This window comes from Verrucosispora sioxanthis (assembly GCF_010560025.1).
Lineage (GTDB): Bacteria > Actinomycetota > Actinomycetes > Mycobacteriales > Micromonosporaceae > Micromonospora > Micromonospora palythoicola.
In genome coordinates, this window is the sequence record NZ_SAIY01000009.1 from 1 (window position 1) to 57,671 (window position 57,671).

A 57,671-nucleotide genomic window follows, 5' to 3' on the forward strand; every position below is an offset into this window, starting at 1 on the left:
CGTCGGCGTTCGGGTGGTACGCCTCGATGACCCCGGTGACGTCCCGGATCCACGGCTGGGCGCCGCAGACGCCGTGGCCGGCGAAGGTGGGTCGGGTGTCGGCGAAGGTGGCGCCGGCCGCGGCGGCCCGGTCGGCGGTCACGGTGGCGAGGACGTCGGCGGCCTCGTTGAGGATGGTGCGCTTGTAGGTGCTCATGGCCAGCAGTCCGCAGTAGCGGGTCTCGAACAGCCGGGGATAGCCGAGCACGATCAGTCGGGCGTTGGGGGCCCGTTCCCGGATGGCGGCGTAGGTGCTGTCCAGCCGGGCCGGCAGGGTGCCGGTGGCGAACGCCTTCGCGGCGTTCACCGCGTTGGTGCAGGTGGAGGTGCTGCCGAATCGGCAGTCGGTCATCACGTCGGCGAAGCCGGCGTCGTTGCCGCCGATGGTGATGGTGACCATGGTGGTGGTGGCGGACAGCGCGCCCAGTTGGTCGTCGAGCACGTCGGCGGTCTTCGCTCCGCCGCAGGCGGGGAAGCGGAAGCTGGCCACGTTGTTGGCGGCGGCCCACAGCGGGGCGTACGACTTCTGGCTGCGCAGGCAGGTGGACAGGTCGTACGGTCCGGCGCCGACGCCGGAGGAGTACGAGTCGCCGAGGGCGACGTAGTGGATCGGGGCGGCGGCCTGGGCGACGCCGGGGACGGCCAGCGCGCCGACGGCGGCGGTGAGGAGGGCGACCAGCGCGGTCAGGGCACGGGCCAACGGACGGTGGGGCATGACGGACCTCCACGGGGGTGGTGGTGGAGCCCGAGAACCGCGCGCGTGGCCAAGGGTTGTTACTGGTCGGTAATGCTATCGAAACATCTGGATAAAGTGAATAGCCGTTAAGGAGAGGCCGCGTCCGCGCGGTCGTTCCGCGTGGACGCGGCCTCGTCCAGGCCGTCGGGTGGCGGTCAGTGCGCCGCCAGGGGTCGGCTGGCCGGGTGGACCGGGGCCGGCAGGACGCCGACGCCGTCGAGGTAGGTGTGGATCGCCGCCGCGGCGGCCCGCCCCTCGGCGATCGCCCAGACGATGAGCGACGCTCCCCGGTGCATGTCACCGGCGACGAAGACGCCGTCGGCCTCGGTCTGCCAGTCCGAACGGGAGTCGACCGCGCCCCGCGCGTTACGGGCCACCCCGAGCTGCGCCAGCAACGGCTGTTCCTCGGTGCCCTCGAAGCCGATCGCCAGCAGCACCAGGTCGGCGGGGAGTTCCCGCTCGGTGCCCGGCACCACCGTGACGATCCGCCGGCCGTCGCGCTTCTCCACGCTCACCTCGGCGATCCGCACCGCCCGCACCGCTCCGGTGCCGTCGTCGACGAACTCCTGCACCGCCACCGCGTAGACCCGCTCGCCGCCCTCCTCGTGGGCCGGGTACTCGCGCAGGATCCACGGCCACGTCGGCCACGGGTCGCGACCCTCGTCCCGGGCGCGCGGCGGCTGCGGGTACAGGTCGAGCTGGTGCACGCCGGCCGCGCCCTGCCGGTGCGCCACGCCCAGGCAGTCCGCCGCGGTGTCGCCACCGCCGATGATGACCACGTGCTTGCCGGCCGCGTCGATCGGCGTACCGTCCGCCAGGGTGGCCAGCGCGGGCCGGCCCTCACCGGCCGCCGCGACCACCCGGTTGGCCGCCACCAGGTGCGCCATCGCCTGCGTACGCCGCGCAGCTGCCGGCCCGGTGTGTCGGTGTCCCGGCCCTGCAACGCGCCGCAGGCCAGCAGCACCGCGTCGTGCTGGGCACGCAGCTGCTCGGCGGTGACGTCGACGCCGACGTTCACCCCGGCCCGGAACTCGACCCCCTCGGCGCGTAGCTGCGCCAGTCGGGCGTCGATGTGCCGCTTCTCCAGCTTGAAGTCGGGGATGCCGTACCGCAGCAGGCCACCGATCGCGTCGTCGCGCTCGTACACGGTCACGGCGTGACCCGCGCGGGCCAGTTGCTGGGCGGCGGCGAGCCCGGCCGGCCCGGAGCCGACCACGGCGACCGACCGGCCGGAGGGTGCCGGCGCCGGCCGCGGGGGCAGTCCCCGGGCCGCGGCCGCGTCGGCGATCTCCACCTCGACCTGCTTGATGGTGACCGGCTCGCCACCGGCGATGCCGAGCACACACGCGGCCTCGCAGGGCGCCGGGCAGAGTCGACCGGTGAACTCGGGAAAGTTGTTCGTGGCGTGCAGCGACTCCACGGCGGCGTCCCAGTTACCGGTGCGGACCAGGTCGTTCCAGTCCGGGATGCGGTTGCCCAACGGGCAGCCGTCGTGACAGAACGGGATGCCGCAGTCCATGCAGCGGGTGGCCTGCTCGCGGATCAGTCCCTCACCGGCCGGCGGGTAGACCTCCCGCCAGTCGCTGATGCGCACCGGCACCGGCCGGCGGGCCGGCAACCGCCGGCCGTAGCGCAGGAAACCGTTCGGGTCAGGCACGAGCCACCTCCTGGGCGACCGCCCGCGGGGCGGGGCTACCGGCGCGGAGGAGGCGGCGGCCGGCGGCGCCGGTGCCGCCAGTGCGCTCATCACCGCGTCGTCGACGTCCTGGCCGGCGGCTTCGGCGGCCCGCATGATCTCCATCACCCGGCGGTAGTCCCGGGGAACCACGGCGGTGAACTCCTCCACCGCCTCCGGCCAACGCTTGAGCAGCTGTTCGGCGATCGCCGAGTCGGTCTCGGCGAAGTGCCGCTGCACCAGCTCGTGCAGGTGGGTCCGTTCCGCCTCGCTCGGCGCGGACAGGTCGACCAGCTCGGTGTTGACCCGGCGGCGGTCGAGGTTCCAGACGAACGCCGTACCGCCGGACATGCCGGCGGCGAAGTTACGGCCGGTCGGACCGAGCACCACCACGGTGCCACCGGTCATGTACTCGCAGCCGTGGTCGCCGACACCCTCGACGACGGTCACCGCGCCCGAGTTGCGGACCGCGAACCGCTCCCCCACCCGGCCCCGCAGGAACACCTCACCGGCGGTGGCGCCGTACAGGATGGTGTTGCCGGCGATGATCTGGTCCTCGGCCCGGTCGCCCGCCTCGGCGTCGGCGGCCACGAACGGTGCCGCCGCGTCCGGCCGGACGACCAGCCGGCCCCCGGAGAGTCCCTTGCCGACGTAGTCGTTGGCGTCGCCGTGCAGGCGCAGGGTCACCCCGCGCGGCAGGAACGCGCCGAAGGACTGCCCGGCGGTGCCGCGCAGGGTGAACTCGATGGTGTCGGCGGGCAGGCCGGCACCACCGTGGCGGCGGGTGACCTCACCGCCGAGCATCGCGCCGACGCTGCGGTGCTCGTTGCGGATCGCCACCTCGGCGCGCACCAACGGCACCGACTCGTCGGGACCGACGGCGCGCAGCGCCGGCTCGGCGAGGGCGATCAGCTCGTTGTCCAGCGCCAGCTCGAGGCCGTGGTCCTGGGCGCGTACGCCGCGTCGGGCCGCGCCCTCGGGCAGCTCCGGCAGGTGCAGCACCCGACCGAGGTCGAGCCCACCGGCCTTCCAGTGCTCCACCGCCGGCACCACGTCGAGCAGCTCGGTACGCCCGATCGCCTCGTCGATGCTGCGCAGCCCCAGCTCGGCCAGGTAGCCGCGGATCTCCTCGGCGAGGAACAGGAAGAAGTTCTCCACGAACTCGGGCTTGCCGGTGTAGCGCTCGCGCAACACCGGGTTCTGGGTGGCGATGCCGACCGGGCAGGTGTCCAGGTGGCAGACGCGCATCATGATGCAGCCGGAGACGATCAGCGGGGCGGTGGCGAAGCCGAATTCCTCGGCGCCGAGCAGCGCCGCGACGATCACGTCCCGGCCGGTCTTGAGCTGCCCGTCGACCTGCACGGTGACCCGGTCCCGCAGCTTGTTCAGCAGCAACGTCTGCTGCGCCTCGGCCAGGCCCAGCTCCCAGGGGGTGCCGGCGTGCTTGAGCGAGTTCAGCGGAGACGCGCCGGTGCCGCCGTCGTGGCCGGAGATCAGGATGACGTCGGCCTTGAGCTTGGCCACCCCGGCGGCGACGGTGCCGACACCGACCTCGCTGACCAGCTTGACGTGTACCCGGGCGGCCGGGTTGACGCACTTGAGGTCGTGCACCAGCTGGGCGAGGTCCTCGATGGAGTAGATGTCGTGGTGCGGCGGCGGCGAGATCAGGCCGACGCCGGGGGTGGCGTGCCGGGTACGGGCGATCCACGGCCAGACCTTGTTGCCGGGCAGCTGTCCACCCTCGCCGGGCTTGGCCCCCTGCGCCATCTTGATCTGGAGGTCGTCGGCGTTGACCAGATATTCGCTGGTGACACCGAACCGGCCGCTGGCGATCTGCTTCACGGCGGAGCGGCGGGCCGGGTCGTGCAGTCGCTCGACGTCCTCCCCGCCCTCGCCGGTGTTGGACTTGCCGCCGAGCCGGTTCATCGCGACGGCGAGGGTCTCGTGCGACTCGGCCGAGATCGACCCGTACGACATGGCGCCGGTGGCGAACCGCTTGACGATCTCGCTGGCCGGCTCCACCTCCTCGATCGGCACCGGCGGCAGCACCCCGTCGCGCAGCCGGAACAGCCCACGCAACGAACCCGCCCGCGCGGCCAGCTCGTCGACCTTGGCGGTGTACTGGCGGAAGACGTCGTACTGCCGGCTGCGGGTGGCGTGCTGGAGCAGGAAGACCGTCTCCGGGTTGAACAGGTGCAGTTCACCCTCGCGGCGCCACTGGTACTCGCCGCCCACCGGCAGCAGGTCGACCGACTCGGCGCCGGGCGCCGGCCAGGCCAGCGCGTGCCGGGCGGCCACCTCGGTGTGGATGCCGTCGAGGCCGACGCCGCTGATCGTGCTCGGCGTACCCCGGAAATACCGCTCGACCAGTCGGGTGTCCAACCCGACCGCCTCGAAGACCTGCGCCCCGCAGTACGACGACACGGTCGAGATGCCCATCTTGGACATGATCTTCAGGACGCCCTTGCCGAGCGCCTTGACGTAGTTGCGGATCGCGGCCCGCGGCTCGACCCCGGCCAGCGCGCCCGTGGAGATCATGTCCTCCACCGACTCGAAGGCCAGGTACGGGTTGACCGCCGCCGCCCCGTAGCCGATCAGCACCGCCGCGTGGTGCACCTCGCGGCAGTCGCCCGACTCGACGATCAGCGCGACCTGGGTCCGGGTCTGCTCCCGCACCAGGTGCTGGTGCACCGCCGCGGTGAGCAGCAGCGACGGGATCGGGGCCAGGTCGGCGTTGGAGTCCCGGTCGGAGAGCACCAGGATCCGTACGCCGTCCTCGATCGCCTCGGAGACGTGCCGGCAGATCTCGGTCAGCCGGGCTCGGATCCCGGCGCCACCGTCGCGGATGCGGTAGAGCCCGGAGACCCGTACCGCCTTGAAGCCGGGCAGGTCACCGTCCTCGTCGATGCAGAGGATCTTCGCCAGCTCGTCGTTGTCGATCACCGGGTAGGGCAGCACGATCTGCCGGCAGCTCGCCGGGCCGGGATCGAGCAGGTTGCCCTCCGGGCCGATGGTGGTGGCCAGGCTGGTCACCAGTTCCTCCCGGATGGCGTCCAGCGGAGGGTTGGTCACCTGGGCGAACAACTGGTGGAAGTAGTCGTAGAGCAGCCGTGGCCGGGTGGACAGCGGGGAGATCGGGGTGTCGGTGCCCATCGAGCCGATCGGTTCCGCGCCGGTCCGCGCCATCGGCGCGAGCAGGATCTTCAGCTCCTCCTCGGTGTAGCCGAAGGTCTGCTGGCGGCGGCGGACCGAGTCGTGGGTGTAGACGACGTGCTCCCGCGCCGGCAGGTCGTCCAGCTCGATCAGCCCGGCGTGCAGCCAGTCGGCGTACGGCTCGGCGGCGGCCAGCTCGGTCTTGATCTCGTCGTCGTGCACGATCCGGCCGGCGACGGTGTCGACCAGGAACATCCTGCCCGGCTGGAGCCGACCCTTGGCCACCACGGTGGCCGGGTCGAGGTCGAGGACGCCCGCCTCGCTGCCCAGCACCACCAGGCCGTCGGACGTCTGCCACCAGCGGCCCGGACGCAGACCGTTGCGGTCGAGCACCGCGCCGACGATCTCGCCGTCGGTGAAGGCGACCGAGGCCGGCCCGTCCCACGGCTCCATCAGGCTGGCGTGGAACCGGTAGAAGGCGCGCTTGTCGGCGCGCATGTCCGGATCGTTCTCCCACGCCTCCGGGATCATCATCAGCACCGCGTGCGGCAGGCTGCGCCCGGCCAGGTGCAGCAGTTCGAGGACCTCGTCGAAGTTTGCCGAGTCGGAGGCGGCCGGGGTGCAGACCGGGAAGACCCGCCGGATGTTGCCCGGCAGGTCGGGCGTACGCAGCAACGCCTCGCGGGCCTGCATCCAGTTCCGGTTGCCCCGGATGGTGTTGATCTCACCGTTGTGCGCGATGAAACGGTACGGGTGCGCCAGCGGCCAGGACGGGAAGGTGTTCGTGGAGAACCGGGAGTGCACCAGGGCGATGGCGCTGGCCACCCGCTCGTCGGTGAGGTCCGGATAGAACGCGGGCAGCTGGTCCGGGGTGAGCATCCCCTTGTAGACCATCGTCCGGCCGGACAGCGACGGGAAGTACGCCGGCACCCCCCGCTCGGCCGACTCGCGTTCGGCCTGCTTGCGGACGCAGAAGGCGACCCGCTCCAGCTCGAGGCCGCGCAACGCCGCACCAGCCGGACCGGCGGGGGTGTCGGTGAGCCGCTTCGCGGCGAGGAAGACCTGTCGGACGCGGGGCATCGCCGCCAGCGCCGTCTCACCGAGGTCGCTCGGGTCGACCGGCACGTCCCGCCAGCCGAGCACCTCCGCGCCCTCGACCAGGGCGTACTTCTCGACCACCTGCCGGGCACGGGCCTCGGCGGCGTCGTCGTCGGTCAGGAAGACCAGACCGGTGGCGTACTCGCCGGCCGGGGGCAGCGGAAACTCGACCACCGCACGCAGGAACGCGTCCGGCACCTGGATCATGATGCCGGCACCGTCACCGGTGTTCGGTTCGGCGCCCCGGGCGCCACGGTGGTCCAGCCGGCACAGCGCGCCGAGGCCGTTGGCGACCACCGTGTGCGAGCGTCGGCCGTGCAGATCCGCCACGAACGCCACGCCGCACGCGTCATGCTCGTACGCGGGGTCGTGCAGGCCGGCAGGGGACGCTACCTGGCCCTCTCGCGGCGCCGGCTGGGGGCGGTGTGGGTACGCAAGGGCCACCGGGCCTCCTGTCGTCGCTCAGGCTGGATCATGGTCGGGACGACGTCGGCCCTGTATCGGACTATTGAGTCTACGTTAGGGCCCGGCACGCAAGGCCAGTGCAGATTGATCACACCGTCCAGACTCTGGGACATGTAGTCTCGCGCCGTGGATTCCGAGCGTACCGACCTCCTCGACCGGTTGGAACGGTTCTACGACGCGGTGCCCCGGGACGCGGCCCGTGTGGAAGATCACGGCAGTCTGGTGCTGTTCGTCCGGGAAGGCCCGGGATGGCCGTTCTACGCCCGGCCGCGGCCGGACGGCACCGGGTCGCCGACCCTCGCCGACGTGGCCGCGGTGCGGGCACGCCAGCGCGAACTCGGCCTGCCCGAGGCCCTGGAGTGGGTGCACGACCTCAACCCGGAGTTGCTCGCGGTGGCCCGCTCGGCCGGCCTGGGCGTCCTCGAAGCGCCGCTGATGGTGCTCGACCCGGCAACCCTGCCGGATCCGGCGGGGCTGGGCGAGCCGGTGCGGTTGCTCGACCCGGCGGATGCGGACTTCGAGTCGGCGGTGGCCGCCCGACGCCGTGGCGGCCGTCGGTTCGCCGCTCCCGGCACCGCCAGGGCGAGGCCGGCCCGGCCGAGCGCGACGCCGCCATGATCGGGCTGGACGCGGCGGCGGTCGACGAGGAACGCTCCCGCGTCGCCGACGGCAGCCGGCTGTCCGCGTTGGCCGGCACCGCGACGGAGGGCCCGCTGGCCAGCGGGATGGCCATGCGGGTCGGCGACGTCGCCGAGATCGCCGGCGTGGCCACCCTGCCCAGCGCCCGCCGGCGAGGGCTCGGCGCGGCGGTCACCGCCACCCTGGCCCGCGCCCTGCTGGACTCCGGCACCGACCTGGTGTTCCTCTCCGCCGGCAGCGAGGAGATCGCCCGCGTCTACGTGCGGGTCGGCTTCCGCCGCATCGGCACCGCCTGCATCGCCTCCCCCACCCCCCTACACCCCTGACACCCCACCCCACCACCGTCCAACCGGTTGATCAAGAAGTTCTGGTCGGGATCCGCGCTCCCGGTGACGAAAACTTCTTGATCAACACGGGTAGGTGGGGGTGGGTGAGGTCAGGTGGGTGGGGGGCGCCATTGGGCGGCGATGGTGGCGGCGGTGCCGAGTAGGCGGGGAGTGATGGTGCCCAGGGCGGCGTCGCGGGCGCGTAGGGCCAGCCGGCCCCGGGTGCGCAGCACGGCGGACATCCGGCGGGTCTGCCGGACCACGGCCGCCGCGCGGGGCCGCCGGGCCCGGTCTACGCCATCACCGCGTCGGGCAGGGTCGACTCGCGTAGCAGCGCGGCGAGCGTCGCGGCGTCCTCAAAGGCCAGGCAGGCACCCTGCCCGAGGTGCGGCGGCATGGCGTGCGCGGCATCGCCGAGCAGCACCACCCCGCCCGGGCCGGCCGGGAAGCCGAACGCCCGGGGCAGCGGACGCAGCTCCCGGATCTCCCGCTGCACCAGGTCGGCCGGGTCGGTCGCGGCCAGCAGTTCGTCGACCGGCGCAGGCCAACCGGCGTACCAGCGGCGCAGCAGCGCCAACTGCGTCTCGGGCGGTTCGGGTCGGGCGGCACCCGCCGCGGTGGCCATCCAGTAGATGCCGCCACGGCTGGAGGCGCCGGAGGAGCCGCGCTCGCCCAGCGAGGCGGAGACGAAACGGTAACCGGCACCGAGGATCTCACCGCCCACCGCGTCGGCCAGGCTCGGCGCGCGGTACCAAGGGATCACCGCCCGCCAGGCGGCGCAGCCGGAGCTGACCACCCCCGAGCCGGGGGCGAGCTGGCGACGGATCACGCTGTCCGTGCCGTCGGCGGCGATGACCAGGTCCGCTTCGTACGTGTGCCGGCCGTCGCCGACGGCGGGCCGCTCACCGGCGGCGGCGCGCACCGTCCGCACCGCCACCCCGGTACGCAGCTCGACCCGCTCGCCGAGGCCCGCGATCAGCGCGTCTGCAGGTCCTCCCGGTGCACCACCACCGGCAGGCGTTCGGCCGGCGTCGGTCGTGGTTGCACCAGCCAGTGCCCGTCCGGGCGGCGTACCCCGCCGTCGGACAGGACGGTGGCGATGGCGTCCAGGCCGGCACCGAGCCCGAGGGTGCGCAGCGCCCGGACCCCGTTGGGCCAGAGCACCACGGCGGCCGGCTCCGGGCGGATCCGGTCAGCCCGCTCCAGGAGCGTGACCTGCCAGCCCGAGCGGGCGAGCGCACCGGAGACCGCCAGGCCCCCAGCCCGCCGCCGACCACCACCGCGGTCCGCATGGCGTCCCCCTGACCTCAGCTGTCGCGCTCGGCGGGCCGCGCGGCGGATTCGCCGCCGTGCCCTCGGCCGGTGCGCCCGACGCCGACGCGGCGTGCCGTCGTCGGCCGACCCGTCACGCCCACCGGCCGACCCGTCGCCCGCACCAGCCGGCTCGGCGGACCCGCCAGCCGACCCTTCGGGCTGCTCAGCCAACGGCCGGGGTGCCGTGGTCGCCTCGTCGTCCAACCGGCCCGGATCGGGCTGAGCGCCCGCGTCGGGTGGCGCCTCGCCGGTCCGGCGCCAGTGCGTGAACTGCTCCTCGTCGACCACGCGGTAACCCTCGGGTGCGGCCGGCTCGGTGGTGGCACCCTTGGCCGACAGGTCCACCTGCGAGACGTCGGAGGTGGCCGGCCCGGTGGTGGCGACACTCGGCAGACCCACCGGGATCAGGTACTCCCGTGGCCCGCGCACCCGCAGGAAGTAGACGAGGGCGCCGAGGAAGACCAGCGCCGCGGTCCAGACGTTGATCCGTACGCCGAGGATCGTGTTGGCCTCGTCGGTACGCATCATCTCGATCCAGAACCGGCCGGCGGTGTAGCCCATCACGTAGAGGGCGAAGGCGCGACCACGGCCGAGCCGCAGCTTACGGTCGACGAGATAGACCATCGCGGCGACGCCGACGTTCCACAGCAGCTCGTAGGCGAAGGTCGGGTGGTAGAGCCCCTCCTCCAGGATCGGCTGGCCGGCCTCGTCGCGCAGTGCCTGCCCGCCGTCCATCCGGTGGATCTCCAGCCCCCAGGGCAGGTCGGTCCGCCCGCCGTAGAGCTCGTTGTTGAACCAGTTGCCCAGCCGGCCGATCGCCTGGGCCAGCGGCAACCCCGGTGCCAGCGCGTCGGCGACCGCGGTCAGCGGGATGCCCAGTTGCCGGGCGGCGATCCAGGCGCCGACCGCGCCACCGGCGACCGCACCCCAGATGCCCAGGCCGCCCTCGTGGATGTAGAGCACCCTGATCGGGTCCCCGCCGGTGCCGAAGTACTGCGCGGGTGAGGTGATCACGTGGTAGATCCGGGCGCCGATGATGCCCGCCGGCACCGCCCAGACGGCGATGTCGAGCACCGCGCCCGGGGCCGCGCCGCGCTGGCGCAGCCGCCGCTCGGTGACCCAGCAGGCCACCACGATGCCGGCGATGATGCACAGCGCGTACGCCCGGATGGGAATCGGGCCGAGCTGCCACACGGCGTTGCTCGGACTCGGGATGGCGGCCAGGGACGTCGGCGAGGCGAGACTCACGGGTGCACACGCTACCGCTGCGCACCCCCGTACCGTCACCCCGGTCTCCCGCGCCCCCACCCACCCCCACCCTCGCGATCTTGCACTTCCTGTCGCCGCAAAGATGACATTCCGTACATAACAGCGACAGAGAGTGCGAGATCGACGACGAGGGGTGGCGGCGAGGGCTCAGCGGATGGGGTGGTGGACGCCTTCGGACAGTTCGGCGCTCAGGGTGCGCAGGGCGGTCAGCGCGGCCGCCTCGTCGGGGGCGTCTAGCAGGCAGCGGATGAGCGCGCTGCCGACGATCACCGCGTCGGCGTACCCGGCGACGGTGGCGGCCTGCGCTCCGGTGCCCACGCCCAGGCCGACGCCGACCGGCAGGTCGGTGACCTCCCGCACCCGGGACACCAGCACCGGCGCCGCCTGCGAGGTCTGCGACCGGGCACCGGTGACGCCCATGATCGCGGTGGCGTAGACGAAGCCCCGACAGTGCGCCGCGGTCATCGCCAGCCGCTCGTCGGTCGACGACGGCGCGACCAGGAACGTACGGTCCAGCCCGTGCGCGTCCGAGGCGGCCAGCCACTCGCCGGCCTCCTCCGGAATCAGGTCTGGCGTGATCAGCCCGGTGCCGCCGGCCGCGGCGAGGTCCCGGGCGAACGCGTCCACCCCGTACCGTTCGATCGGGTTCCAGTACGTCATGGTCACCACCGGGGCGCCGGTGGCGGCCACCGCCTCGACGATGCGCAGGGTGTCCCGGGTGCGTACCCCGCCGGCCAGGGCGATGTCGCTGGCACGCTGGATCACCGGGCCGTCCATCACCGGGTCGGAGTACGGGATCTCCACCTCGATCACGTCGACGCCCGCGGCGACCATCGCCTTCATCGCGGCGATGCTGCCCTCGACGGTGGGAAATCCGGCCGGCATGCAGCCGACCAGCAGGGCCCGGCCGTCCGCCCGGGCCTTGTCGAACGCCACCCCGATCCGGCTGGTCCGCTCGCTCATGGCCTCACTCCTTGTCGAGGATGCCGAAGTACTCACCGGCGGTGTGCACGTCCTTGTCGCCCCGGCCGGAGAGGTTGACCACGATGGTGGGCTGCCGACCCAGCTCAGCGGCGAGCTTCGGCGCGATGGCCAGGGTGCCGGCCAGGGCGTGCGCGCTCTCGATCGCGGGGATGATCCCCTCGGTCCGGCAGAGCAGCTCGAAGGCGGCCATCGCCTCGTCGTCGGTGACCGGCTGGTAGGTGGCCCGGCCGGTGTCGTGCAGCCAGGCGTGTTCCGGGCCCACGCCCGGGTAGTCCAGACCGGCGGAGATCGAGTGCGACTCCTGCGTCTGCCCGTCGGCGTCCTGGAGCACGAAGGTCCGGGTGCCGTGCAGCACGCCGGTCGAACCACCGGTGATGCTTGCCGCGTGCCGGCCGGTGTCCACCCCGGCGCCGCCGGCCTCGAAGCCGTACAGCCGCACCTGCGGGTCGTCGGTGAAGGCGTGGAAGATGCCGAGCGCGTTGGAGCCACCACCGACACAGGCGGTCACCGCGTCGGGTAGCGCACCGGTCAGGTCCAGGCACTGCGCCCGGGCCTCCTCGCCGATGCCCCGGACGAAGTCGCGGACCAGCGCCGGGAAGGGGTGCGGCCCGGCGGCGGTGCCGATCAGGTAGTGGGTCTCGTCGACGTTGGCGACCCAGTCCCGCATCGCCTCGTTCATCGCGTCCTTGAGGGTGCGCGAGCCGGTCGTCACCGGTACGACGGTGGCGCCGAGCATCCGCATCCGGGCCACGTTCAGCGCCTGCCGCTCGGTGTCGACCTGACCCATGTAGACCACGCATTCCAGGTCGAACAGGGCCGCGGCGGTGGCGGTGGCGACGCCGTGCTGGCCGGCACCGGTCTCGGCGATCACCCGCCGCTTGCCCATCCGCCGGGTCAACAGCGCCTGACCGAGCACGTTGCGCACCTTGTGCGCGCCGGTGTGGTTGAGGTCCTCCCGCTTGAGCAGCACCCGGGCGCCGGCCCGGGCGGAGAACCGGCGGGCCTCGTAGAGCAGCGAGGGCGTTCCGGCGTAGTCGCGCAACAATTCGGCGAACTCGGTCCGGAACGACTCGTCGGCCATCGCCGCCCGGTGCGCCGACGCCAGCTCGTCGAGTGCGGCGACAAGTGCCTCCGGCACGAACCGGCCGCCGAACGTGCCGAAATGGCCGGCGGCATCGGGGAACTGCGCCGGCACCTCGATGTCCGTGGCGTCAGCACTCATCGCGCGTCCTCTCGCTCGCAAAGGGTCGCCGGACGCGGCTCAGCGCGCCGGGCGGGGGGTCGCCGGGTGGTTGCCGGCGTTGACCAGTTCGGCCACCGCCTCCCGGGGACTCTTCTGGGTGACCAGCCCCTCACCGACGAGCACCGCGTCGGCGCCGGCCGAGGCGTACCGGATCAGGTCGTGCGGGCCGCGTACGCCCGACTCCGCGATCTTGACGACGTGGCTCGGCAGGCCGGGCGCGATCCGCTCGAACACCGACCGGTCGACCTGAAGGGTACGCAGGTCACGGGCGTTGACCCCGATGACCTGGGCGCCGGCCTCCATGGCCCGGTCGGCCTCCTCCTCGTCGTGCACCTCGACCAGTGCGGTCATGCCCAGCGACTCGATCCGCTCCAGCAGGCCGACCAGCACGTTCTGCTCGAGCGCGGCGACGATGAGCAGCACCAGGTCGGCGCCGTGTGCGCGGGCCTCGTGCACCTGGTAGCTGGAGACCACGAAGTCCTTGCGCAGCACCGGGATGTTCACCGCGGCCCGCACGGCGGCCAGGTCGTCGAGTGACCCACCGAACCAGCGCCCCTCGGTGAGCACACTGATCGCCCGGGCACCACCGGCCGCGTACTCGCCGGCCAGGTCCGCCGGGTCGGCGATCTCAGCCAGCTTGCCCTTGGACGGCGAGGCGCGCTTCACCTCGGCGATGACGGCGACGCCGGGCCTGCGCAGCGCCGCGTACGCGTCAAGCGGCGGTGGCGCGGCGGCGGCCAGTTCACGGATCCGCTCCAGCGGAACCTGTTCCTGCCGCCGGGCCACGTCCTCCCGGACGCCGGCCAGGATCTCGTCGAGCACGCTGACGGGCGCCGCCGGGCCGGCCTCGTTCCCCTCCGCGTGCGCATGTTCAGCAGTCACCAACGGACTCCCCTCTCCGGGTGTCATGGGCCGATGCTAGGGGGCCCCACCTGGACCCGACCGCCGGGGGTATGGCGCTCCTCACGAATCGGGCTGCGGCATAATGGCCGACTTGCGCGCACGGATCGTCACCATGAGTAACGACGTCATCGACGTTCGCCCATATGGGGGCCTTCCGGCGCTCGATCGGCGGCCAAGGATCCGGTCACGTCGATGCTGTGACCAAGCTCAAGGACCAAGGTCCCTGTGCCGGTCACGCCCCTTACCGCAGAGTTGACGGTGCGGTCATCACCACGAAACCCGGGCCGAGCAGCATCAGGCTCGGGCACACTCAATGACGCGCCTGCCCCACCGCCACGACGATCTCTCCCCGGGGTGATCATGAGTACCTCCGCGCCGCACCAGACCATCGGACTCACCACCATCTCGCGCACCGTCGCGTCGCTCGCCGTCGGTGTGGTCCACACGTTGGAGCGGGCAATGGTCGGGCCGGACCGGATGCGGACCGCGTCCGGCAACGCCTGGGAGGCCATCTGTGCCGACCGGGCCCGAGCCGACCAGCGGGCCGAACTGGACCGCCTCGTCGCGGAACTCACCGCGGCCCGCGCCCGCGCCCGCTCCCGCCAGCCGGTCGGCTGACCGCACCCGCACCTCTCGAGGCGCACAGTGCCACCCCGGCCGCCCAGCGACCCTCCGGCCGGTCAGCGGACCGTCGGATCCTCGCCGCGATCCAGGGCCTCCCACGCCTCGACGGTGCCCGCGCCACCGATCGGGCCGCTGGTGCCGGTCGGCCGAGGGGTCCGACGCTCGTAGCGGGCCCCCATCGCCGGCCAGCGGTGCCCACGCAGCATGGTCAACGAACCACCGACAGCGGCGAGGAGACCGCCGAGCAGGGTGAGCGCCGGCCACTGCCAGGTGACCGGATCACCCAGGTCACCGACGAGCCCGTAACCTCCACCGGCCGCGACGGCCAGACCGAGCAGGGTCAGCAGCCCGCCGAGCACCCGACGCGGCCGGCCCCGGGTGGCCAGCACCGCACCGCCACCGGCCAGCCCGACGAGGGCCAGCGCCGGCAGCCACGGCAGCAACTGCCCGCCGGTGCGCCCCTCCTCCACCAGCAGCATCGGCTCCGAGCGGCCGACCACGTCGACCACCCAGGTGCGGGTCGCCGCCCACAGCGCCAACCCCGCGCCGGCCAGGCAGAGCAGCACGGCGTACGCCAGTTCGCGCCGGCCGGGCCGCGCGCCGCCGGTCCCGGTCTCCTCCGTCGCGCTCACCGGGCTAGTCTTCCGCTCGCGACTGCGGGACTCCGCTGCGCTACGTTCCTCGCGCTCACCGAGCAGACCTTCCGTTCGCGACTGCGGGACTCCGCTGCGCTACGTTCCTCGCGCTCACCGGGCCGGCCGGAGGGTTTCCGCGGCGGCGATGGCCGCCAGCACCGCGGCGGCCTTGTTCCGGGTCTCCTGGTCCTCGGCGGCCGGGTCGGAGTCGGCCACCACACCGGCACCGGCCTGCACGTACGCCCGGCCCGCCCGGATCAGCGCGGTCCGGATCGCGATGGCCATGTCGAGATCGCCGGCGAACCCGAAGTAGCCGACCGTGCCGCCGTAGAGGCCCCGGCGGACCGGTTCCAACTCCTCGATGATCTCCATGGCGCGCACCTTTGGGGCGCCGGAGAGCGTGCCCGCCGGAAAGGTCGCGGCGAGCGCGTCGAAGGCGGTGCGGTCCGCCCGCAGCGTGCCGACCACCGTGGAGACGATGTGCATCACGTGGCTGTACCGCTCGATGGTGGCGAACTCCGGCACCTCGACGGTGCCGGGACGGCACACCCGGCCCAGATCGTTGCGTCCCAGGTCGACGAGCATCACGTGCTCGGCACGCTCCTTGGGATCGGCGAGCAGCTCGGCGGCGAGCCGGGCGTCGGCCTCCGGGGTCGCGCCGCGCGGACGGGTGCCGGCGATCGGATGCAGCAGCGCCCGCCGTTCGCCGTCCACCTCACCGGTCACCTTCAGGTGCGCCTCCGGTGACGACCCGACGATGTCGAAGTCGTCGAAGCGCAGCAGGTACATGTAAGGGCTGGGATTCGTGGTGCGCAGCACCCGGTAGACGTCCAGCGGGTCGGCGTCGGTCTCCCGCTCGAACCGCTGGGCGAGCACGATCTGGAAGCACTCACCGGCCCGGATCGCCTCCTTCGCCGCCTCCACCGCCTTCGGGTACCCGCCGTCCGGGGTACGGCTGCGCACCTCGCCGGCCGGCGGTCGGGCGACCGTGGCGACCATCGGCGGGATGGGCCGCGACAGCGCGGTGGTCATCGCGTCCAGCCGGCCCACCGCGTGGTGGTAGGCGGCGGTGACCCGCTCGTCGCGGCCCGGCTCGTCGAGCGGCGGCAGGATCGCGTTGGCGACCAGGATCGCCGAACCGTCGAAGTGGTCGAGCACCACCAGGTCGGTGGCGAGCATCATGCCCAGCTCGGGCAGGCGCAGGTCGTCCTCGGTGAGCGCGGGCAACCGCTCGAAGCGGCGGATCAGGTCGTAGCCGAGATAGCCGACCATCCCGCCGGTCAACGGCGGCGTCCCGTCACCCGGCGCGCCGGGCGGGCCGGCCAGCGCCGCCACCGTCGCACGCAGCACCTCGACCGGATCCCCGGTGGTCGGCAACCCGACCGGCGGCACGCCGAGCCAGGCTGCGGCACCGTCCCGCTCGACAAGAGTGGCGCTGCTGCGCACCCCGACGAAGGAGTACCGGGCCCAGGCCAGGCCGGACGAGCCGACGCCCTGCTCGGCGGACTCCAGCAGGAACGTACCCGGGCCACCGGCGAGCTTGCGGTAGACGCCGACCGGGGTCTCCGCGTCGGCGAGCAGTCGGCGGGTGACCGGCACCACCCGCCACCGGGCGGCCAGCTCGGTGAAGGTGGCCGCGTCCGGGCTCACCCGACCATCGCTCCGCTCGCTCATGCCGGCACTCCGCTTCGCTCCGTGCCGCCATGAGGCACCACCGCGCTGAGCCTGACGATTCGCTCGCTCCGCTCGCTCATGCCGGCACTCCGCTTCGCTCCGTGCCGCCATGAGGCACCACCGCGCTGAGCCTGACGATTCGCTCGCTCCGCTCGCTCATGGTGCCACCTCGCCGGTGACCGGGAGTTCGTCGGAGAAGCAGGTGCGCTGCCCGGTGTGGCAGGCGGCACCGACCTGGTCGACGCTCACCAGCACCGCGTCGCCGTCGCAGTCGAGTGCCACCGAGCGGACGTACTGGTGGTGGCCGGAGGTGGCGCCCTTGACCCAGTACTCACGCCGGCTGCGCGACCAGTAGGTGGCCCGCCCCGTGGTCAGCGTGCGGTGCAGCGCCTCGTCGTCCATCCAGGCCATCATCAGCACCTCACCGCTGTCGTGCTGGCGGACCACGGCGGCCACCAGACCGTCGGGAGTACGCCGCAGGCGGCCGGCGATCGCCGGGTCGAGCCGAGACGGTCGCCGCGAACCGCCCGGCGACTTCGGCAGGTCAGGGTGGGCGCCGGTCACCGGCGCGTCAGGAACGGGCACAGTGACCCATTGTCCCGCACGCGGCGCGGGTACCCCAGCCGGCTCCCGGCTGGCGGACGGCGTGCGACCGCCGGGCCGGCCCAACTGGGCCACGTAACGGTCCAGCCGCCCGTCCAGCAGGGCGTCGGCAAGGTCCGGACCGGCCGCACCGGCCACCTCGGCGGCGTACGGGCGGATCAGTGGCAAAGTGCCGGTCACCAGGCGGGCCGCCGCCGCCCACAACTGTCCGGTCGAGCCGGGAAGCAGGCCGAGGCAGCGCAGCATGTCCTCCCGGTAGCCGGCGGGCGCCACCGGCAGATCGAGCGCGGCGGCGAAGGCCGACCGGCGGGAGACCACCCGTACCGACGGGTTCGCCAGCCGCAACACCGACGGACAGAGCCGGGCCAGGTCGGCGGCGGCCAGCCGGGCACCGAGCGTGTCCTCGGCGTCCCGGGCCGCGGCCACCTTGCCCAGCATGGCGATCAGTTCCTCCAGCCGTGGCTCGTCGGCCGGCTGGCAGAGCACCGGCAGGTCGATGCGGTGCCGCCAGTACGAGTCGGCCCACAGCAGCCGGGTGGGTGCCGTCACCGGCAGGCCGAACGCCCAGTCGGCCGGCTCACCGAGCCGGGTCACCCACGAGTGGATGTCCCGGGCCGCGACCGACACGTGGGTCAGCCGGCCGGAGTGCTCCGCGAGGTAGGCCCGCCGGGCCGCGTACGGAGCGCCACCGAGCAGCACGTCGACGTCGACGTCGCTGTGCGCGGTGGCGGCCCGCCGCGCGTGGCTGCCGCGCAGCAGGATGCCCACCACGGGCCGGTCGGCGCTGGCCCGCAGCCGGGCGGCCCAGTCGTCGAAGAACCCACTGTCCGGTGACGGAGCGTGATCCACCGCGCCATCGTGCCGCACGTCCGATCGGGGTGCAATGCCCGCTGACGGACCTGGCGTCCGATCTGATGCCGGCTGACCGTGCTACGGGTTTTGCTACCGGACAAGCGTTTCGCCCCGATCGGCGCCGCAGTCAGTCGAACTCGCCAAGCTCCGCCCGCCGGTAGTGATCGATCTTGAAGTCGAGCACCTTGAGGTCCTCCTCCAGTTCGGCCATCCGGTGCAGCACCCGTACCCGATGCTCCTCGAACAGTGCCCGCCGGGCACCGAGCGTGCCGTCGCCCTGTCGAGCCAGCTCGACGTAACGACGCATGTCGCGCACCGGCATGCCGGTGCGGCGCAGCCTGGTCAGCAGCAGCAACCAGTTGAGGTCCTCGGTGGTGTAGCGACGCCGGCCGGTGGAGTCCCGGCCCACCGGTGCCACCAGCCCCTCCTGCTCGTACCAACGCAACGTGTGGGTGGTCAGGCCGACCCGCTGGGCCGCCTCGCTGACGGTGAAGGTCGGCTCCCGGGTACCGATGTCCATCGTTCGAGGGTCGCAGCACCGGCCGGTCCGGCGCGACCCCGTACCCCGTGGCCGCGCCTTGCCGAAGCGGCGGTATTTCATCTACCGTTGATTTCAACGGACGATGAATTAAGGAGGTGGGCGATGGCTGACGCGATCGCCGTCCGGGGCCTGGTCGTGGACCGGGGCGGACGGCGGGTGCTGCACGGCATCGACGCCACGGTGCCGCGTGGTTCGGTCACCGGCCTGCTCGGGCCGAGCGGCAGCGGCAAGACCACGTTGCTGCGTGCGGTCGTCGGAGTGCAGGTGATCGCCGCCGGCACGGTGACGGTGCTCGGGGCCCCGGCCGGCTCGCCGCCGCTACGCCACCGGGTCGGCTACCTGACCCAGGCGCCGAGCGTCTACGCGGACCTGACGGTGCGGGAGAACGCCCGCTACTTCGCGACCCTGCACGGTCGCGACCGGGCCGAGGCCGACCGAGCGGTGGCCGACGTCGGGCTGGCCTCGGCGGCCGGCCAACTGGTGGGCACCCTCTCCGGAGGCCAGCGCAGCCGGGCGTCGCTGGCCTGCGCACTTGTCGGCGAGCCCGAACTGATCGTGCTGGACGAGCCCACCGTCGGCCAGGATCCGGTGCTGCGGGCCGACCTCTGGGCCCGTTTTCACGCCCTGGCCGCGACCGGGACGACCCTGCTGGTGTCGAGCCACGTGATGGACGAGGCCGCCCGGTGCGACCGGTTGCTGCTCATCCGCGACGGCCGGCTCATCGCCGACGACACGCCGGCGGCCGTCCGGGCCGCCGCCGGAGTGGACGATCTCGACGAGGCCTTCCTGCGGCTGATCAGAGCCGCCGAGCCCGACCCGTCCGGGGAGGCACGATGAACCCGCGCATCCTGGCCGCCACCGTCGGGCGCATCCTGCGGCAGCTGCGCCACGACAGACGCACCGTCGCGCTGCTGGTGGCCGTGCCGACCGTCCTGCTCACCCTGGTCTACTACATGTACGCCGACCAGCCCGCGCCGCCCGGCCAACCGTCGACCTTCGACCGGATCGCCCTGGTGATGCTCGGCTTCTTCCCGTTCATCATCATGTTCCTGGTGACCAGCATCGCGATGCTGCGCGAGCGCACCACCGGCACGCTGGAACGACTGCTCACCACCCCACTGGCCAAGACCGACCTGCTCTTCGGGTACGGCATCGCCTTCGGGCTGGCCGGCGCGGTGCAGGCCGGCATCGCCTCGGCCGTCGCGTACTGGGTCTTCGGCCTGCAGACCGCCGGCAGCAGCGCCCTGGTCATCATGATCGCCGCGCTGAACGCGGTGCTCGCCGTCGCGCTCGGCCTGCTCTGCAGCGCCTTCGCCCGCACCGAGTTCCAGGCCGTACAGTTCATGCCGGTCGTGGTCGCACCACAACTGCTGCTCTGCGGGCTGTTCGTGCCCCGCGACGAGATGGCCGGCTGGTTGCAGGCGATCAGCGACGTGCTGCCCCTGTCGTACGCCGTCGAGGCCCTGCAGGAAGTCGGCACGCACGCCGAACCGACCGGCACGATGTGGCGCGACGTGGCGATCGTCGCCGCCGCGGCGGTGCTGGCGTTGGTGCTGGCCGCGGCCACCCTGCGTCGGCGCAGCGGCTGACCCCGTGGTGCCGCCCCGGCGCGCGCACCGCGTCCGCCGGGGCGGCACCACCGACAGGAGCGAGGGAGGGCGATGGTACGGCGCAGCGGACGGCGACCCGGCAGACCCGGCACCCGGGACACGATCCTCGACGCGGCCCGGGCCGCGTTCGCCGAACGCGGCTACGACGCCAGCACCATCCGGGCCATCGCCGCCTCGGCCGGGGTCGACCCGGCTCTGGTGCACCACTACTTCGGCACCAAGGAACAGCTCTTCCTGGCCGCCATGCGCTTTCCGGTCAACCCCGGGGAACTGCTGCCGAAGGTGCTCGCCGGCGACCGTGCCGCCCTCGGCGAGCGGCTGGTCCGCATGTTCGTCACGGTGTGGGACTCGCCGGCCGGTGCCGCCGGGGTGGCCCTGCTGCGCTCCGCGGTCAGCAGCGAGTGGACCGCCCGGCTGCTGCGCGAGTTCCTCACCACCCAGGTGCTGCGCCGCGTTCTCGATCATCTCGACGTCGACCCGGCCGAGGTGCCGCTGCGCGGGTCGCTGGTGGCCAGTCAACTCGTCGGGCTGGCGCTGATGCGCTACGTGATCCGGCTGGAACCGGTCGCCTCCGCCGCGCCGGAGACCCTGATCGCCACGGTCGGCCCGACCGTGCACCGCTATCTCACCGGCGCTCTCGACGGTGTGCCCCACTCGGCACCGTCGGGGCGGTAGCTTAGCCCGCGCGGAGCACCGGGTGCAGCAGTCGGGTCAACTCGGCCCGGTCGGCCAGCCGGCGACCGAAGGCGAGCCGGGCCCGTCGCCGGGCGCCCGGCCGGCCGAAGGTGACCAGCATCCCGTACCTGTCGATCCGCTCGACCCGTGGCGCGTGGTCGGTCCGACCGGCGGCCAGGCCGAGCTGCCGGCACAGGTAGCCGGTCAGCCGCGCGGCGTGGTCCTCGCCCAGGTCGGCGAGCAGCTCCGCCTCGACCGGGTGCAGCGGGTCCGGCTCGGCCTCCGCGTACGCCTGCGGGTCGACGCGGCGCAACTCGCCGGCCCGGTGCCAACGGGCCTCGGCCACCTCGAAGCGGAACAGCCGGAACCGGGTGCCGACATCGAGCAGGTCGCCGGTGGGTTCCACCGTGGCGAAGTCCACCGCGGCGGCCCGTGCCTCGTCACCGGCCAACCGACGCGCCCAACCGGAGACCAGGGCCCGGCCCAGTGACGGCGCCCCGGCGGCGGGCGGCAGGTCGAGCACGTCGAGCACCACCGCGACCGCCCGGTCCTCGGCGCCCAACGCCGCCGCCAGATCGCTCACCACCGGCACCAGCAGCAGCACCCGCCCCTCGGGGTCGGTGGCGTGGCGCGCGTGGTGCAGGCCGGGCCGGCAGGCCAGGTGGACAAGGCCGGGCAACCGACCCGCGACCAGGGTCCGGACGATCTCGGCGGGGCTGGGCCGCATGACACGACCTCCTTTGAGGTTAGGCTTACCTAACTCGGAGGGTATGGCATCGGCTCGACGGCGTCTACCGGGTCTGCTCAAGCCACGAGGCGTAGAGCAGTCCATACACCGAATCCGGGTCGCGGATCAGCTCGTCGTGCGAGCCACGCTGCACGATCCGCCCCCGGTCCACCACGATCACCTCGTCGGCGTTCTGCGCGGTCGACAGCCGGTGGGCGATCGCCAGGGTGGTCCGGCCCCGGGTCACCGCGTCCAACGTCCGCTGCAACCGCACCTCGGTGGCCGGGTCCACCGCACTTGTCGCCTCGTCCAGCACCAGCAGGTCCGGATCGGCCACGTACGCCCGGGCCAACGCCACCAACTGGCGCTCCCCCACGCTCAACGCCTCGCCACGCTCGCCCACCCCGGTCGCCAACCCGGCGGGCAGCCCGTCCAGCCAGTCGGCCAGACCCAGCTCGGTGAAGGCGGCGGCGAGCTGCTCATCGGTCAGCTCCGGACGGGCGAAGCGGACGTTGTCGGCCACCGTGGCGTCGAACAGGAACCCGTCCTGCGGCACCATCACCACCCGGGAGCGCAGCGAGTCGAAACGCACGTCGGTGAGCGGCACCCCCGACAGCAGCACCGCCCCCGCCGACGGGTCCATCAGCCGGGTGACCAGCTTGGCGAAGGTGGTCTTGCCGCTGCCGGTCTCACCGACCACCGCCACCCGACTCTTCGCCGGGATCTCCAGGCTGATGTCGTGCAGCACCGTCGGACCACCCGGATAGGCGAAGCGCACGGCGGCAAAGCGGATGTCCAGCGGCCCGGTGGGCAGTTCCCGCCCCTGCGGTCCGGGATCCGCCACGTCCGGGGCGACGTCCAGCACGTCGAGCACCCGACGCCAGCCGGCGATCGCGTTCTGCGCCTCGTTGAGCACCTCGGTGGCGATCTGCACGGGCTGGATGAAGAGCGTCACCAGGAACAGGAACGCGGTGATCTCACCGATGCTCAGCGTCCGGTCGGCACCGAGGTACACCCCGAGCACCACCACGCCGGCCAACGCCAGCCCGGCGGCCAGCTCGCCGACCGAGCTGCCGAGAATGCTGATCCGGATCGCCTTCTGCTGGGCCCGCCGCTGACCGTCGATCGCCTCGTCCAGCCGCCGGGCGGTGCGCCCCGCGATGCCGTACGCCCGGATCACCGGCGCGCCGACCACGCTCTCCCCGACCGCCCCCAGCAGGGCACCGGTACGCTGCCGGACCACCCCGTACGCCGCGGCGAGGCGGCGTTGGAGCAGCCGGATCACCAGCACCGCCGGCCCGAAGGCGGCGAACACCACAAGCGTCAACTGCCACGAGTACGCCAGCATCACGGCCGTGGTGACCGCCAACTGGCCCAGGTTGACCAGCAGGATCACCCCACCCCACTGGAGGAACTGGGTGATCTGGTCGACGTCGCTGGTGACCCGGGACACCAGCGAACCGCGTCGCTCCGACTGCTGGTGCAGCATCGACAGGTCGTGCACGTGCCGGAAGGCGCGTACCCGCACCCCCGCCAGGGCCGTCTCGCTGACCGTGAACAGTCGGCGCATCATCAGGTAGCCACAGGTCGTGGTCACCACCAGCACCGCGGCGGTGACCGACACCACCACGAACAGCGCGTCCAGGTTCAACCCACCGGCGATACCCCGGTCGATGCCCTGCTGCACCGCCACCGGCACGGCCACCCGGCCGACCATGTACACGAGGGCCAGACCGAGGGTGCCGGCCAGCCCGACCCGCAACTCCGGGGAGAGCGCCAGCCCCCGCCGCAGCGTCCGCCACGTCGACTCGGCCTGCTCCGGTGCCTCGCCGCCCCGTACCGAGCCCACACTCACCGGTTCCGCCTTTCGTTCGCGACTGCGGGGCTCGCAAGCTCACTCCTCGCGCTCACCGGTCCACCTCCAGTCCGGAGGTCATCGGGGTGACCTCGTCGTACGTGTGCTGCCGATCCTGGTGGTCGACCTCGGCCTGCTCGTAGGCGGTGACGAGATCGGCGTAACCCGGCACGGTGGCCAGCAGCGTGCTGTGGGTGCCCCGCGCCACCACCCGCCCGTGCTCCAGATAGATGACCTCGTCGGCGAGGGCGATGGTCGCCCGCCGGTAGGCCACCACCAGAATCGACGCGCCCGGGCCACCGCCGGCCGAGGAGCGCAGCCCGGCCAGGATGGCGGCCTCCACCCGAGGGTCGACCGCGCTCGTCGCGTCGTCGAGCACCAGCAGGCGGGGACGCCCCGCCAACGCCCGGGCGAGGGTGAGCCGCTGCCGCTGGCCGCCGGAGAGCGAGGTGCCCCGCTCGCCGACCATCGTGTCCAGCCCGTCGGGCAGGGCGGCGACGAACCCGTCGGCCTCGGCCAGCCGCAGCGCGGCCCAGACGGCCTCGTCGTCCACGCCGGGCCGGTCCAGCGACACGTTGGCCCGTACGGTGTCGTCGAAGACGAACGGCACCTGGGCGACCAGCGCGGCGGTACCGGCGAGCACGTCCGCGGCCAAATCCCGGACGTCCACCCCGTCGATGCTCACCGTGCCCGACCGGGGATCGACCAGCCGGACCGCCAGCGCGGTGACGGTGGACTTGCCGGCGCCGGTCGGCCCGACCAGGGCGACGGTCTTGCCGGCCGGCACCGTGAAGGAGACCTCGCCCAACACCTCGGCGCCGGGCAGGTGCGCCTCCGCCGGTTCGTAGGCGAAGCCGACGTCGGTGAAGGTGAGCGTGGCCGGCGTCGCCACGGCCGGGTCCGGACGGGTGTCGCCGTAGGGCATCTCGCCGGTGGCGTCGAGCACCCGGCGGATCCGGTCCCAGCCGGCGACGCTGCGCGGCAGTTCGGCGAGCACCCAGCCGATGGCCCGCACCGGAAAGGCCAGCACGGTGAACAGGAAGGCCACGCTGACCAGCTCGGACACCTCGATGGCGCCCTGCCGCAGCCGGTACGCCCCGACCACCAGCACCGCGAGGGTGCCGAGACTGGGCAGCGTCTCCAGCATCGGGTCGAAGACGCCCCGCAGCCGGCCGACCGAGATCAGCGCGTCGCGCAGCTGGCCGGCACGGGCCGCGAACCGGGCGGTCTCCTGGGCCTCGCGACCCATCGTCTTGACCACCAGGGCGCCGTCGAAGCTCTCGTGGGCGATACCGCTGACCTCGGCGCGCAGCCGTTGTGCCCGCGCCTGGCGCGGGGCCATCCGACGGGAGTACGCCACGTTGAGCGCGAACAGGGCCGGAAAGACGGCCAGCCCGACCAGCGCCAGTGCCCAGTCGACGGCGAACAGCGACGTCACCGCACCGACGAGCATCACGAGCGTGCCCACCGCGAAGGGCAGCGGTGCGATCGGCTGCCAGGCGGCCTCGACGTCGGAGTTGGCGTTGGACAGCAACGTGCCGGTCGCGTTGCGGTGGTGCCAGGACAGCGGCAGTTCCAGGTAGCGGCGGGTGACCCGGCGACGGTAGGCGGCCTGGAGGCGGAACTGCATGTAGCCGGCGCCGAGTCGGCGGCCGAAGATGCCGACCACCCGCAGCACGCTCAGCCCGAGCAGCGCCGCGGCGGCCAGCGCCAGCGCGCCCACCGCCACCGAACCGGTCTGCGCGGCCGGCACCACCACGTCACCGACGACCGCGCCGACCACGAACGCGCTGGCGACCACCATCAGACCGAACAACACGCTGCCGGACACCGCGACCGCGAAGATCCTCGGTTGTTCCCGGATCGCCCGCCCGAGGACGCTCAGCCCGCGACCGAGCACGTCCCGACTAGTCCCACTCGCCACATTCTCCCCCGACGTAAGCCGCCACAATCATCTCTCATCCTTACCGCTGCGCATCGGGTACGCCGACCCGAGGCGATATGTCCGACGTCACCCCGCGGACCGGTTCGACAGCGCACCCGCTCGACACGCGACCCCGGTCACCTCGGCCTACGATCACTGTCATGCCGCGGTACGCCCGATCGGAGCGCGAGGCGCTCACCGAGCTGATGTCCACCCTGGGCCCGGACGCCCCGACCCTCAACGAGGGCTGGACGACCCGCGACCTCGCCGCGCACCTGGTGGTCCGGGAACGTCGGCCGGACGCCGCGGCGGGAATCGTCGTCCCCCCACTCGGCGGCTACGCCGAACGGGTGCGACGCAGGGTCGCCGCGCTCGACTGGACCGAGCTGCTCGGCCAGGTGCGGCACCCACCGCTGTGGAGCCCGGTGAGCAACCCGCTCACCGACGAACTGACGAACACGTTGGAGTTCTTCATCCACCACGAGGACGTCCGCCGGGCCCGGGCGGGCTGGCAGCCGCGCGAACTGCCGGTGGGGTTGGAGCGGGCGTTGTGGCGACGGCTGTCGGCGCTCGGCCGGCTTGCCCTGCGCCGCTTCCCCGCCCAGATGCTGGTGCAGGCCCCGGCCACGGCGAGGTGGCCACCGGCCGGGGCGGCGAACCGCTGCGGCTGGTCGGCACGCCCGGTGAGCTGGCCCTGTTCCTGTCCGGCCGGCAGCGTGCGGCGCGGGTGCAGCTCGACGGGCCACCGGCCCTGGCCGATCGACTCCACGCCGCCAGCCTGGGCTTCTAACCCTCTGTGCGGAACCGGTCACGGCAATTTCCGAAACGTTACTCGACGCATCGACCGACCACCATCGGTGCTCCCGTACGCTGACGCGCGCCGCCTCGTGGGGGGGTGGCGACAGGGAGCGCGATGCGAAGCTTTGTGGTCTCGGCCCTGCGAGAGCCTCCGTTCATCGGAGTCCGGCACGGCGAGACAGAGCGCGTGGCCCGGGAGAGCGCGAACTGGGCGCAGCAACTGGGCCTGATCAGTAACGGCCAGCGGCTGCACCGGGCGGATGCCGCCGGGCTCGCCGGGCGAGCCTGCCCGCAGGCCCCGCCGGAGCGCCTGCGCCTGCTGACCGATTTGATCTCCTGGCTGTTCGTGATGGACGACGCCTGCGACGAGGACGGACTCGGCGCCGAGCCCACCCGGCTCGCGCCGACGGTGGCCGCGCTGCTGGACGTGCTGGACCGCCAGGGCGCGCCGGGCCCGACGCCGCCCGGAGCAGCCGGGACGCTGGCCCTCGGGCTGACCGACCTGTGCCAACGGGTACGCGGCCACCGACGCCCGGCCGTGCTGCTGCGGTTCGTCGCCGGCATGCGCGAGTACCTGCTCGCGCTGCTGTGGGAGGCGGCGAACCGGGAACACGAGCGGGTTCCGCCGGTCGACGAGTACGTCCAGATGCGGCGACACACCGGCGCCGTGTATCCCAGCCTCACCCTGACCGACCTGGCGCTGGACGGCTTTCCACCGGCCGTCCGCCGGGCCGACCCCGGCTGGGCCACCCTGGAGATGCTCGCCGCCGACCTGATCTGCTGGTGCAACGACGTCTTCTCCTACGCCAAGGAGCACCACGGCGGGCCGGACGCGCACAACCTGATCACGGTGTTGACCAGGGAGACCGGCGACGAGTCGGCGGCGCTACGGGCCGCCGCCGACCGGTTCAACGAGCGACTCGGCGCGTACCTGGCGGCCGAGACCGACCTGTTGGCCAACCACGGCGACGCGGTGCGCCCGGCGCTGGACAGCCGGCGGAACTGGATCCGGGCCACCTACGACTGGTCACGGGCGGCGGCGCGCTACGCGTGAGACGAGGGTTCCATCTGCCGGGAACGGACTGGTGGATGATCGTCAGGGCTAGCCGATGCCCGGTGACAGGCAATACCCTTCGGTAACGAACACCGACCGTGACGACCGTCACGCCTCCACCCCCGAAGGCGGCTACAGCGATGGCTCTCGATGTACCGTACAGCTCAATTCCTGACATGTTCCTCAAGCGCGTGGCGGCGTCCCCCGACCGCCACGCCTTTGCCCACCCCGGCCCGGACGGACCGGTCTGGCTGACCTGGGCACAGGTCTCGCAGCGGGCAAAGGCGGTCGCCGCCGGCCTGCACGGCCTGGGCGTCGGTCAGGAGGACCGGGTCGCGATCCTGGCGAACACCCGGATCGAGTGGGTGATCGCCGACTTCGGCATCATGTGCGCCAGCGGCGCCACGACCACGGTCTACCCGACCACCGAGCCCGAGGACGCCACCTACATCATCTCCGACTCCGGCTCCAGCGTGCTGTTCGCGGAGAACCCGGACCAGGCGGCCAAGATCGCCGGAGCGCAGCTACCCGCGCTGACCCACGTGGTCCTGTTCGACGGCGCCCCCGACCCGTCCGCGGCCGTGCCCCAGCTGACCCTGGCGCAACTGGAGGAGCAGGGGGCCCAGCGGCTCGCCGAGGACCCGGAGCTGATCGAGCGCCTGGTCGCCGGCATCGGCCCGGACCACCTGGCCACCCTGATCTACACCTCCGGCACCACCGGCCGACCCAAGGGTGTCGAGCTGCTGCACGGCGGCTGGTGCTGGGAGGGTGTGGCGCAGGAGGCGGTCGGGCTGCTCCGCGAGGACGACCTGCAGTATCTCTGGCTGCCGCTGTCCCACTCGTTCGGCAAGACGCTGCTCTGCGGCGCCACGCACGTCGGCCTGCCCACGTACGTGGACGGTCGGGTCGACAAGCTCGTCGAGCTGCTCTCGGTGGTCCGCCCGACGCTGATGTGCGGCGCGCCCCGGGTCTTCGAGAAGGTCTACAACAAGTCGGTCACGACCGCGCAGGGCGCCGGTGGGGCGAAGGCCAAGATCTTCGCGTGGGCGGTCGGCGTCGGCAAGGAGAAGATCGCCCTGGAGCAGGCCGGCAAGCCGGTGCCGGGTGGGCTGAAGCTCAAGTACACGCTGGCGGAGAAGCTGGTCTTCAGCAAGCTCCAGGCCCGTCTCGGTGGTCGGATCCGGGTGCTGGTCTCCGGTGCCGCCCCGCTCAGCCCGGAGATCGCCACCTTCTTCGCCGCGGCGAACCTGCCGATCTCCGAGGGCTACGGGCTGACCGAGACCAGCGCCGGCAACTTCGTCAACCCGCCCGACGGGTTGCGGATCGGCACCGTCGGCAAGGCCATGGGCGACCTCGAGTGCCGCATCGACACCGACGGCGAGATCCTGATCAAGGGCCGACCGGTGATGCGGGGCTACCACAACCTGCCCGAGGAGACCGCCGCCGCCTTCACCGAGGACGGCTTCTTCCGTACCGGCGACATCGGCAGCCTCGACGACGACGGTTACCTGCGCATCACCGACCGCAAGAAGGACCTGGTCAAGACCTCCGGCGGCAAGTACGTCGCGCCGTCGCACATCGAGGGCATGTTCAAGGCCACCTGCCCGTACACCTCGCAGGCCGTGGTGATCGGTCAGGCGCGCAACTACTGCACCATGCTGGTGACGCTGGACCCGGACGCCATCACCGGCTGGGCGGCCGGCACCCCGCTGGAAGGTCGCCCGTACGCCGAGATCGTGGCCTCCCCCGAGGCCCAGGCCATGGTGGAGGAGTACGTCGCCCAGCTCAACCAGAAGCTGAACCGCTGGGAGACCATCAAGAAGGTCACCATCCTGCCGCGCGACCTGACCATCGAGGACGGCGAGATCACCCCGTCGCTGAAGATCAAGCGTCGGGGCGTGGAGAGCAACTTCTCCGACGAGATCGACAAGATGTACGCCGGCACCGTCGCCGAGATCTGACGACCCCACCGCGTCGGCCCCGCACTCGTCCCTCCCCGGGGTGCGGGGCCGATCCGTGTCGCGCCACACCAGCGGCGACGGCGGTTCAGGCGATGACGCTCGGCTCCGGCCAGCGGGTCTGCCCCGCCCGGTCCAGGTCGTAACGGACCGCCGCGATCCGCCCGACCGCCTCGACCAGGTCGGTGGCCGGCAGGGTGAACGGCAGCCGCAGGAAGCGCTCCAGCGTCCCGTCGAGGCCGAAGCGGGGGCCGGGTGCCAGGCGTACGCCGACCTCCTCGGCGGCCCGCGCCAGGGCGCTGGAGATCGGCCCGTCCAACTCGGCCCAGAGCGTCACCCGCCGCGCGGCACGGTGACCCGCCACTCCGGCAGCCGGCTGGCCAGCGCGCCGAGCAACGCGTCACGCTGCACGGCCAGCTGTGCCCGCCGGGCGGCCACGATGGCCGGCGCGACCTCCAGCAGGTGCACCGCGACCAACTGGTCCAGCACGGGGCTGGACATGTCGACACCCACCCGCGCCGCGGCCAGCCGCTGCACCTGCGGCGCCGAGGTCCGGATCCAGCCGATCCGCAGCCCGCCCCAGAACGGCTTGCTCATGCCACCGACGCTCACCACCCGGGAGTGCCGGTCGAAGCTCGCCGTCGGCGGTGGCAGGTCGGTCCCGTCCAGCGGCAGGTCCACGAACGACTCGTCGATCACCAGGTCGGTGCCGACCGCGTGCGCGGTGGCCACCAGCCGTTCCCGCAGCTCGGCCGGCATCAGGTGCCCGGTCGGGTTCTGGAAGTCGGGAATCAGGTAACCGACGCGGGGTCGAACCTGCCGCAACGTACCCAGCAGCAGGTCCGCGTCCCAGCCGTCGGCGTCGGCGGCCAGGCCGTGCGTGGTGATCCGGGCCCGCCGGGCGGACAGGGCCGCGAGGGCGTTCGGGTAGCTCGGCGACTCGACCAGGACCCCGCCGCCCGGCGCGAGCGCCAACCGCAGCACCAGGTCCAGGGCGTGCTGCGTGCCGTTGGTGACCATGATCTGGTCCGGCGAGGTGGGCAGCCCCCGTTCGGTGTACCGCTGGGCGACCGCCTCCCGCAGCTCGATGATCCCGATCGGGTGGTACCCGGCGCCATTGAGGTAGCGGGGCAGATCCTCGGCCGCCGCCCGGGCCGCCGGCAGCAGCTCGGGCGGGGCGGACAACGCCGCCACACCGAGGTCGAGCATGTCCCGGTCGTCCAGTGGGATCCACAGTCCGTTCGGCGCGACCCGGTGCGTCCCCGGCAGCATCGTCCAGCTTCCGGCACCCCGCCGGCTGGCCAGGTGTCCGCTGTCGCGCAATTCGCGGTACGCGGCCGTGACGGTGGTACGGCTGACCCGCAGCGCCTCGGCCAGGTCCCGTTCGGCGGGCAGGCGCACGCCGAGGGGGAGCCGACCGTCGGCGAGCAGGCCGCGTACCGCACCGGCCAGCGCGGCATAGTCGGGGCTGCGCCGCCGACCGGGCAGGGCGTGCCACTGCCCGAGCAGCCGGGCCAATTGGACCCCACGCACCTGACTCACCATGGCCACTCCCCCGAGATTGGCTCTATCGCGCCGCCAATTGGCACCTAGAGTGGCATGCGTGGCAATGATTGGCAACCTCCGGCACCGGCCGGCGCGACGGCTGACGCACCTGTTCGTCGGGCTCGTCCTCTACGGCTTCAGCATGGCGCTGATGATCCGCTCCGGGCTCGGCCTGAACCCGTGGGACGTCTTCCACCAGGGGCTGTCCCGACTGACCGGCCTGAGCATGGGCACCGTGGTCATCGCGGTGGGCGCGCTGGTGCTGCTGGCCTGGATCCCGCTGCGCCAGCGTCCCGGTCTCGGCACCGTCGCCAACGTGGTGGTGATCGGCCTGGCGGTCGACGCGACCCTGGCCCTGCTGCCCCCCGGGGGGCCACTCGCGCTGCGGATCGTCCTGCTGGTCGCCGGGATCGTCGGCAACGGCGCGGCCACCGCGCTCTACCTCGGCGCCCGCCTCGGACCCGGCCCCCGGGACGGGTTGATGACCGGCCTGGTCGCCCGCCGCCCCGGCCGGTCGCTACGCCTGGTCCGCACCATCATCGAGGTCGGCGTGCTGGCCGTGGGCGCCGTGCTCGGCGGTACGGTCGGCATCGGCACCATCGCCTACGCGCTGACCATCGGGCCACTGGCCCAATTGTTCCTGCCCCTGTTCGACGTCGCCGAGCCGAAACCACCGACGGTGGAACGGATCGAGCCGGCCCCGGCCACCTGACGACCACCCAGCGCCACGGACCCATACCGGATCGAGTCGGTTCCGTCCAGCCGCATCGACTGTCGGCAATCATGATGCCACTCACGGTCGCAGTGCGGCGGTCGGTGTTTTCCTGAAGCCGGGTCGCCCGGCAGAATCTCCGCATGGGGGACAACGCCTGGCGTCGTACCGACGCATGGATCTTCGTCTCGCTGGTGATCGCCAGCGGCGCCGGACGTCACCGACGGTCCACGACCACCCGCCGCCCCGAGGGAGTACGCCTCGCCGACGTGCTCTCCACGGCCGACCATCTCGACCACAGCATTCCCGAACGGCACGACATCGAGGAGGCGATCCGCCGGTTGCTCGGTGCCGGGCTGGTCGACGTCTCCGACGGCTGGTTCCGGATCACTCCCGACGGCGAACACCTGTGGCGCTCCCGGCCCAGCGCCGGGCTGGCCACCACCGTCGACACCGTGCAGGGGGTGCTCAGCCGCCGGCACGCGCCCGGCACCGCGGACTGGCACCTCGACGAGCAGGAGCACGCCGCCGCCGTACAGGAATATCTGGTGCGCTCGATCCCGATGCCCCGACGCTCTCCCGAGGGACACTCCGGCCGCGGCTGACCGCCGTACGCCCGGGCGCGACCTGCCGCCGGTGGTGCCCAGCGGCGTCAGCGCACCGGGTGGCCGGCGCCGCGCAGCACGTCCTTGACCTCCGCCACGGTCAACTCCCCGAAGTGGAACACGCTGGCGGCCAGCACCGCGTCGGCGCCGGCGCCGATGGCCGGCGGGAAGTGGGCCGCCGCACCGGCGCCCCCGCTGGCCACCACCGGGACGTCGACGACCCGGCGCACCGCGCCGATGAGTTCCAGGTCGAAGCCGGCCTTGGTGCCGTCGGCGTCCATCGAGTTGAGCAGGATCTCGCCCGCGCCCAGCTCGGCGCCGCGTCGCGCCCACTGCACGGCGTCCAGCCCGGTGCCGCGCCGCCCGCCGTGGGTGGTCACCTCGAACCCGCTCTCGGTGCTGCCCGCCGGTGCCCGCCGAACGTCGAGCGAGAGCACCAGCACCTGCCGACCGAACCGCTCCGCGATCTCCGCGAGCAGTTCCGGACGCGCGATCGCCGCCGTGTTCACGCCTATCTTGTCGGCTCCCGCGCGCAGCAGGGTGTCCACGTCCGCGACCGTCCGCACGCCACCACCGACGGTAAGCGGAATGAAGACCGACTCGGCCGTACGGCGGACCACGTCGAGCATGGTGCCCCGGTCGCTGGACGAGGCGGTGACGTCGAGGAAGGTCAACTCGTCGGCACCCGCACGGTCGTACGCGGCGGCCAGCTCGACGGGGTCACCCGCGTCCCGCAGGTCGACGAAGTTGACGCCCTTGACCACCCGTCCCGCGTCCACGTCGAGACAGGGGATCACCCGTACCGCCACCGTCATGCGACGAGCCTATCGCCGCCCGGACGACGCCCGGCACCCCGCTCGACCCGACGGTCCGCGCCGCCGGTCACAGCCGCACCAGCATCTTGCCGAGGTTCTCCCCCCGCAGCAGGCCGAGGAAGGCCGCCGGGGCGTTCTCCAGGCCGTCGACGATCGTCTCGTCGTAGGCGAGTGCGCCCTCGCGCAGCCACCCGGAGACCTCTCGCACGAACTGCTCCCGCAGGTGGCCGTGATCATTGACCAGGAAACCGCGCAGGGTCAGCCGCTTGCCGATGACCTGGGCCAGGTTGCGCGGGGCGGCCGGCGCCTCGGTGTCGTTGTACTGCGCGATCATGCCGCAGATCGCCGCCCGGCCGTGCACGTTCATCGACGAGATGGCCGCCTCCAGGTGCTCGCCGCCGACGTTGTCGAAGTAGACATCGACCCCGTCGGGAGCGGCGGCCCGCAGCAGGTCGCGTACCGGGCCGTCGTGGTAGTCGAACGCGGCGTCGAAGCCGAGCGCCCGCAGCCGCTCGACCTTGGCCGCCGACCCGGCGCTGCCGACCACCCGGCCCGCGCCGCGGAGCCGGGCGACCTGGCCGACCATGCTGCCGACCGCACCGGCCGCCCCGGAGACGAAGACCGTCTCACCCGGACGCATCGCGGCCACCTCCAGCAGCCCGGCGTACGCGGTCAGCCCGGTCATCCCGAGCACACCGAGATAGGCGGTCACCGGCGCCAGATCCGGGTCGACCTTGCGGGCGGTCCTCGCCTCGACCAGCGCGTAGTCCCGCCAGCCGAGGCCGTGCAGCACCGTGTCGCCCGGGGCGAAACCGTCGGCGGAACCGTCCACCACCTCACCGACCGCCCCGCCGTCGAGCGGCGCGTCCAGGGCGAACGGCGGTACGTAGGACCGCACGTCGTTCATCCGCCCGCGCATGTACGGGTCCACCGACATGTACCGGTTGCGCACCAGCAACTGCCCCGGACCGGGCGTGGGCACCTCGGCGGTGACGAGCCGGAAATTGTCCTCGGTGGGCCAGCCCTGCGGGCGGGCGGCCAACTGGATCTCACGGTTGGTGGGCACGGGAGCGTCCTTCCTCTGCGGGTCGGGCGACGGCACGGTGGGGCGGCGGCGCGGCCGGGCGGCGGCGCGGTCGGGCCGCAGCCGGATCACGGGTTCGCGAGGACCGCCAGGGCCTCCGCCACGGTGAACGCCTCCGCGTAGAGCGCCTTGCCGGCGATGACCCCCTCCACGCCGACCGACTCCAGGGTGGCCAGGGCCCGCAGGTCATCCAGGGTGGAGACGCCGCCGGAGGCGATCACCGGGGCGTCGGTACGGGCGCACACCTCGCGCAGCAGGTCCAGGTTCGGTCCGCGCATGGTGCCGTCCTTGGTGATGTCGGTGACCACGTAACGGGAGGCACCGGCCTTGTCGAGCCGCTCCAGCACCTCGTACAGGTCGCCGCCGTCCCGGGTCCAGCCCCGGGCCGCCAGGGTCCGGCCGCGCACGTCCAGCCCGATCGCGACCCGGTCGCCGTACTCCGCGCAGACCCGGTCACACCACTGCGGGTCCTCCAGCGCGGCGGTGCCGATGTTCACCCGCTCGGCACCGGTGGCCAGCGCGGCGCGCAGCGAGGCGTCGTCCCGGATGCCACCGGACAGTTCCACCCGTACGTCGAGGCGGCGCACCACCTCGGCGAGCAGGTCGGCGTTGCTGCCCCGGCCGAACGCGGCGTCGAGATCGACCAGGTGGATCCACTCGGCACCGTCTCGCTGCCACGCCAGCGCGGCCTCCAGCGGGTCGCCGTAGGTGGTCTCGCTGCCCGCGGCGCCCTGCACGAGCCGGACGGCCTGGCCGTCGGCGACGTCCACGGCGGGCAACAGGGTGAGGCTCATGTGTCGGGTCCCTCTCGCATGGTCAACGGCGGTCCAGGGCGATCACCACGATCACCGGCAGGACGAGCAGCAGCAGCAGGATCAGCCCGACCCGCAGCGCCAGGTCGGGCACGAACACCCAGATCAGGGTGATCGCGGCCAGGGTGAGCGCCACGATGGCCGCCCGCTCGCCCTGGGAGTATCGGGGCAGCCGACCGGTGCGGCCACGACGCACCGTCGGCACCACCCGGCGGACCAGCGCCCGACGGCGCGCCCGGCGGGCGGCGGCGCGTTCCCGCAGCACCCGCTGCCGGGCCGCCTCCGCCTCCCGGGCCGCCCGCCGCTGGGCCCGTTCCCGGCTCACCGTGGGCCCCGGCGGGCGCCACCGGCCGGCTCAGTCACCGGCGGGCACGGTGGCCAGCCAGTTGCGCAGCAACGCGGCACCGGTGTCGGCGGACTTCTCGGGGTGGAACTGGGCGGCCGACAGCGCACCGCGTTCCACCGCCGCGACGAAGTCACAGTCGTGGTGGGCCGTGGTCACCCGGGCCCCGGACGCGGTCAGCGCGGCCGGGTCGGCGACGGCGTACGAGTGGACGAAGTAGAACCGGCTGTCGGCGGGCAGGCCGGCGAAGAGCACCGAGCCGACCGGCGCCTGCACGGTGTTCCAGCCCATGTGCGGCAGCCGGGCGGCGGCGAGCCGGGTGACCGTGCCCGGCAGCAGGCCCAGTCCCTTGGTCACCACCCCGTGTTCGTCGCCGGACTCGAAGAGGATCTGCATGCCCACGCAGATGCCCAGCACCGGGCGGCCGGCGGCGACCCGCCCGGCGATCACCGGCCCGGCACCGATCGCCTCGATGCCGGCCACGCACGCGGCGAAGGCACCGACCCCGGGCACCACCAGGCCGTCGGCGTCGGCGGCGGCGGCGAGATCGCCGGTGACCAGGACGTCGGCGCCGGCAGCGGCCAGCGCCCGCTCGGCGGAACGCAGATTGCCCGAGCCGTAGTCGAGCACCACGATCCGACGCCGTCCACGCGGGGTCGCCCCGCCGTCGGGCCGGCCGGTCATGACCCGTCCCCGGCAGCAGCCAGAGCACACCCGCGGCGGTGGCCAGCACCGCCAGCAGCGCGGTGACGACCACCGCGCCGCGCGGCGCCCCCTGCCGGTGCAGGGACAGCGCCCCACCGACCAGCACCCCGGCCAGGATCAGCAGCAACGTGGGCAGGATGCCGCTCACCGGCGACACCTCCGCCGCACCGCACCCGGGCCGCTCACAACGCCCCCTTGGTGCTGGGAATCGCCCCGCCCGCCGTCGGGTCCACCGCGGTGGCCTCCCGCAGCGCCCGGGACACCGCCTTGAACTGCGCCTCGACCACGTGGTGGGCGTCCGGATGCCCGCCGGGGCGGGCCGCCCGCAACACGTCCACGTGCAGCGTGATCCGGGCCGCCTGACCGAAGGATTCCCAGATGTGCCGGGTCATGCTGGTCGGGTACACCGGGCCGATGTACGGCGCCAGGGGCGGCTCGTCGTGCACCACGTACGGCCGGCCGGAGAGGTCGACGGCCGCCCGGACCAGCACCTCGTCCATCGGCACGGTGGCCGAGCCGTACCGGCGGATGCCCGCCTTGTCGCCGAGCGCCTGGTCGACCGCGGCACCGAGGGCCAGCGCGGTGTCCTCCATCGTGTGGTGCGCGTCGATCTCCAGGTCACCCACGGTCCGCACGGTCAGGTCGAAGCCACCGTGCCGGGCGATCTGGTGGAGCATGTGGTCGTAGAAACCGACCCCGGTGCTGATCTCGGCCACTCCGGTGCCGTCGAGGTCGATCTCGACCAGGACCTTGGTCTCCTTGGTGATCCGCTCCACCCGGGCGGTCCGGCTCATGATGTGCCTTTCGTCGGTAGCGGCGGCGGGGCGATCAGCCCCTCGCGCTGGATATCGTGCACGGCGGCGAGGAAGGCGTCGGTCTCGGCCCGGGTACCGGCGGTGACCCGCAGCCAGCCGGGCAGCCCCACGTCACGCACCAGCACGCCGCGCGCCAGCAGCGCCCGCCAGGCCACCGACTGGTCGCCGCCGACCTCGTACAACACGAAGTTGGCGTCGCTGTCGGCGACCCGCAGGCCACGACGACGCAGCTCGGCGACGATGCGGTCACGTTGCTCGGATATCTCGGCGACCGTGGCGAGCAGGGCGTCGCGGTGAGCCAAGGCGGCCCGCGCGGCGGCCTGGGTGAGCGCGGAGAGGTGGTACGGCAGCCGGACCAGCTGCACCGCCGCCACCACCGCCGGATCGGCGGCCAGGTAGCCCAGCCGGCCACCGGCGAAGCCGAACGCCTTGCTCATCGTCCGGGTGACCACCAGCCGTGGGTGACCGGGCAGCACCGCGAGGGCGCTGACCGTGCCCGGCCGGGCGAACTCCGCATACGCCTCGTCGACCACCACCATCCCCGGGGCGACGTCGAGCACCGCGCGGATCACCGTCGGGTCGAGCGCGGTGCCGGTGGGATTGTTCGGCGAGCAGAGGAAGACCACGTCCGGCCGGTGCTCGCGGACCTGCGCGACCGCCTCGTCGGCGGTCAACGCGAAGTCGACCCCCCGGCGGGCCGGCACCCACCGGGTGCCCGTGCCGAGCGCCAACAGCGGATGCATCGAGTACGCCGGGGTGAAACCGAGCGCGCTGCGCCCCGGCCCACCGAACGCCTGGAGCAGCTGCTGCTGGACCTCGTTGGAGCCGTTGGCCGCCCACACCCCGTCGGCGGTGAGCCCGTGGCCGAGGTACCCGGCCAGGTCGGCCCGCAACGCCAGCGCGTCCCGGTCGGGGTAACGGTTGAGATCGCGCAGCTCCGCGGTGAGGGCCTTGCCGATCGCCTCGGCCACCGCCTCCGGCACCGGGTGGGAGTTCTCGTTGGTGTTCAGCCGCACCGGCACGTCGAGCTGCGGTGCACCGTACGGCGACCGTCCCCGCAGGTCGTCACGGATCGGCAGGTCGTCCAGTCCGGTCATGCGGTGGCCCCGGTCTGCGCCGACGTGGCCGGTTCGCTCCGCGGGCTCCCGGCGGCGTCGGGGAACCGGGCGGTGACCGCCTGGCCGTGCGCCGGCAGGTCCTCCACGTTCGCCAGCGTCACCACGTGCCCGGCGACCTCCCGCAGCGCCTGCTCGGTGTACTCCACCACGTGCACGCCGCGCAGGAACGACTGCACCGACAGCCCGGACGAGTGCCGGGCGCAGCCCCCGGTGGGCAGCACGTGGTTGGAGCCGGCGCAGTAGTCGCCCAACGACACCGGCGAGTACGCGCCCACGAAGATCGCCCCGGCGTTGCGTACCCGCATCGCCCACTGGCGGGCGTCGACGGTCTGGATCTCCAGGTGTTCCGCCGCGTACGCGTCGACCACCCGCAGCCCCGCCGCCAGGTCGTCGACGAGCACCACGCCGCTCTGCTCGCCGCCCAACGCGGTGCCGACCCGCTCGGCGTGCTTGGTCGCCGGCACCAGTCGGGCCAGCTCCCGGTCCACCGCGTCGGCCAGTGTGACCGACGGGGTGACCAGCACACTTGCCGCGAGGGGGTCGTGCTCGGCCTGGCTGATCAGGTCGGCGGCGACGTGCACCGGGTCGGCGGTGTCGTCGGCCAGGATCGCGATCTCGGTCGGCCCGGCCTCCGCGTCGATGCCGACCACCCCGCGCAGCAGCCGCTTCGCGGCGGTGACCCAGATGTTTCCCGGTCCGGTGATCATGTCCACCGGGGCGCAGTGCGCGCTGCCTGCGGCGTCGACGGCGCAGCCGTACGCCAGCATCGCCACGGCCTGGGCCCCACCGACGGCGTACACCTCGTCGACGCCGAGCAGCGCGCAGGCGGCGAGCACCCGGGGGTCGGGCAGGCCACCGTTGTCCCGCTGCGGCGGGCTGGCCACCACCAGCGACCGGACACCGGCCGCCTGGGCGGGCACCACGTTCATCACCACGGTCGACGGGTACATCGCCAGCCCACCGGGAACGTAGAGGCCGACCCGGTCGACCGGGAGCCACCGCTCGGTGACCGTGCCACCCGGCACGACCTGGGTGGTGTGGTCGACCCGTCGCTGATCGGCGTGCACCCGCCGGGCCCGGGCGATCGACTCCAGCAGCGCCGCCCGGACCTGGCCGTCCAGCGTGCCCTCCGCCGCCGCGATGGCCTCCGCCGGCACCCGCAGCACCTCCGGGGCTATCCCGTCGAACCGCTCGCTGGCCTCGCGGACCGCCGAGTAGCCATGCTCGCGCACCGCCGCGACGATCGGGCGGATGCGCTCGACCGCCACGGAGACGTCGAGCTGGGCGCGAGGCAGCAGGTGGCGCGGGTCACGCGCGCCACCGCGCAGGTCGATCCGGTTCAACACGCCTGCGAGTCTAGGCGGCCGTCCGCCGGGCCGACCGGCGCCGCCCGCTGTCCGGGACGGTGAGCCGGGACACGCCACCGCCCGCGGATCGGGCTACGCTTGATCACGTGACCGAACGGCTACCGGTGTTCCCGCTCGCCACGGTGCTCTTTCCAGGGCTGGTACTGCCGCTGCACATCTTCGAGGAGCGCTACCGCGCGCTGGTCCGGCACCTGGTCGCGCTGCCCGACGGGGCACCGCGCGAGTTCGGGGTGGTGGCCATCCGCAGCGGCTGGGAGGTCGCCTCCGGTCCCGGTCAGGAGATGTCCGGCGACGTCACCCTGCACGAGGTGGGCTGCACGGCCGAGCTGCGGCAGGTCACCGAGTTGGAGGACGGGGGCTTCGACATCGTCACCGTGGGGCGGCGACGGTTCCGGGTGGGCGAGGTCGACCGGAGCTCCGCGCCGTACCTGACCGCCGAGGTGCGGTGGTTGCCCGAGCCGGACGGCCCGGACGAGACCGCCGACCTGCTGGCGGCCCGGGTGATCGCCGTCTTCCGGCAGTACCTGGGCCTGATCCGGGCCGAGGCCGGTGAGCTGACCGAGCAGCTACCCGAGGATCCGACGGTGCTGTCCCACCTGGTCGCCGCCACCGCGGCGTTGACGGTGACGGACCGCCAGCAGCTGCTCGCCATCGACGACACGGCGGCCCGGCTTCGCGCCGAGCTGCACCTGCTCAACCGCGAGGCGGCGCTGCTTCGCCAGGTGCGGGCGGTTCCGGTGCCGCTGGCGGAACTGGCCTCGCCGCCGCCGGCCCCGAACTGACCTCGCCCTCGCGTCCCGCCGGCCCGGAACCGGCGTCTTCTCCCAACCCGCCGGCCCGAACCGGCGGCCGCCGGCCTGCGGGCACCGGCGCGGGCGCGGTGAGCCAGGTCACGTCCGGCTCCGGCTCCGGCCGCAGCGACGGCCACCGCGACCAGCCGGCGAGCAGGGTGTACGTCACCGCGGCGGCGAACGCCGGCAGCAGCACGTGCCGTAGGGCAGCGGCAACACCCCGAGGAACAGCTCGATCCCGCCGGCCCGCAGGTCAGCCGGCTTACTGAACCAGGTGCCCTCCAGGGCGGTGTCCAGCAGCCGCTGGTAGCCAGCCAGGCCGACCTGACGCCCACCTGCCAGGCGACCAACGCGGCGGCGAGCGCACCGGCCGCCGCGACGACCAGCCCGACCGGTCCGGTTCTTGCGCAGCAGGAACCACACGGCCAGCGCGGTGAGCACCCGAAAGGCCAACCCGAGCAGGCTGAACCACCCGTCGGCGGCGATCGGCTGCTCCGGCTGCGCCTGGCCGTAGACCGCGCCGTCGCCGCTCCTGACGACCGGGGTGGTCGGCGCGATCGCCCAGACCCATCCCAGCGGGGCCCCGAGCAGGCTCCAGCGCCAGCACCGTCGCCGCTCCGACCGCCACCACGCGGCCGAGCCCGGCCGCCCGCCCGCCGGTCGACTCGGTGGCCTCGGCGGACGACCCGACAGCCCCGCCGCCGCGTCGCTCTGGCGACACGGCGCCCTCGGCGGCCGGCCCGATGGCCCGTCGGCCCAGTGTCCGTCGGCCCGGTGTCCGACTCGGTGGGCGGCCCGACGGCGTCCGTCGCCGGCCGGCTGGTCGTCGGCTCGGTCGGCGACGCGGGAAGGCGGTTGGCGGCCGTGCGGGCGGTTCGGCGGCGGGGGTGCTCGGGCTCACCCGATGATCCTCGCAGCTACCGTCGTCGGTCGTACACCGTGTCGCGGCAGCGGCTCGCCGTCAGCCGCCCGGCACGCACCGGTCAGCGGCCGAACGGCTCCAGCATCGCCGAGGCCGCCCGTAGCCAGGCCTGCCGGGTCTCGCCCTGAAGCTGGTGGTACTCGATCGACGAGCCGGTCTCCAGCGCCGGGTCGTACGGCACCACGGTCACCGTCCGGGTCCGGGTGGCGAAGTGCTTCTCCAGGTCGTTCTGCAACGGCAACCGGCCCGGGGTGGGGCAGGAGATCAGCGTGACGGCGTTGTCGGCCAGCTCGCCCATCCCCTCCTCGTGCAGCAGGTCGAGCATCCAGTCGGCGCTGAACGCCGCGTCCTCGCGGGGCACCGTGGTGACCACCAGCTGATCGGCCGCCTGCATGACGGTGCGCCAGTTCGGGCTCTCCACGTTGTTGCCGGTGTCCACACAGATCACGTCGTGGGTGCGACGCAGCAGCTCCAGCACCCGCTTGACGGTGAACTGGTCCAGTCGTTGGGCGAACCGGGGACTTTCCTCACCGGCGAGCACGTCGTACGACCCGTCGGAGGCGTGCCGCAGGTAGTCGTCGAGGATCTCCAGCAGCTCGGCGCCCTCCCGGATCTCGATCTGGACGAGGTCGGCGACCAGGTGTCGGATGGTGCGGGCATGCCGGGCGCTGCCGGCGCGCAGGCCGAGGGTGCCGCGTAGCTCGTTGTCGTCCCAGGCCAGCACACCACGGCCGCGTACGCTGCCGACGGTGGCCGCGGCCAGCACGGTGGCGGTGGTCTTGTGCACCCCGCCCTTCGGGTTGGCGAAGGCGATCACCCGGGGCGTGCCCAGGTCGCGACGGAGCACGGCGGCGGCCCGTTCGAGGTCGCTGCCGGCGCTCTGCCCCGCCATTCGATCCGTCCGGGACGGCCGCACCGTTGCCGGTGGTGCCACGGCCGGCGAGGTCACTGGTGCCACCGCCGGCACCGGTGCCGCCTGCGGCGGCGGGCTCGGCGGCGCCACCCGGCGGCGCCGCCGCCGCCGAGTGCGGCTGGTAGCCACCGTTGTCCAGCAGGGCGTACCGGGACTCCACCGGTGGCCCGGCGTGCCGGTAGCCGTTGTCAACAGGGTGTACCGGGACTCGACCGGCTCCGGCCGACGCGGCTCCGGCACCGCCGGGTACGGCGGCGGCCCCGGCTGCCCCCGGTACGGCTGGGCGGGAAGCGCCGGGTCGACCCGGTAGGCCGGTTCGGCGCGGTAGGCCGGCTCCTCGCCGTACGACCGGTCCGCCGGCTGCCCGACGGCCGGTACCTGGCCCGCGTAGCCGCTGCCCGGCCCCCGCCGCGGCAACGGCTCAGGCGACGGTGCCGGCTCCTCACCCCGCCGCTCGGCCGGCGGCTCCTGCCGACCGCCGGGGCGGGCTCGGTCGAGCAGCGCCCGCCACCGCGGTGCCGGTTCGGCGGGCCGTCCCCCAACCGGTCTCGCTGCCCTCCACGGATCGCCTCCCCAGCGCTTCGGTCTCCGTCTGACAGGCTACGAACGAAAGCCTATTGAGGCCACACCGGGCGGCACCCGGATCTGTCGACAACCGTCACGGTGTCCGCTCCAAATCATCCGTGTCGGCGGTGTCTCGCCGAGGTGGACGGCGTCCATGTCGACGCCCTGGGTGCCGGCGAGGGCGGCGACGGCGACGTGACGAATCCGTCACCCGTGGCGGTGCCGGCGAGCGGTCCGCCACCGTCGGCTCAGCCGCGGTCGGCACCAGCGCGGGCGGGCCGCCGGTGGTGGTGGCGGCGACCCCGGTGGGGTGGCGACCGGGGTGGCGCTCGCGGTCGGTTCCGGTGTGGCCGTCCGGTCGACCGGTGGCCGCACGACGTCCCGCTGCTCGGGCAGCGGTGGGTGAACACCGTCCGCTCCAACCGCCGGACCCGGGCGCGGGATCCACCACCGCACCCGGACCGGGCCGCCACACCCCGCAGCTTCGCCGGCTCGGCGCGTACCACCAGGGCGTAGAGGCAGGCGCACCCGGCCCGGAACGCGGCCGCCTCCGCCGCCGCGACCTGGGCACCGCTGAGGTACAGGCCGCGCAGTTCGCGTTCCTCCGGTCCCCCACCGCCCAGCGCGGTGGCCCGGGCGCGGTAGTCGGCCGCCTCCCGCTCCTTGCGCTCGGCGAGCTTGATCATGCCGGCGGTCACGTCCTCCGGCACCCGCTGGGCCGGGATGCGGACGATCTCGGTCTGCCGCTGCGGCAGCGGCACGCGTCCGAACACCACCGCGATGCCCACGTCACCGACCACCGCGGCGAGCCGCTCCGGGGTGAGGTACTCGCTGAGCGAGACCAGGGCGTACGTGCCGTCACCGAGCGAGCCGGCCAACGCGGCCAGGTCGGCCGCCGCGGTCGCCTCGTAACGGGGGATCGAGTCGCCCTCGACCACGCCCACCCGGGTCACTTCGCCGACCGTGCGGTCCGGCACCGGCGGACCGCCGGTGGCCAGCACGGCCGTGGCCAGCACCGCGGTGCACGACAGCATCGCCACCCACCCGAGCAGCGGAGTCTGGCCCGGGCCGTTACCCAGCCGGGTCACCGTGGCGGCGAGGCGGGGCAGCAGTCGCTGGTCCAACTTCCGCAGCAGATCGCCGGCGCGCACGGGCGGTCCCCTCGTCGGTCGGTCGGAACGGGCGGGACGCGTCAGTCGCGGAGGAGTTCCAACGCGCGTCCCAGATCGTCAGGGTAGTCGCTGACGAAGCGAACCTCGTCCCCCGTACGGGGGTGCTCGAAGCTCAACTCTCTGGCGTGCAACCACTGCCGGTCCAGTCCGAGCCGGGCGGCGAGTGTCGGATCGGCTCCGTACGTGAGGTCACCCACGCACGGATGCCGCAGCGTCGAGAAGTGCACCCGGATCTGGTGGGTCCGGCCGGTCTCCAGCCGCACGTCGACCAGGCTCGCGGACGGGAACGCCTCGATGGTGTCGTAGTGGGTGATGCTCGGTTTGCCGCCGGAGACCACCGCCCAGCGGTAGTCGTGGTGCGGATGCCGGTCGATCGGTGCGTCGATGGTGCCGCGCAACGGGTCCAGGTGCCCCTGCACCACCGCGTGGTAGCGCTTCTCCACCTCGCGATACTTGAAGGCGCGTTTCAGCACGCTGTACGCCTGCTCGCTCTTGGCCACCACCATGACGCCGGTGGTGCCGACGTCGAGGCGGTGCACGACGCCCTGACGCTCGGCGGCACCGCTGGTGGCGATCGTGTGCCCGATGGCGGCGAGCCCGCCGATCACGGTCGGGCCGGTCCACCCGGGGCTGGGGTGTGCGGCCACGCCGACCGGCTTATCCACCACCACGATGTCGTCGTCGGCGTACACCACCCGCAGGCCGGGCACCGCCTGGGGCACCACCACCGGTGCGGTGGCCGGCGCGGGCAGCGTCACCTCCAGCCAGGAACCCGCCCGCACCTTGTGCGAGTTGGGACGTACCGCGCCGTCCACGAGTGCCTCTCCGGCGTCGACGAGCGCGGCGGCGGCGGTGCGGGACAGCCCGAACAGCCGGGCGACGACCTGGTCCAGTCGCATCCCGTCGAGTCCGTCGGGGACGGGCAGGCTCCGCTGGTCGCCACCGGCGGCGTAGGTGGCCGTCACGCCCGCTCCTGCCGTCCGCCGTCGGTGTCGCCCGGGTCCCCGGCCCCGGCGGGCTGCCGGGCGGTGGTCTCCTCGCCCGTCGGTGCGTCCGCCCGATCGGTGCCACCAGGTCGGTCGTCGGCCGGCGCCCGGGTGCCGTCCCGCTGGCGTCCGGTGAACTCCAGCCCGACGGCGAGCAGCACACCGCAGACCAGGGCGCTGTCGGCGACGTTGAAGATCGGGAACACCCGGCCGTACGGGTCGAAGACGCTGAACATGTCGACCACGTGTCCGACGAACCAGCCCGGAGCCCGGAAGATCCGGTCGATCAGATTGCCGACGACGCCGCCGACCACCAGACCCAGCGCGACCGCCCAGGGAACCGAGCGCACCGTCCGCGCCATCCACCCGATCCAGGCCAGCACCCCGATCGCGATGATCGGGAAGATGAAGGTGTAGTCCTTGCCGAGACTCCACGCGGCCCCGCTGTTGCGGGTCAGCGACAGGTAGAGAGCCCCGCCCAGCAGCCGCACCGGCTCGCGGTCGGCGAGCTCCTGCAGGGACAGGTGCTTGGTCAGCAGGTCGACGGCCACCGCGAACACCGCGAGCGAGAGCAGGATCGTGACGGACCGGCGCCGCGATCTCGTGGCTCTACCCGACCCGTCGATGCCGGATCCCGCTTGCGGTGCTGCGCTCATCTGCTCCCCATCGGCTTTCGCGGCGGTGCGGTCGCACCGCCGCGGGCGGACGCCGGGGAGCGTGCCGTCAGCGCCGCTCCTCCAGCTGCTTGCAGGTCACGCAGAGGGTGGCGGACGGGAAGGCGGCCAGCCGCTCCACCGGGATGGGGTTGCCGCATCGCTCGCACCAGCCGTAGCCACCCTCGTCGAGGCGCTCGAGAGCGCGCTCGACCTGCGTGATCCGTTCCAGGATGCTGTTGGCGAGGGAGATCTCCTGCTCCCGCTCGAACGTCTTGGTCCCGGTGTCGGCCTGGTCGTCCCCGGCCGAGTCGGTGAGGCGGTCGCGCTGCAGCTCGGTGATCTCGCTCAGCGTCTGATCGTACTCGGCACGCAGTTCCTCGTGCCGAGCCGCCAACGCGGCCCGGATCTTCTCGGTCTCCGCGGCGCTGCGGGTGGACTTCGCCGCCGGCTTGCGGCCTGCGGTCCTGGTGTCGGCTGGCTTGGCCATCGTCGCTCCCTCGGCCACGGAGCCGCGGTTGGTCCGCGACGCCTCGACAGGGGCCGCCAGCATCGGCCGCCCCAGGTACAAAACGGGCGCGCGGCGACGGGGCCGCGCACTCCGGAGGTTGGCAAGGATACGGAACGTAAAGGCGTCCGACAACGTGCCGCACCGCAACGCCCGATCCGCCCCGGCAACTGCCATTTCGGGGCAAAGGGAACGCTAGCAGATGACCGCCACTCACCCGGCCGGTTCCGGGCCGTCGCGCAGCCGGCTCAGTCGGTCGACCAGATCCGGTCCGGTCGGTGTGACCAGGAAGAGTTTGTCTCTGCTCGCCGCGCCGGTGCGCAGCGACACGGCGGCTGGCCGGATGCCGAGCGCGGCGGCCAACGCGCGACGGGCCGCCTCGGTGGCTCGGCCGTCAGCCGCCGGGGGATGCACCGCGATCACCAGAGCGGGCCCGTGCGGGCCGTCGAAGCGGCCGCCCACCCGGGCCCGGGAGGCGCCCGGCTTCACTCGTACGGCGATGGTGAGCGCGTCGTCCATCGGACCCGGCTCAGCGGCGTTCGGAATCCGCCAGCAACACCGCGTCCGGTGTGCAGTGGGCGCAGGGAGTGAAGCCGAGCTCGACCGCCTCCGCGACGGGCAGCGGCTCGTGCTCCCGGCCGACCAGGTGTGGGCACTCGGCGAGGTGGTACCGCGGACGACCGTCGACGACCCGCACCTCGTCCACCAGGCGGGCGATGCGGGCCGCCTGCGCGGCGGTGGTCTCCTCGGCTGCGGGCTCGTCGTCGTACCCGTCGGCGACGCGCAACCGCTCACGTGGCTCGGTCACCGGCGAGCCGGGTGGTTGCCGCCACCCGGCATCGCCGGTGTCCACGTCTGCCGAGGTCTGTTGGGTCGGAATGCTCGGCTCCCGGCGGTCGCCCTCGCGACGCGCCTGGCCAGCCGGGGTGCCGTTGGGAACCGTGGCCCGGCCGGCCGCCTGGCGGGCGCCGGCGACGAGTGCCACGGCGGCCAGCAGGCTGGCCCCGATCGAGACGACGAGCAGCAGGCTGGAGCCACCGGCCAGGCCGAAGACCAGCAGCACCACCGCGATGAGGATGAGCGCGAGACTGATCACTATCATGGCTCACCCTCGCCGTGTCGTACCGATGAGGCGGGGCAGGTGATCGCCGCGCCGGCGGCGGTCACCGACCCGGTTCAGCGACCGGCCTCGAGCGCGCCGGAGCGACCCCCGCCGTACGACCCGGCGAGACCGGCCGCAGCCAGCCCGTTGCCGGCGGCCCGGGCACCCTCACCGCGGGTCATCTCGGCCTCCAGGCCCTGACCACGACCGTCGAGGTCACGCAGCTGGCTCTCCAGGTACGCCTTGAGCCGGGTGCGGTACTCCCGCTCGAACTGCTTGAGCTCCTCGATGTGCTTCTGCAACGCGGTGCGCTTGGCGTCCAGGCCGCCCATGGCCTCCTGGTGCCGCTGCCGGGCGTCGCGCTCCAGCGCGTCGGCCTTGGCACGGGCCTCGCGGGTGACCTCCTCGGCCTTGGAACGGGCCTCGGAGAGCAGCTGGTCGGCCTCGCGGCGAGCGTCGGAGACGTGGTCGTCGGCGGTGCGCTGGGCCATCATGAGCACCCGCAGCGCCTGCTGCTCGCCGTCCGGGCCGGCCGCGGCGCCACCGACACCAACGGAGCGGACCTGCTCCAGCTCCGCCTGCATGGCGCGGGCGGCCTGCTCGGCGGCGGCCTTGTCGCGCTGCACCCGGTCGAGCTGAGCCTTGACGTCGTTCAGCTCGGCCGCCAGGCGGGCATCGCCACCGGGGCCGGCCGGGGCACCGCCCCGCCCGCCGCGCTCCACCTGGGCGCGCAGTTCGTTGTTCTCCTCGATCAGACGGGCGAGTTCGCGCTCGACCTCGTCCAGGAAGGCGTCGACCTCCTCCTCGTCGTAGCCCCGCTTGCCGATCGGCGGCTTCTTGAAGGCGACGTTGTGGACGTCGGCCGGGGTCAGCGGCATCGAAACTCCTCGGGTCAGTTGCGGCCGCGATAGCGCGTCGGTCATCAGGCGGTCCTGATGATCGCCGGCTCTAACACAAACCTCATCAGCACGAACAGGATAACCAGGAGCACAAGGGAGGCCAGGTCGATGCTCACGGTACCAATTCGCAGCGGAGGGATCACACGCCTCAACGCCCGGAGTGGGGGATCAGTGACGCTCCACACGGATTCCAGTCCGGCTGACGCTCCTCGACCGGGCTGCCAGCGACGGCCGTACTGCAACACCGCGCTCAGTACGAAACGGGCCAGAAGAACGATCAGGAAGACATACGTGGTCAGGTAGAGCACCTGTAACAAGATCGACAACACGGCAGGCGACGTCCCTCGGGTCGGGCGGGTCAACTCAGGCTGAAGAACCCGCCCTCAGCGATCTTGGCCTTGTCCTCCGCGGTGACCTGGACATTGGCCGGTGAGAGCAGGAACACCCGGTTGGTCACGCGCTCGATCGTACCGCGCAGCCCGAACGCCAGCCCGGCGGCGAAGTCCACCAGACGGCGGGCATCCGCCTCATCCATCTCGGTGAGGTTGATGATCACCGGCACGCCGTCGCGGAAGTGTTCGCCGATGGTGCGCGCCTCGCGGTACGTGGTCGGGTGCAGCGTGGTGATTTGGTAACGCTGCTCCTCCTCCGGCACCAGCGCACGCTCACGCGGCTGCACCTGCGGCGCGAGGGCGAGGTTGTCCCGGGTGTGGTACGTCAGCGCGCCGGACGGCTCGCCGGTGGACCGGGTGATCGACCTGACGCTGGACCGCTCGGTGCGCTCCGGACGCTCGGACTCCAGCCGCTCGGCCTCACCCAGCCGGGCCGACCGCTCGCTCAGCCGACCACGCTCACCCAGTCGTGGCCGAGGCGCCGGCGGCTCCTCCGGCTCGTCCTCCTCGTCGGCGAACTCCTCGGTGTACCGGCTCTGCCGGTAGCGCGACTCCCGGTAGCCACCCTTGTCGTAGCCACCGTCGTCGTAGGCCCGCTCGTCGTCCTCTTCGACCAGTCCGAGCCAGACCCCCGCCTTGCGCAGTGCACCCATCCCCGCGCCCTTCCCGTCCGCCGTGCGGCACACGCCCCCGCCGTGTCGCCTGTCGCGAGTGGACCATCCCTGCCCACCGGACCGGAACGGCAATCCCCCGACGCGCAATTCGCGTTGCACGTCACGCCCCCCGTCGCCGGGAAGGCCGTTCCTACAAACAACACTGATGTAATTTGCTTCCCTCGCGGCCAGGCTACCGCAGCGTGGGACGCATTCCGAGCAACGCGCTGCCGACGCGGACATGTGTCGCGCCGTGTCCGATCGCCGCTTCCAGGTCGCCACTCATGCCGGCGGACAGCTCCGTCGCCTGCGGATGGTCCGCCCGCACCAGCGCCGCCACCGTCGCCAGCCGGGCGAACGCCCGCTCCGGCTCCCAGCCCAGCGGTGCCACCGCCATCAGGCCGGCCAGCCGGAGCCCACCGGCGGCGGCGACCGCCTCGGTGACCGCACCGAGGCCGACATCGGGATCGGCCGAGTCCGGCACGGCACCACCCCGCGCCGCGTCACCGTCGATGCTCACCTGCACCAACACGTCCAGCGGCCGATCCCGGCCGATGGCGGTGACGCCGGTGTCCAACGCGGATGCCAACCGGACGCTGTCGACGGACTGGACCACGTCCGCGTACCGCAGCACCGACTTGACCTTGTTGCGCTGCAACCGGCCGACGAAATGCCAACGCGGGGTGAGGCCGGCGGCGGCGACCTGCGCCGCCTTGCCCGCCGCCTCTTGGTCGCGGTTCTCCCCCACGTCGGTCACGCCGAGGCCGACCAACGTCACCACATCGGCCGCGGGGTAGGTCTTGGTCACCGCGATCATGGTCACCTCGGCCCGGTCGCGGCCCGCGGCCGTGCAGGCGTCAGCGATGCGGGAGCGTACGCGGGCGAGCCCGGCGGCGAGTTCCGCGCGCCGGTCGGCTCTCGCCGGGGCTTGACTGTCGGTCATCGGCGCTGTTCAGGACCCGTTCTTCAGGAAGTCGGGCACGTCCACGTCGTCGAAGAGCACCCGGCGCGGCGACTGCGGCGTGGCCGGAGGCGTCGGCGACGGCACGATCGGCGTGCTCGGCGGGGCGGACTGGTTCTGGTTCGACTTACGGGGTGCCTCGGCCGCCTTGTACGCCGGAGTGCCCCCGTCGAAGCCCGCCGCGATCACGGTGACCCGCACCTCGTCGCCGAGCGCGTCGTCGATGACCGCGCCGAAGATGATGTTCGCGTCCGGGTGCGCCGCGTCGGTGACCAGCTGGGCCGCGTCGTTGATCTCGAACAGACCGAGATCGGAACCACCGGCGATGGAGAGCAGCACGCCACGCGCGCCGTCCATGCTCTGCTCCAGCAACGGGCTGGAGATGGCGGCCTCGGCGGCCTCGACCGCGCGGTTCTCGCCCCGGGCGCTACCGATGCCCATCAGCGCGCTGCCCGCGCCGCTCATCACGCTCTTGACGTCGGCGAAGTCCAGGTTGATCAGACCCGGCGTGGTGATCAGGTCGGTGATGCCCTGAACACCGGAGAGCAGCACCTGGTCAGCCGTGCGGAACGCGTCCATCATGCTGATGTTGCGGTCGCCCAGCGCCAGCAGCCGGTCGTTCGGAATGACGATCAAGGTGTCACACTGGTTACGCAGCTCGTCGATGCCGGCCTCGGCCTGCACCTGACGGCGCTTGCCCTCGAAGGAGAAGGGGCGGGTGACCACACCGATGGTCAGCGCACCGAGCTTGCGGGCGATGTTCGCCACCACGGGCGCACCACCGGTGCCGGTGCCACCACCCTCACCGCAGGTGACGAAGACCATGTCGGCTCCCTTGAGGACCTCCTCGATCTCGTCGCGATGGTCCTCGGCGGCGTTCTTGCCGACGTCCGGGTTGGCGCCGGCGCCCAGCCCCCGGGTCAGTTCGCGGCCGACGTCGAGCTTGACGTCGGCGTCGCTCATCAGCAGCGCCTGCGCGTCCGTGTTGATCGCGATGAACTCGACGCCCTTGAGCCCAACCTCGATCATCCGGTTGACGGCGTTGACGCCGCCACCCCCGATGCCGACGACCTTGATGACCGCCAGGTAGTTGTGCGGAGGTGTCATCTCCGGTCCTTTCCCTTCGAGATTGGCTACTCCCCGACCGGCTACGGCCTGGCCGGACCGACGGTCGACGCAGCTACCACCACCGAGGTCGAGAGGTAAACCCTCACCCTCTACTAGAGGGTGAGAGTTATGTCAACCACTGATCCCCTTCCGGGCAACGTAAGCGCAGCCGAGCGATGAGCCAAGGACCTCTCCGGCGTGTCGCCGGTGTAGCGAGACTGCTCACCACTGACCGGTGACTCACCGGAAGGTGACCACGTCCGGCGCGCTCACGTCGATCCGGGCCGCGTCCTGGTCGAGCAGCGCGGTGGCCACCCGCGCCTTGTCCGCGCCACGGGTCGCGTCACCCCAGAACACCGTGCGATCGTCGTGCAGCCGCAGACTGATCCGGGCCAACCCCTCGACCCTGATCTCGACCAGTTGGTCGAGCAGCTCCGGAGTGAGCACACCGAGCACGTCGAGCCCGGCCCGGGTGTCCGGGTCGTCCGGACCGGGCGCGGCCACCCGTACCACTGGCAGGCCGTCCGGACGCTGCGGAACCGTCCGGAACACCACCCCGGCGGCGTCGACCACCGCGAACCGCTCACCGCGCGGCACCACCGCCACCCCCGTGCGCTCGGTCAGCCGTACCACCAACGCGTCCGGCCAGTCCCGGGTGACGGTGACCCGCTCCACCGGCGGCAGCGCACCGATCCGGCCCGCCAACGCGGCCAGGTCCACCCGCGCCAGCGAAGCACCGTCCGGCACCCCCGCCGCGTCCCGCACCTGCACCGCCGTCACCAGCTCGGCGCCCTCCACCCGTACCTCGCGTACCCCGAACAGGCCGGTGCCCAGCAGCGCCCACGCCACCAGCCCGGCCACCGCGACCACGCCACCGGCCACCGCCCAGGGCAGCGCCGCGCGCATCCGGCGCTGCCGGGCCCGGGCCATGAACCGCCGGGTGGAGGCGGGTACCGCATCACTGCCCGCGCGTACCAGCTGCCACCTGCGCACCGGACGACGCCCCGCGCCACCGTCCACACCGGTGCCGCGACCACGGGCCGGGCCGGGACTCATTCCGCGACGGGCGCCGCGCCGTCCACACCGACGGCTCCGGGCACGCTTCCCCCGATGCTCGTCGACCCGCCGGCCACCCCACCGGCGACGGTGCCGGTGAGCGCCGACGCACCGACGGTACGCGCGGCCAACGCGGCGAGCAGCTCGTCACCCATCAGTGAGATCGGCGGGGCACCCATCGTCACCACCACGTCACCGGGTCGGGCGCGCCGGGCCACCTCGGCCGGCGCCGACTCCCAGGTGTCGACGAAGACCTTCCGCTCCGCTGGTAGCGACACCGCCTCGACAAGCGCCGCCGAACCCTCGCCGGGACCACGCTCCTCGCCCGGCCCGAAGACCTCCAGCAGCACCAGTTCGTCGGCGATCGCCAGCGCCTCGGCGATCTCCGCCTGCAGCTGCCGGGTGCGGTAGAGCCGGTAGGGCTGGAAGACGACGATCAGCCGACCGTCGCCGGCCACCTCGCGCAACGTCCGCAGCGCCAGCGTCATCGAGGTCGGGTGGTAGGCGTACTCGTCGTAGACCAGCACCCCGTCGACGTCACCCTTGCGCTCGAAGCGGCGGCGCACCCCCGGGAAGGCTGCCAGCGCGGCCTCCGCCGCCGGCAACGGCAACTCCAGCAGGTACGCGGCCAGTACCGCCGAGGCACTGTTGAGCCCCATGTGCCGGCCCGGCACCGGCAACCGGAACTCGCCGAGCGGACGACCGTCGATGTGGGCGAGGTAGCGCACCCCCCGCGCCGAGGAGGCCATCTCGGTCAGTCGCAGGTCGGCGTCCTCGGCCTCCCCGTAGGTGTACACCCGACGCCCCTCGGCGCGCAGCGTCGCCGCCAGCCGCCGACCACCCGCGTCGTCGGCGCAGGTGATGACGAAGCCGTCCGGGTCGGTGAGCCGGGCGAACTCGGCGAAGGTTGCTTCCAGGTTGGCCAGATCGCCGTAGGTGTTCAGATGGTCCGCCTCGACGTTCGTCACGATCGAGACGAACGGACGGTAGATGAGAAAGGAGCGGTCGCTCTCGTCGGCCTCCACCACGAAGTACTCGCCGGTGCCGTGGTGCGCCCCCGACCCCACCTCCGAGATCTCCCCACCGATCACGAAGGAGGGATCGACCCCGGCCTGCTGGAGCACCATGGTGACCATCGAGGTGGTGGTGGTCTTGCCGTGGGTGCCGGCGACGGCCACCGTGCGGCGGCCGGTCATCGCGGCCGCGAGGGCCTCCGAGCGGTGCAGCACCCGCAGCCCGCGCCGGCGCGCCTCAACCATCTCCAGGTGGTCCGCGGGGATCGCCGAGGAGTAAACGACCGTGTCCACGCCGTCGAGATTGGCCGTCTCGTGGGTCATGTGGATCGTCCCGCCGAGCGCCCGCAGGCCGGCCAACGACGGCCACTCCCGCAGTTCGCTGCCGGAGACCGGCAGGCCCCGGGTCAGGAAGAGCCGGGCCAGCCCGCTCATCCCCACGCCACCCACGCCGATCAGGTGGATGTGCCCGAGATCCTCGGCGGTCAGCGTGCCCGCCGGGCTGAACGTGGTCATCGGGTTACCGCCTCGTAGACGAAGTTGAGCAGTGCCTCGTCGCCGTCGCGCCGCCCGTAGGCCGCCGCGGCCGTACCCATCGCGTGCAGCCGCTGCGGGTCGCGGATCAGCGGGATCACCGTACGTTCGAGCCAGTCCGGCGTGACCTCGGCGTCGTCGACGAGCAGACCGCCACCGGCCTCGACCACCGGCAGCGCGTTGCGCTTCTGCTCCTGGTTGCTGTGCGGGTAGGGCACGTAGATGGCGGGCAGCCCGATCGCGGCGACCTCGGCGCAGGTCATCGCCCCACCCCGGCCGAGCATCAGGTCCGCCGCCGCGTAACCGGCGTCCATGTCGGACAGGTACGGCAGCGTCACGTACGGCACCGGCAGGTCGGTCGGGACCGACACCGACTCGTTGCGGGCACCGATCACGTGCAGCACCTGGACGCCGTTGCGGGCCAGTTCCTTGGCCGCCCCGGAGACCGCCAGGTTGATCGACCGGGCGCCCTGCGAGCCACCGGCGACGAAGAGCACCGGCAGGTCCGGACGGAGCCCGAAGTGGGCCCGCGCGGCGTTGCGCATCGCCGCCCGGTCCAGCCCGGCGATGCTGCGCCGCAGCGGCACGCCGACCACCCGGGCGTCGCGCAGCGACTCCGCCTGCGCCGGCTGGTGCGGGAAGCCGACCGCGACGTGCTTGGTGAACTTCATCCCCAGCCGGTTGGCCACCCCCGGGGGCACGTTCACCTCGTGGATCACGATGGGCAGCTCCCGCCGCCAGGCGGCCAGGTAGGCCGGGACCGAGACGTACCCACCGAAGCCGACCACCACGTCGGCGCGTACCTCGTCGATGACCTTGCCCGCCGCGCGGGCCGCGGTCCACATCCGGCCCGGGGTACGGACCAGGTTCATGTTGATCGAGCGGGGCAGCTGGTAGGCGGGGATGTTCCGCAGGTCGTACCCGGCCGGCGGAATCAGCTCGTTCTCCAGGCCCTTCGGTGTGCCGAGGCAGGTTATCCGGACGCCGGGGTCGTGCCGCCGCAGGCAGTCGGCGAAGGCGAGCAACGGGTAGATGTGCCCCCCGGTGCCACCTCCTGCGAGCACCACCGAACGCAGCGGACCCATCAACGTCTCCTCTCGCTCGCCGACCCGCCGCGACCCCGGGCAGCCCGGGTGCCACGCGGTGTGGCCTGGTCGTCCGTGCGCCGCTTGCGCGCCTGGGGCACGGAGCCCCGGGCGGCCGCCGGCGGCGCCGCGCGGCGCCGCCGGCCGGGAAGTGGCGGCAACGGTGCCCAGTCCGGACCCACCGGGCCGGCGGACGGGCATGTAGGGCCCGGGCCGCATCCGGTTCCGCCCGGGCGAACGAGGCCAGCATGCCGACCGCCGCGAGGGTCACCACCAGGGCGCTGCCGCCGTCGGAGATGAAGGGCAGCGGTACGCCGGTCAGCGGCAGCAGCCCGATCACGCCGCCGATGTTGATGAACGCCTGCCCGACGAGCCAGGCGGTGGCGCCGGCGGCGGCCAGTCGCCGGAACGGGTCGTCGACCCGGCGGGCGATGCGCAGACCGGTGTAGCCGAGCACGGCGAACAGGGTGACGATCACGGCGCAGCCGACCACGCCCAACTCCTCGGCGATCACCGCGAAGATGAAGTCGTTCTCCGCGGCCGGCAGCCAGGCCCACTTGGTCCGCCCCTGACCCAGCCCGGTGCCGAACCAACCCCCGTTGGCGATGGCGTACCGGGCCTGGACCATCTGATAGCAGAAGTCGTCCTTGCAGGCGTCCAGCGGTGGCGGGCTGAAGAACATGGTGAGCCGGGCCAGCCGGTAGTTCTCCTCGCCGCGCACACCGGAACCGGCGCCGATGGAGGCCACCGCGACCAGCAGGCCGATGCCGAGCAGCCCGATCGCGCTGAGCGCGGCGAAGACCCGCAGCCGCACCCCGGCGGCCCAGAGCAGCCCCACCACCAGGGCGAGCAGGCAGAGCATGCTGCCCAGGTCGTTGTAGCCGACCAGCACGAAGAGCAGCCCCACCACCGGGAACAGCGGGGTGGCCAACTCCCGCCACCAGCCCAGCGCCGCGCCCTTGCGAGCGAGCACGTGCGCGCCCCAGAGCACCAGCGCGAACTTCGCCAGCTCCGAGGGTTGCAGGCTGATCCCGCCGATGTACAGCCAGAGCAGCTCGGCCTCCAGCGGGCCGATCTTCGCGTCGCCGTCGGTCAGCCGTCCGTACGCCACCAGCAGGTTCAGCAGGATCAGCAGCCCCACCGCGACCGCCAGGGTCGGCCGGCCCAGGGCCCGGTAGGTGCGCGCCGGCAGGCGCTGGCAGGCCCAGAACGCCACGATGCCGATCACCGCGAAGATCGCCTGCTTGGTCAGCGACGCCGAGGCGTTGCCGTCCTGGGCGTAGTCCCGAACGCTGGTGGCCGAGAAGACCATGGTCAGCCCGATCAGCAGCAGCAACCCGGCGCTGGCCAGCAGCAGGTGGTAGGAGGCCAGCGGCCGGGACAACAGGCCCCGCAGCGCGGCCAACGATCCCACCGCGTCCAGCCCACGCCACGGCCTCTCGGCGTCGCCGCCCGTCACCGTGCCGCCGGCCCGCGCCGCACCAGCCCCGCCGGGGCTGCCGACCCGTCCGGTAGCCGCGGTCACCGACACCTCCGGACGCGCCGGGCTGCCGGCCGGGCTCCGCCCCACTGCCACGTCGTCTCCTAGCGCCTCCCCCACAGCGCCATCATCGCCGCTACCGGCACCCGACCGGGGCGGTACGCCCCGGTCGGCGTGTCGCACTTGCGCCGACCACCCTCCGCAGTCCCGCCAACACTTCCCCCATAGCGTTGATCAAGAAGTTTGGGTCGGAATCCGGCGGATCTCCGACCCGAACTTCTTGATCAACACGTTCAGGCTGGCGTGGGTCAGCCCATGTTGGCCAGGAAGTCGCTGTAGAAGAGACCGAGGGCGATGGCCACGCCGATGCCGGCGATGATCCAGAAGCGGACCACGATGTTGACCTCGCTCCAGCCGGCCAACTCGAAGTGGTGCTGCAACGGCGACATCCGGAACACGCGCTTGCCGGTGGTCTTGAAGGAGATGATCTGGATCACCACCGACATCGTGATGATCACGAACAGGCCACCGATGATCAGCAGGAGCAGGATGGTCCGGGTCGACATCGCCATGCCGGCGATCAGGCCGCCGAGACCGAGCGCTCCGGTGTCGCCCATGAAGATCCGGGCCGGCGAGGTGTTCCACCACAGGAAGCCGACGCAGGCCCCGGCCGCCGCCCCGGCGATCAGCGCGATCTCCAGCGGGTCCCGGACCGTGTAGCAGTAGTTGTCCGGATTCGCGGTGTACGCCGGGTCGGCGCACCAGTGGCGGTACTGCCAGAAGGCGATCACCGCGTACGCGCCGAGCACCATCACCGAGGCCCCGGTGGCCAGCCCGTCGAGACCGTCGGTGAGGTTCACGCCGTTCGTCGCCGCCATCACCACGAAGATGAAGATGATCACCGCACCGATCTTGGTGACGTCCAGCGCCGGGATGTCCCGGATGAAGCTGAGCGTGGTGCTGCCGACGGTCTCGGTGTTGGTCACCGCGCCGGAGGCGTCGGTCATGGTGGACGGGAACCAGAGCGCGACCACCCCGAACACCGCGCCGACCAGGATCTGCCCGAGCAGCTTGCCCCGGGCGCTCAGGCCGCCGCTGTGCCGCTTGCGCACCTTCAGGAAGTCGTCGATGAAGCCGACCGCACCGCAGAAGACCATCAGCCCCAGCAGCACCAGCGCCGTGATGGTCGGCTCGACCTGGGCGATCTGCGCGTCGGGCAGCGTGGTCAGGGCGAGGTGACCGGCCACGTACGCGATGACGGTGGCCAGGATGAACACCACGCCGCCCATCGTCGGCGTGCCCTTCTTGCCCTGGTGCATCTGCGGGCCCTCAGCCCGGATGGGCTGGCCGGCCTTGAGCCGGGTGAAGACCCGGATCGCGATCGGGGTGCAGAACAGCGAGACGAGGAAGGCCACCCCGATGGCCACGATGACCGCTCTCACGCGGCGCCACCTCCGGCCGACGCCGAGGTACCGTCGCCGTCCCCGGCGGCGTCGACGCGCAGCGCGTCGGCCACCTCCCAGGTCCGGTACCGGGAGCCCTTGACCAGGACGACGTCGCCCGGTCGTAGCTCGCTGCGCAGCAC

General features: G+C 72.9%; 46 protein-coding genes and 9 pseudogenes (1 of these 55 running past the window's edge). 11 read left to right on the top strand and 44 right to left on the bottom strand.

Annotated features, from left to right (window positions below; translation table 11 throughout):
• From ENC19_RS22795 to gltB, 3 genes and pseudogenes are all read right to left on the bottom strand, one after another.
• On the bottom strand, nt 1-754 hold a 754-nt coding region (locus ENC19_RS22795), incomplete at its 3' end, for an SGNH/GDSL hydrolase family protein (protein WP_164449151.1).
• Between the two features lie 176 nt (nt 755-930).
• Nucleotides 931-2,432: pseudogene (locus tag ENC19_RS22800) on the bottom strand (glutamate synthase subunit beta).
• Nucleotides 2,425-7,145, bottom strand: a pseudogene (gene gltB / locus ENC19_RS22805) (glutamate synthase large subunit). Before gltB ends, ENC19_RS22800 begins: the two co-directional pseudogenes overlap by 8 nt.
• 147 nt (nt 7,146-7,292) lie before the next feature.
• Here gltB and ENC19_RS22810 point away from each other — a divergent pair.
• Nucleotides 7,293-8,131: pseudogene (locus ENC19_RS22810) on the top strand (GNAT family N-acetyltransferase).
• Between the two features lie 110 nt (nt 8,132-8,241).
• Here the strand turns inward: ENC19_RS22810 and ENC19_RS22815 are convergent.
• The 5 genes and pseudogenes from ENC19_RS22815 to trpC form a co-directional block, all read right to left on the bottom strand.
• Nucleotides 8,242-9,423, bottom strand: a pseudogene (locus ENC19_RS22815) (FAD-dependent oxidoreductase).
• Nucleotides 9,424-9,490: 67 nt separating this feature from the next.
• Nucleotides 9,491-10,693: pseudogene (gene lgt, locus ENC19_RS22820) on the bottom strand (prolipoprotein diacylglyceryl transferase); the annotation flags it as partial.
• A gap of 168 nt (nt 10,694-10,861) precedes the next feature.
• On the bottom strand, nt 10,862-11,677 hold the full coding sequence (trpA, locus tag ENC19_RS22825; protein WP_164449152.1) for a tryptophan synthase subunit alpha: 816 nt from the start codon (nt 11,675-11,677) through the stop codon (nt 10,862-10,864).
• 4 nt (nt 11,678-11,681) lie between these two features.
• Nucleotides 11,682-12,920: a tryptophan synthase subunit beta gene (trpB, locus tag ENC19_RS22830; RefSeq protein ID WP_164449153.1), complete on the bottom strand. Its 1,239-nt coding sequence runs from the start codon at nt 12,918-12,920 to the stop codon at nt 11,682-11,684.
• A gap of 39 nt (nt 12,921-12,959) precedes the next feature.
• The gene (gene trpC, locus ENC19_RS22835; RefSeq protein WP_210830529.1) at nt 12,960-13,763 is read right to left on the bottom strand and encodes an indole-3-glycerol phosphate synthase TrpC; all 804 of its coding nucleotides are present in this window, start codon (nt 13,761-13,763) and stop codon (nt 12,960-12,962) included.
• A gap of 441 nt (nt 13,764-14,204) precedes the next feature.
• On the opposite strand from trpC, the gene ENC19_RS22840 reads away from it, so the two are divergent.
• Nucleotides 14,205-14,462 carry a hypothetical protein gene (locus ENC19_RS22840; RefSeq protein ID WP_164449155.1) on the top strand — a complete coding sequence of 86 codons (258 nt, stop codon included), beginning with the start codon at nt 14,205-14,207 and terminating at the stop codon, nt 14,460-14,462.
• A gap of 62 nt (nt 14,463-14,524) precedes the next feature.
• Here the strand turns inward: ENC19_RS22840 and ENC19_RS22845 are convergent, their stop codons facing one another.
• From ENC19_RS22845 to ENC19_RS22860, 5 genes and pseudogenes are all read right to left on the bottom strand, one after another.
• Complete coding sequence (locus ENC19_RS22845) at nt 14,525-15,100, bottom strand: Trp biosynthesis-associated membrane protein (RefSeq protein ID WP_164449156.1); 576 nt, start codon at nt 15,098-15,100, stop codon at nt 14,525-14,527.
• A gap of 114 nt (nt 15,101-15,214) precedes the next feature.
• Nucleotides 15,215-16,777 (bottom strand): anthranilate synthase component I, encoded by a 1,563-nt coding sequence (locus ENC19_RS22850; protein WP_164449157.1) that lies wholly within the window; start codon nt 16,775-16,777, stop codon nt 15,215-15,217.
• 156 nt (nt 16,778-16,933) lie between these two features.
• Nucleotides 16,934-17,362, bottom strand: coding sequence for a phosphoribosyl-AMP cyclohydrolase (gene hisI, locus ENC19_RS30575; protein WP_281604488.1), 429 nt, complete (start codon nt 17,360-17,362; stop codon nt 16,934-16,936).
• 180 nt (nt 17,363-17,542) lie between these two features.
• A pseudogene (locus ENC19_RS31555) lies at nt 17,543-18,247 on the bottom strand (phosphoribosyl-AMP cyclohydrolase); the annotation flags it as partial.
• Nucleotides 18,248-18,359: 112 nt separating this feature from the next.
• On the bottom strand, nt 18,360-18,752 hold the full coding sequence (locus tag ENC19_RS22860; protein WP_164449159.1) for a MerR family transcriptional regulator: 393 nt from the start codon (nt 18,750-18,752) through the stop codon (nt 18,360-18,362).
• Between the two features lie 123 nt (nt 18,753-18,875).
• Between ENC19_RS22860 and ENC19_RS22865 the strand changes: the two genes are divergently transcribed.
• The 3 genes from ENC19_RS22865 (at nt 18,876) to ENC19_RS22875 (ending at nt 21,058) form a co-directional block, all read left to right on the top strand.
• Entirely contained in the window at nt 18,876-19,610 is a 735-nt protein-coding gene (locus ENC19_RS22865; RefSeq protein WP_164449160.1) for an ABC transporter ATP-binding protein, read from the top strand.
• Nucleotides 19,607-20,362, top strand: coding sequence for an ABC transporter permease (locus ENC19_RS22870; protein ID WP_164449161.1), 756 nt, complete (start codon nt 19,607-19,609; stop codon nt 20,360-20,362). The genes ENC19_RS22865 and ENC19_RS22870 overlap by 4 nt, the downstream gene beginning before the upstream one ends.
• 72 nt (nt 20,363-20,434) lie before the next feature.
• Nucleotides 20,435-21,058: a TetR/AcrR family transcriptional regulator gene (locus ENC19_RS22875; RefSeq protein ID WP_164449162.1), complete on the top strand. Its 624-nt coding sequence runs from the start codon at nt 20,435-20,437 to the stop codon at nt 21,056-21,058.
• Between the two features lies 1 nt (nt 21,059).
• Here ENC19_RS22875 and ENC19_RS22880 read toward each other — a convergent pair whose 3' ends face one another.
• The 3 genes from ENC19_RS22880 to ENC19_RS22890 form a co-directional block, all read right to left on the bottom strand.
• Entirely contained in the window at nt 21,060-21,785 is a 726-nt protein-coding gene (locus ENC19_RS22880) for a DUF2470 domain-containing protein (protein ID WP_164449163.1), read from the bottom strand.
• Nucleotides 21,786-21,849: 64 nt separating this feature from the next.
• Nucleotides 21,850-23,634 (bottom strand): ABC transporter ATP-binding protein, encoded by a 1,785-nt coding sequence (locus tag ENC19_RS22885; RefSeq protein WP_164449349.1) that lies wholly within the window; start codon nt 23,632-23,634, stop codon nt 21,850-21,852.
• Between the two features lie 58 nt (nt 23,635-23,692).
• The gene (locus ENC19_RS22890) at nt 23,693-25,564 is read right to left on the bottom strand and encodes an ABC transporter ATP-binding protein (RefSeq protein ID WP_164449164.1); all 1,872 of its coding nucleotides are present in this window, start codon (nt 25,562-25,564) and stop codon (nt 23,693-23,695) included.
• 161 nt (nt 25,565-25,725) lie between these two features.
• On the opposite strand from ENC19_RS22890, the pseudogene ENC19_RS22895 reads away from it, so the two are divergent.
• The 3 genes and pseudogenes from ENC19_RS22895 (at nt 25,726) to ENC19_RS22905 (ending at nt 29,377) form a co-directional block, all read left to right on the top strand.
• Nucleotides 25,726-26,354: pseudogene (locus tag ENC19_RS22895) on the top strand (TIGR03085 family metal-binding protein).
• A 123-nt stretch (nt 26,355-26,477) separates the two neighbouring features.
• Nucleotides 26,478-27,416: a terpene synthase family protein gene (locus ENC19_RS22900; protein WP_164449165.1), complete on the top strand. Its 939-nt coding sequence runs from the start codon at nt 26,478-26,480 to the stop codon at nt 27,414-27,416.
• Between the two features lie 140 nt (nt 27,417-27,556).
• Entirely contained in the window at nt 27,557-29,377 is a 1,821-nt protein-coding gene (locus ENC19_RS22905; RefSeq protein WP_164449166.1) for an AMP-dependent synthetase/ligase, read from the top strand.
• Between the two features lie 85 nt (nt 29,378-29,462).
• On the opposite strand, the pseudogene yczR reads toward ENC19_RS22905, so the two are convergent.
• Nucleotides 29,463-30,919: pseudogene (yczR, locus tag ENC19_RS22910) on the bottom strand (MocR-like transcription factor YczR).
• 58 nt (nt 30,920-30,977) lie between these two features.
• On the opposite strand from yczR, the gene yczE reads away from it, so the two are divergent.
• Together yczE and ENC19_RS22920 are read left to right on the top strand one after the other, a co-directional pair.
• Nucleotides 30,978-31,631, top strand: a complete 654-nt coding sequence (gene yczE, locus ENC19_RS22915) for a membrane protein YczE (protein ID WP_164449167.1) — start codon at nt 30,978-30,980, stop codon at nt 31,629-31,631.
• Nucleotides 31,632-31,774: 143 nt separating this feature from the next.
• Entirely contained in the window at nt 31,775-32,236 is a 462-nt protein-coding gene (locus ENC19_RS22920) for a hypothetical protein (protein WP_164449168.1), read from the top strand.
• 47 nt (nt 32,237-32,283) lie between these two features.
• Here the strand turns inward: ENC19_RS22920 and hisF are convergent, their stop codons facing one another.
• The 8 genes from hisF to hisD form a co-directional block, all read right to left on the bottom strand.
• Nucleotides 32,284-33,051, bottom strand: coding sequence for an imidazole glycerol phosphate synthase subunit HisF (gene hisF, locus ENC19_RS22925; protein ID WP_164449169.1), 768 nt, complete (start codon nt 33,049-33,051; stop codon nt 32,284-32,286).
• Nucleotides 33,052-33,118: 67 nt separating this feature from the next.
• Complete coding sequence (locus ENC19_RS22930) at nt 33,119-34,117, bottom strand: NADP-dependent oxidoreductase (protein WP_164449170.1); 999 nt, start codon at nt 34,115-34,117, stop codon at nt 33,119-33,121.
• 86 nt (nt 34,118-34,203) lie between these two features.
• A complete protein-coding gene (priA, locus tag ENC19_RS22935) occupies nt 34,204-34,929 on the bottom strand; it encodes a bifunctional 1-(5-phosphoribosyl)-5-((5-phosphoribosylamino)methylideneamino)imidazole-4-carboxamide isomerase/phosphoribosylanthranilate isomerase PriA (RefSeq protein WP_164449171.1) in 726 nt (241 codons plus the stop codon).
• A gap of 22 nt (nt 34,930-34,951) precedes the next feature.
• Complete coding sequence (locus tag ENC19_RS22940; protein WP_164449172.1) at nt 34,952-35,272, bottom strand: hypothetical protein; 321 nt, start codon at nt 35,270-35,272, stop codon at nt 34,952-34,954.
• Nucleotides 35,273-35,302: 30 nt separating this feature from the next.
• On the bottom strand, nt 35,303-35,974 hold the full coding sequence (hisH, locus tag ENC19_RS22945) for an imidazole glycerol phosphate synthase subunit HisH (protein ID WP_164449173.1): 672 nt from the start codon (nt 35,972-35,974) through the stop codon (nt 35,303-35,305).
• Between the two features lie 203 nt (nt 35,975-36,177).
• Entirely contained in the window at nt 36,178-36,789 is a 612-nt protein-coding gene (hisB, locus tag ENC19_RS22950; protein ID WP_164449174.1) for an imidazoleglycerol-phosphate dehydratase HisB, read from the bottom strand.
• Complete coding sequence (locus ENC19_RS22955) at nt 36,786-37,907, bottom strand: histidinol-phosphate transaminase (protein ID WP_164449175.1); 1,122 nt, start codon at nt 37,905-37,907, stop codon at nt 36,786-36,788. Before ENC19_RS22955 ends, hisB begins: the two co-directional genes overlap by 4 nt.
• A complete protein-coding gene (gene hisD, locus ENC19_RS22960) occupies nt 37,904-39,274 on the bottom strand; it encodes a histidinol dehydrogenase (protein WP_164449176.1) in 1,371 nt (456 codons plus the stop codon). Before hisD ends, ENC19_RS22955 begins: the two co-directional genes overlap by 4 nt.
• A 107-nt stretch (nt 39,275-39,381) precedes the next feature.
• On the opposite strand from hisD, the gene ENC19_RS22965 reads away from it, so the two are divergent.
• Nucleotides 39,382-40,077: an LON peptidase substrate-binding domain-containing protein gene (locus ENC19_RS22965; RefSeq protein ID WP_164449177.1), complete on the top strand. Its 696-nt coding sequence runs from the start codon at nt 39,382-39,384 to the stop codon at nt 40,075-40,077.
• 174 nt (nt 40,078-40,251) lie between these two features.
• On the opposite strand, the gene ENC19_RS31930 is transcribed toward ENC19_RS22965, so the two are convergent.
• The 19 genes and pseudogenes from ENC19_RS31930 to ENC19_RS23060 all read right to left on the bottom strand — a co-directional run.
• On the bottom strand, nt 40,252-40,539 hold the full coding sequence (locus tag ENC19_RS31930; RefSeq protein WP_208020996.1) for a hypothetical protein: 288 nt from the start codon (nt 40,537-40,539) through the stop codon (nt 40,252-40,254).
• A 530-nt stretch (nt 40,540-41,069) separates the two neighbouring features.
• On the bottom strand, nt 41,070-42,338 hold the full coding sequence (locus ENC19_RS22975; protein ID WP_235945043.1) for a MinD/ParA family ATP-binding protein: 1,269 nt from the start codon (nt 42,336-42,338) through the stop codon (nt 41,070-41,072).
• A gap of 395 nt (nt 42,339-42,733) precedes the next feature.
• Complete coding sequence (locus ENC19_RS22980; RefSeq protein WP_208020997.1) at nt 42,734-43,636, bottom strand: hypothetical protein; 903 nt, start codon at nt 43,634-43,636, stop codon at nt 42,734-42,736.
• A gap of 41 nt (nt 43,637-43,677) precedes the next feature.
• Complete coding sequence (locus ENC19_RS22985) at nt 43,678-44,622, bottom strand: RluA family pseudouridine synthase (RefSeq protein ID WP_164449178.1); 945 nt, start codon at nt 44,620-44,622, stop codon at nt 43,678-43,680.
• Nucleotides 44,619-45,299: a signal peptidase II gene (lspA, locus tag ENC19_RS22990; protein WP_164449179.1), complete on the bottom strand. Its 681-nt coding sequence runs from the start codon at nt 45,297-45,299 to the stop codon at nt 44,619-44,621. Before lspA ends, ENC19_RS22985 begins: the two co-directional genes overlap by 4 nt.
• Nucleotides 45,300-45,366: 67 nt before the next feature.
• Entirely contained in the window at nt 45,367-45,786 is a 420-nt protein-coding gene (locus ENC19_RS22995; protein ID WP_164449180.1) for a TraR/DksA family transcriptional regulator, read from the bottom strand.
• A gap of 231 nt (nt 45,787-46,017) precedes the next feature.
• Nucleotides 46,018-46,323: a DUF167 domain-containing protein gene (locus ENC19_RS23000; RefSeq protein WP_164449181.1), complete on the bottom strand. Its 306-nt coding sequence runs from the start codon at nt 46,321-46,323 to the stop codon at nt 46,018-46,020.
• Between the two features lie 10 nt (nt 46,324-46,333).
• The gene (locus ENC19_RS23005; RefSeq protein WP_164449182.1) at nt 46,334-46,906 is read right to left on the bottom strand and encodes a hypothetical protein; all 573 of its coding nucleotides are present in this window, start codon (nt 46,904-46,906) and stop codon (nt 46,334-46,336) included.
• A gap of 74 nt (nt 46,907-46,980) precedes the next feature.
• Nucleotides 46,981-47,784: a DivIVA domain-containing protein gene (locus ENC19_RS23010; RefSeq protein ID WP_099844722.1), complete on the bottom strand. Its 804-nt coding sequence runs from the start codon at nt 47,782-47,784 to the stop codon at nt 46,981-46,983.
• A gap of 44 nt (nt 47,785-47,828) precedes the next feature.
• Nucleotides 47,829-48,134 carry a YggT family protein gene (locus tag ENC19_RS23015; protein ID WP_093401140.1) on the bottom strand — a complete coding sequence of 102 codons (306 nt, stop codon included), beginning with the start codon at nt 48,132-48,134 and terminating at the stop codon, nt 47,829-47,831.
• A 29-nt stretch (nt 48,135-48,163) separates the two neighbouring features.
• The gene (locus ENC19_RS23020) at nt 48,164-48,850 is read right to left on the bottom strand and encodes a cell division protein SepF (protein ID WP_164449183.1); all 687 of its coding nucleotides are present in this window, start codon (nt 48,848-48,850) and stop codon (nt 48,164-48,166) included.
• 193 nt (nt 48,851-49,043) lie between these two features.
• Nucleotides 49,044-49,793 carry a YggS family pyridoxal phosphate-dependent enzyme gene (locus ENC19_RS23025; protein WP_164449184.1) on the bottom strand — a complete coding sequence of 250 codons (750 nt, stop codon included), beginning with the start codon at nt 49,791-49,793 and terminating at the stop codon, nt 49,044-49,046.
• A gap of 9 nt (nt 49,794-49,802) precedes the next feature.
• Complete coding sequence (ftsZ, locus tag ENC19_RS23030) at nt 49,803-50,918, bottom strand: cell division protein FtsZ (protein WP_164449185.1); 1,116 nt, start codon at nt 50,916-50,918, stop codon at nt 49,803-49,805.
• A 240-nt stretch (nt 50,919-51,158) separates the two neighbouring features.
• A complete protein-coding gene (locus tag ENC19_RS23035) occupies nt 51,159-51,938 on the bottom strand; it encodes a cell division protein FtsQ/DivIB (protein ID WP_328824365.1) in 780 nt (259 codons plus the stop codon).
• A gap of 32 nt (nt 51,939-51,970) precedes the next feature.
• The gene (gene murC, locus ENC19_RS23040; RefSeq protein WP_164449187.1) at nt 51,971-53,503 is read right to left on the bottom strand and encodes a UDP-N-acetylmuramate--L-alanine ligase; all 1,533 of its coding nucleotides are present in this window, start codon (nt 53,501-53,503) and stop codon (nt 51,971-51,973) included.
• A complete protein-coding gene (gene murG, locus ENC19_RS23045) occupies nt 53,500-54,606 on the bottom strand; it encodes an undecaprenyldiphospho-muramoylpentapeptide beta-N-acetylglucosaminyltransferase (RefSeq protein ID WP_164449188.1) in 1,107 nt (368 codons plus the stop codon). The genes murC and murG overlap by 4 nt, the downstream gene beginning before the upstream one ends.
• Nucleotides 54,606-56,011, bottom strand: a pseudogene (locus ENC19_RS23050) (FtsW/RodA/SpoVE family cell cycle protein). The gene murG and the pseudogene ENC19_RS23050 overlap by 1 nt, the downstream one beginning before the upstream one ends.
• 383 nt (nt 56,012-56,394) lie before the next feature.
• Nucleotides 56,395-57,528 (bottom strand): phospho-N-acetylmuramoyl-pentapeptide-transferase, encoded by a 1,134-nt coding sequence (mraY, locus tag ENC19_RS23055; RefSeq protein WP_099844714.1) that lies wholly within the window; start codon nt 57,526-57,528, stop codon nt 56,395-56,397.
• Nucleotides 57,525-57,671: the final stretch of a UDP-N-acetylmuramoyl-tripeptide--D-alanyl-D-alanine ligase gene (locus ENC19_RS23060; RefSeq protein WP_164449189.1), read on the bottom strand. The gene runs 1,281 nt beyond the window's last position; 147 of the gene's 1,428 nt are visible here — the last part of the coding sequence; its start codon lies beyond the right edge, outside the window; its stop codon occupies nt 57,525-57,527. Before ENC19_RS23060 ends, mraY begins: the two co-directional genes overlap by 4 nt.

Bases quoted from the DNA above. Each gene is read 5' to 3' on its own strand.
- trpA (WP_164449152.1), bottom strand. From the start codon at position 11,677: ATGAGCGAGCGGACCAGCCGGATCGGGGTGGCGTTCGACAAGGCCCGG.
- trpB (WP_164449153.1), bottom strand. From the start codon at position 12,920: ATGAGTGCTGACGCCACGGACATCGAGGTGCCGGCGCAGTTCCCCGAT.
- ENC19_RS22840 (WP_164449155.1), top strand. From the start codon at position 14,205: ATGAGTACCTCCGCGCCGCACCAGACCATCGGACTCACCACCATCTCG.
- ENC19_RS22850 (WP_164449157.1), bottom strand. From the start codon at position 16,777: ATGAGCGAGCGGAGCGATGGTCGGGTGAGCCCGGACGCGGCCACCTTC.
- ENC19_RS22860 (WP_164449159.1), bottom strand. From the start codon at position 18,752: ATGGACATCGGTACCCGGGAGCCGACCTTCACCGTCAGCGAGGCGGCC.
- ENC19_RS22865 (WP_164449160.1), top strand. From the start codon at position 18,876: ATGGCTGACGCGATCGCCGTCCGGGGCCTGGTCGTGGACCGGGGCGGA.
- ENC19_RS22870 (WP_164449161.1), top strand. From the start codon at position 19,607: ATGAACCCGCGCATCCTGGCCGCCACCGTCGGGCGCATCCTGCGGCAG.
- ENC19_RS22875 (WP_164449162.1), top strand. From the start codon at position 20,435: ATGGTACGGCGCAGCGGACGGCGACCCGGCAGACCCGGCACCCGGGAC.
- ENC19_RS22880 (WP_164449163.1), bottom strand. From the start codon at position 21,785: ATGCGGCCCAGCCCCGCCGAGATCGTCCGGACCCTGGTCGCGGGTCGG.
- ENC19_RS22900 (WP_164449165.1), top strand. From the start codon at position 26,478: ATGCGAAGCTTTGTGGTCTCGGCCCTGCGAGAGCCTCCGTTCATCGGA.
- ENC19_RS22905 (WP_164449166.1), top strand. From the start codon at position 27,557: ATGGCTCTCGATGTACCGTACAGCTCAATTCCTGACATGTTCCTCAAG.
- ENC19_RS22920 (WP_164449168.1), top strand. From the start codon at position 31,775: ATGGGGGACAACGCCTGGCGTCGTACCGACGCATGGATCTTCGTCTCG.
- hisF (WP_164449169.1), bottom strand. From the start codon at position 33,051: ATGACGGTGGCGGTACGGGTGATCCCCTGTCTCGACGTGGACGCGGGA.
- priA (WP_164449171.1), bottom strand. From the start codon at position 34,929: ATGAGCCTCACCCTGTTGCCCGCCGTGGACGTCGCCGACGGCCAGGCC.
- hisH (WP_164449173.1), bottom strand. From the start codon at position 35,974: ATGACCGGCCGGCCCGACGGCGGGGCGACCCCGCGTGGACGGCGTCGG.
- hisB (WP_164449174.1), bottom strand. From the start codon at position 36,789: ATGAGCCGGACCGCCCGGGTGGAGCGGATCACCAAGGAGACCAAGGTC.
- ENC19_RS22955 (WP_164449175.1), bottom strand. From the start codon at position 37,907: ATGACCGGACTGGACGACCTGCCGATCCGTGACGACCTGCGGGGACGG.
- lspA (WP_164449179.1), bottom strand. From the start codon at position 45,299: ATGAGCGCAGCACCGCAAGCGGGATCCGGCATCGACGGGTCGGGTAGA.
- ENC19_RS22995 (WP_164449180.1), bottom strand. From the start codon at position 45,786: ATGGCCAAGCCAGCCGACACCAGGACCGCAGGCCGCAAGCCGGCGGCG.
- ENC19_RS23000 (WP_164449181.1), bottom strand. From the start codon at position 46,323: ATGGACGACGCGCTCACCATCGCCGTACGAGTGAAGCCGGGCGCCTCC.
- ENC19_RS23005 (WP_164449182.1), bottom strand. From the start codon at position 46,906: ATGATAGTGATCAGTCTCGCGCTCATCCTCATCGCGGTGGTGCTGCTG.
- ENC19_RS23010 (WP_099844722.1), bottom strand. From the start codon at position 47,784: ATGCCGCTGACCCCGGCCGACGTCCACAACGTCGCCTTCAAGAAGCCG.
- ENC19_RS23020 (WP_164449183.1), bottom strand. From the start codon at position 48,850: ATGGGTGCACTGCGCAAGGCGGGGGTCTGGCTCGGACTGGTCGAAGAG.
- ENC19_RS23025 (WP_164449184.1), bottom strand. From the start codon at position 49,793: ATGACCGACAGTCAAGCCCCGGCGAGAGCCGACCGGCGCGCGGAACTC.
- ftsZ (WP_164449185.1), bottom strand. From the start codon at position 50,918: ATGACACCTCCGCACAACTACCTGGCGGTCATCAAGGTCGTCGGCATC.
- murC (WP_164449187.1), bottom strand. From the start codon at position 53,503: ATGACCACGTTCAGCCCGGCGGGCACGCTGACCGCCGAGGATCTCGGG.
- murG (WP_164449188.1), bottom strand. From the start codon at position 54,606: ATGGGTCCGCTGCGTTCGGTGGTGCTCGCAGGAGGTGGCACCGGGGGG.